The sequence below is a fragment of the Kamptonema formosum PCC 10802 genome (assembly GCF_000332335.1).
Lineage (GTDB): Bacteria > Cyanobacteriota > Cyanobacteriia > Cyanobacteriales > Oscillatoriaceae > Oscillatoria.
Genome location: NZ_KB235948.1, coordinates 6,288,138 through 6,345,808 on the forward strand (window position 1 = coordinate 6,288,138; position 57,671 = coordinate 6,345,808).

Annotated in this window: 53 protein-coding genes and 1 pseudogene (1 of these 54 only partly in view); 24 read left to right on the top strand and 30 right to left on the bottom strand. The window is 53.9% G+C overall.

What is annotated here, in order from left to right; all coding sequences use genetic code 11:
- A protein-coding gene (locus tag OSC10802_RS51285) for a hypothetical protein (protein ID WP_155968467.1) crosses the window boundary here: on the bottom strand, positions 1-153 show its 5' portion. The gene continues 69 nt to the left of window position 1, outside the view; only the first 153 of its 222 coding nucleotides appear in the window; it begins with the start codon at positions 151-153; the stop codon falls past the left edge of the window.
- A gap of 47 nt (positions 154-200) precedes the next feature.
- On the opposite strand from OSC10802_RS51285, the gene nblS reads away from it, so the two are divergent.
- Positions 201-2,165, top strand: a complete 1,965-nt coding sequence (gene nblS / locus OSC10802_RS42110; protein ID WP_044171704.1) for a two-component system sensor histidine kinase NblS — start codon at positions 201-203, stop codon at positions 2,163-2,165.
- Positions 2,166-2,571: 406 nt separating this feature from the next.
- On the opposite strand, the gene OSC10802_RS0127730 is transcribed toward nblS, so the two are convergent.
- Entirely contained in the window at positions 2,572-2,937 is a 366-nt protein-coding gene (locus OSC10802_RS0127730) for a zinc ribbon domain-containing protein (protein ID WP_017720038.1), read from the bottom strand.
- Between the two features lie 137 nt (positions 2,938-3,074).
- On the opposite strand from OSC10802_RS0127730, the gene OSC10802_RS0127735 reads away from it, so the two are divergent.
- Together OSC10802_RS0127735 and OSC10802_RS0127745 are read left to right on the top strand one after the other, a co-directional pair.
- Complete coding sequence (locus OSC10802_RS0127735; RefSeq protein ID WP_017720039.1) at positions 3,075-3,398, top strand: phasin family protein; 324 nt, start codon at positions 3,075-3,077, stop codon at positions 3,396-3,398.
- Between the two features lie 210 nt (positions 3,399-3,608).
- Positions 3,609-4,175: an FKBP-type peptidyl-prolyl cis-trans isomerase gene (locus OSC10802_RS0127745; RefSeq protein ID WP_026098881.1), complete on the top strand. Its 567-nt coding sequence runs from the start codon at positions 3,609-3,611 to the stop codon at positions 4,173-4,175.
- A gap of 86 nt (positions 4,176-4,261) precedes the next feature.
- On the opposite strand, the gene dnaB is transcribed toward OSC10802_RS0127745, so the two are convergent.
- The 3 genes from dnaB to gloB form a co-directional block, all read right to left on the bottom strand.
- A complete protein-coding gene (gene dnaB / locus OSC10802_RS0127750; protein WP_445727647.1) occupies positions 4,262-5,605 on the bottom strand; it encodes a replicative DNA helicase in 1,344 nt (447 codons plus the stop codon).
- Between the two features lie 306 nt (positions 5,606-5,911).
- Complete coding sequence (rplI, locus tag OSC10802_RS0127755) at positions 5,912-6,370, bottom strand: 50S ribosomal protein L9 (RefSeq protein WP_017720043.1); 459 nt, start codon at positions 6,368-6,370, stop codon at positions 5,912-5,914.
- A 154-nt stretch (positions 6,371-6,524) separates the two neighbouring features.
- Positions 6,525-7,298: a hydroxyacylglutathione hydrolase gene (gene gloB, locus OSC10802_RS0127760; RefSeq protein WP_017720044.1), complete on the bottom strand. Its 774-nt coding sequence runs from the start codon at positions 7,296-7,298 to the stop codon at positions 6,525-6,527.
- Positions 7,299-7,422: 124 nt separating this feature from the next.
- On the opposite strand from gloB, the gene OSC10802_RS0127765 reads away from it, so the two are divergent.
- From OSC10802_RS0127765 to OSC10802_RS0127780, 4 genes are all read left to right on the top strand, one after another.
- Positions 7,423-7,710, top strand: coding sequence for a hypothetical protein (locus OSC10802_RS0127765; RefSeq protein WP_017720045.1), 288 nt, complete (start codon positions 7,423-7,425; stop codon positions 7,708-7,710).
- 94 nt (positions 7,711-7,804) lie between these two features.
- A complete protein-coding gene (locus tag OSC10802_RS0127770) occupies positions 7,805-9,178 on the top strand; it encodes a glycosyltransferase (protein WP_232731764.1) in 1,374 nt (457 codons plus the stop codon).
- A gap of 101 nt (positions 9,179-9,279) precedes the next feature.
- Positions 9,280-10,467 (top strand): glycosyltransferase family 4 protein, encoded by a 1,188-nt coding sequence (locus OSC10802_RS0127775; protein WP_017720047.1) that lies wholly within the window; start codon positions 9,280-9,282, stop codon positions 10,465-10,467.
- 142 nt (positions 10,468-10,609) lie between these two features.
- A complete protein-coding gene (locus tag OSC10802_RS0127780; RefSeq protein WP_017720048.1) occupies positions 10,610-12,616 on the top strand; it encodes an ABC transporter ATP-binding protein in 2,007 nt (668 codons plus the stop codon).
- A gap of 360 nt (positions 12,617-12,976) precedes the next feature.
- Here the strand turns inward: OSC10802_RS0127780 and OSC10802_RS0127785 are convergent, their stop codons facing one another.
- Positions 12,977-13,975 (bottom strand): glycosyltransferase family 10 domain-containing protein, encoded by a 999-nt coding sequence (locus OSC10802_RS0127785; protein WP_026098883.1) that lies wholly within the window; start codon positions 13,973-13,975, stop codon positions 12,977-12,979.
- Positions 13,976-14,176: 201 nt separating this feature from the next.
- Complete coding sequence (locus tag OSC10802_RS0127790; RefSeq protein WP_026098884.1) at positions 14,177-14,551, bottom strand: hypothetical protein; 375 nt, start codon at positions 14,549-14,551, stop codon at positions 14,177-14,179.
- A gap of 93 nt (positions 14,552-14,644) precedes the next feature.
- Here OSC10802_RS0127790 and OSC10802_RS51290 point away from each other — a divergent pair, with 93 nt between their 5' ends.
- The gene (locus tag OSC10802_RS51290; RefSeq protein ID WP_155968469.1) at positions 14,645-14,785 is read left to right on the top strand and encodes a hypothetical protein; all 141 of its coding nucleotides are present in this window, start codon (positions 14,645-14,647) and stop codon (positions 14,783-14,785) included.
- 160 nt (positions 14,786-14,945) lie between these two features.
- On the opposite strand, the gene OSC10802_RS0127795 is transcribed toward OSC10802_RS51290, so the two are convergent.
- The 3 genes from OSC10802_RS0127795 to OSC10802_RS0127805 all read right to left on the bottom strand — a co-directional run bounded on the left by OSC10802_RS0127795 (position 14,946) and on the right by OSC10802_RS0127805 (position 20,681).
- Positions 14,946-15,770: a PIG-L deacetylase family protein gene (locus tag OSC10802_RS0127795; RefSeq protein ID WP_017720051.1), complete on the bottom strand. Its 825-nt coding sequence runs from the start codon at positions 15,768-15,770 to the stop codon at positions 14,946-14,948.
- A 211-nt stretch (positions 15,771-15,981) separates the two neighbouring features.
- A complete protein-coding gene (locus tag OSC10802_RS0127800; RefSeq protein WP_017720052.1) occupies positions 15,982-17,694 on the bottom strand; it encodes an ABC1 kinase family protein in 1,713 nt (570 codons plus the stop codon).
- 365 nt (positions 17,695-18,059) lie between these two features.
- Complete coding sequence (locus OSC10802_RS0127805; protein ID WP_017720053.1) at positions 18,060-20,681, bottom strand: two-partner secretion domain-containing protein; 2,622 nt, start codon at positions 20,679-20,681, stop codon at positions 18,060-18,062.
- A 266-nt stretch (positions 20,682-20,947) separates the two neighbouring features.
- Here OSC10802_RS0127805 and OSC10802_RS0127810 point away from each other — a divergent pair, with 266 nt between their 5' ends.
- Entirely contained in the window at positions 20,948-21,181 is a 234-nt protein-coding gene (locus OSC10802_RS0127810) for a hypothetical protein (RefSeq protein ID WP_155968471.1), read from the top strand.
- Between the two features lie 1,126 nt (positions 21,182-22,307).
- Here OSC10802_RS0127810 and OSC10802_RS0127820 read toward each other — a convergent pair.
- Positions 22,308-22,697, bottom strand: a complete 390-nt coding sequence (locus OSC10802_RS0127820) for a hypothetical protein (protein ID WP_017720056.1) — start codon at positions 22,695-22,697, stop codon at positions 22,308-22,310.
- A gap of 139 nt (positions 22,698-22,836) precedes the next feature.
- On the opposite strand from OSC10802_RS0127820, the gene hslO reads away from it, so the two are divergent.
- Entirely contained in the window at positions 22,837-23,733 is an 897-nt protein-coding gene (hslO, locus tag OSC10802_RS0127825) for an Hsp33 family molecular chaperone HslO (protein ID WP_017720057.1), read from the top strand.
- Between the two features lie 3 nt (positions 23,734-23,736).
- On the top strand, positions 23,737-23,970 hold the full coding sequence (locus tag OSC10802_RS51295) for a hypothetical protein (RefSeq protein ID WP_155968473.1): 234 nt from the start codon (positions 23,737-23,739) through the stop codon (positions 23,968-23,970).
- Between the two features lie 70 nt (positions 23,971-24,040).
- Here the strand turns inward: OSC10802_RS51295 and OSC10802_RS0127830 are convergent, their stop codons facing one another.
- Positions 24,041-24,403 carry a hypothetical protein gene (locus OSC10802_RS0127830; protein ID WP_017720058.1) on the bottom strand — a complete coding sequence of 121 codons (363 nt, stop codon included), beginning with the start codon at positions 24,401-24,403 and terminating at the stop codon, positions 24,041-24,043.
- A 396-nt stretch (positions 24,404-24,799) separates the two neighbouring features.
- On the opposite strand from OSC10802_RS0127830, the pseudogene OSC10802_RS53350 reads away from it, so the two are divergent.
- From OSC10802_RS53350 to OSC10802_RS0127845, 3 genes and pseudogenes are all read left to right on the top strand, one after another.
- Positions 24,800-24,960, top strand: a pseudogene (locus OSC10802_RS53350) (RNA-guided endonuclease TnpB family protein); the annotation flags it as partial.
- 75 nt (positions 24,961-25,035) lie between these two features.
- Positions 25,036-27,276: a hypothetical protein gene (locus tag OSC10802_RS42115; protein WP_017720059.1), complete on the top strand. Its 2,241-nt coding sequence runs from the start codon at positions 25,036-25,038 to the stop codon at positions 27,274-27,276.
- A 590-nt stretch (positions 27,277-27,866) separates the two neighbouring features.
- Positions 27,867-28,232, top strand: coding sequence for a hypothetical protein (locus OSC10802_RS0127845; RefSeq protein WP_017720061.1), 366 nt, complete (start codon positions 27,867-27,869; stop codon positions 28,230-28,232).
- Between the two features lie 29 nt (positions 28,233-28,261).
- Here OSC10802_RS0127845 and OSC10802_RS55905 read toward each other — a convergent pair whose 3' ends face one another.
- Both OSC10802_RS55905 and crtD read right to left on the bottom strand, forming a co-directional pair.
- Positions 28,262-28,393 (bottom strand): hypothetical protein, encoded by a 132-nt coding sequence (locus OSC10802_RS55905; RefSeq protein WP_255349178.1) that lies wholly within the window; start codon positions 28,391-28,393, stop codon positions 28,262-28,264.
- A gap of 198 nt (positions 28,394-28,591) precedes the next feature.
- On the bottom strand, positions 28,592-30,094 hold the full coding sequence (gene crtD, locus OSC10802_RS0127850) for a C-3',4' desaturase CrtD (RefSeq protein WP_017720062.1): 1,503 nt from the start codon (positions 30,092-30,094) through the stop codon (positions 28,592-28,594).
- Positions 30,095-30,753: 659 nt separating this feature from the next.
- Between crtD and OSC10802_RS0127855 the strand changes: the two genes are divergently transcribed.
- Positions 30,754-32,082, top strand: coding sequence for a M16 family metallopeptidase (locus OSC10802_RS0127855; RefSeq protein WP_017720063.1), 1,329 nt, complete (start codon positions 30,754-30,756; stop codon positions 32,080-32,082).
- Between the two features lie 367 nt (positions 32,083-32,449).
- On the opposite strand, the gene OSC10802_RS42120 is transcribed toward OSC10802_RS0127855, so the two are convergent.
- From OSC10802_RS42120 to OSC10802_RS53355, 4 genes are all read right to left on the bottom strand, one after another.
- Entirely contained in the window at positions 32,450-33,469 is a 1,020-nt protein-coding gene (locus OSC10802_RS42120; RefSeq protein ID WP_052334335.1) for a WD40 repeat domain-containing protein, read from the bottom strand.
- Positions 33,470-34,359: 890 nt separating this feature from the next.
- Positions 34,360-35,397 carry a WD40 repeat domain-containing protein gene (locus tag OSC10802_RS42125; protein WP_052334336.1) on the bottom strand — a complete coding sequence of 346 codons (1,038 nt, stop codon included), beginning with the start codon at positions 35,395-35,397 and terminating at the stop codon, positions 34,360-34,362.
- Between the two features lie 767 nt (positions 35,398-36,164).
- Entirely contained in the window at positions 36,165-36,365 is a 201-nt protein-coding gene (locus OSC10802_RS56770) for a WD40 repeat domain-containing protein (protein WP_082218429.1), read from the bottom strand.
- 395 nt (positions 36,366-36,760) lie between these two features.
- The gene (locus OSC10802_RS53355; RefSeq protein WP_017720065.1) at positions 36,761-36,982 is read right to left on the bottom strand and encodes a hypothetical protein; all 222 of its coding nucleotides are present in this window, start codon (positions 36,980-36,982) and stop codon (positions 36,761-36,763) included.
- 254 nt (positions 36,983-37,236) lie between these two features.
- On the opposite strand from OSC10802_RS53355, the gene glyS reads away from it, so the two are divergent.
- Complete coding sequence (glyS, locus tag OSC10802_RS0127885; RefSeq protein WP_017720066.1) at positions 37,237-39,387, top strand: glycine--tRNA ligase subunit beta; 2,151 nt, start codon at positions 37,237-37,239, stop codon at positions 39,385-39,387.
- A 318-nt stretch (positions 39,388-39,705) separates the two neighbouring features.
- Here glyS and OSC10802_RS0127890 read toward each other — a convergent pair whose 3' ends face one another.
- The 7 genes from OSC10802_RS0127890 to OSC10802_RS0127920 all read right to left on the bottom strand — a co-directional run bounded on the left by OSC10802_RS0127890 (position 39,706) and on the right by OSC10802_RS0127920 (position 44,647).
- Complete coding sequence (locus OSC10802_RS0127890) at positions 39,706-41,301, bottom strand: AMP-binding protein (protein WP_017720067.1); 1,596 nt, start codon at positions 41,299-41,301, stop codon at positions 39,706-39,708.
- A gap of 423 nt (positions 41,302-41,724) precedes the next feature.
- The gene (locus tag OSC10802_RS0127895; protein ID WP_017720068.1) at positions 41,725-42,129 is read right to left on the bottom strand and encodes an acyl-CoA thioesterase; all 405 of its coding nucleotides are present in this window, start codon (positions 42,127-42,129) and stop codon (positions 41,725-41,727) included.
- Between the two features lie 31 nt (positions 42,130-42,160).
- Positions 42,161-42,550 (bottom strand): holo-ACP synthase, encoded by a 390-nt coding sequence (locus OSC10802_RS42135; RefSeq protein ID WP_017720069.1) that lies wholly within the window; start codon positions 42,548-42,550, stop codon positions 42,161-42,163.
- Positions 42,544-43,458 (bottom strand): acyl-ACP desaturase, encoded by a 915-nt coding sequence (locus tag OSC10802_RS0127905; RefSeq protein ID WP_017720070.1) that lies wholly within the window; start codon positions 43,456-43,458, stop codon positions 42,544-42,546. The genes OSC10802_RS42135 and OSC10802_RS0127905 overlap by 7 nt, the downstream gene beginning before the upstream one ends.
- A gap of 35 nt (positions 43,459-43,493) precedes the next feature.
- The gene (locus OSC10802_RS0127910; protein WP_017720071.1) at positions 43,494-43,769 is read right to left on the bottom strand and encodes a hypothetical protein; all 276 of its coding nucleotides are present in this window, start codon (positions 43,767-43,769) and stop codon (positions 43,494-43,496) included.
- Between the two features lie 133 nt (positions 43,770-43,902).
- A complete protein-coding gene (locus OSC10802_RS55910) occupies positions 43,903-44,025 on the bottom strand; it encodes a hypothetical protein (protein WP_255349179.1) in 123 nt (40 codons plus the stop codon).
- Between the two features lie 358 nt (positions 44,026-44,383).
- On the bottom strand, positions 44,384-44,647 hold the full coding sequence (locus tag OSC10802_RS0127920; protein WP_017720072.1) for a hypothetical protein: 264 nt from the start codon (positions 44,645-44,647) through the stop codon (positions 44,384-44,386).
- Between the two features lie 7 nt (positions 44,648-44,654).
- On the opposite strand from OSC10802_RS0127920, the gene murD reads away from it, so the two are divergent.
- Positions 44,655-46,013 carry a UDP-N-acetylmuramoyl-L-alanine--D-glutamate ligase gene (gene murD / locus OSC10802_RS0127925; protein WP_017720073.1) on the top strand — a complete coding sequence of 453 codons (1,359 nt, stop codon included), beginning with the start codon at positions 44,655-44,657 and terminating at the stop codon, positions 46,011-46,013.
- A gap of 263 nt (positions 46,014-46,276) precedes the next feature.
- Here murD and hemL read toward each other — a convergent pair whose 3' ends face one another.
- Positions 46,277-47,575 carry a glutamate-1-semialdehyde 2,1-aminomutase gene (gene hemL, locus OSC10802_RS0127935; RefSeq protein ID WP_026098885.1) on the bottom strand — a complete coding sequence of 433 codons (1,299 nt, stop codon included), beginning with the start codon at positions 47,573-47,575 and terminating at the stop codon, positions 46,277-46,279.
- A 451-nt stretch (positions 47,576-48,026) separates the two neighbouring features.
- On the opposite strand from hemL, the gene hisIE reads away from it, so the two are divergent.
- Positions 48,027-48,677, top strand: coding sequence for a bifunctional phosphoribosyl-AMP cyclohydrolase/phosphoribosyl-ATP diphosphatase HisIE (gene hisIE, locus OSC10802_RS0127940; RefSeq protein WP_017720077.1), 651 nt, complete (start codon positions 48,027-48,029; stop codon positions 48,675-48,677).
- 66 nt (positions 48,678-48,743) lie between these two features.
- On the opposite strand, the gene OSC10802_RS0127945 is transcribed toward hisIE, so the two are convergent.
- Together OSC10802_RS0127945 and OSC10802_RS51305 are read right to left on the bottom strand one after the other, a co-directional pair.
- A complete protein-coding gene (locus OSC10802_RS0127945; protein WP_017720078.1) occupies positions 48,744-48,938 on the bottom strand; it encodes a hypothetical protein in 195 nt (64 codons plus the stop codon).
- 58 nt (positions 48,939-48,996) lie between these two features.
- Complete coding sequence (locus OSC10802_RS51305; RefSeq protein ID WP_155968477.1) at positions 48,997-49,164, bottom strand: hypothetical protein; 168 nt, start codon at positions 49,162-49,164, stop codon at positions 48,997-48,999.
- A gap of 759 nt (positions 49,165-49,923) precedes the next feature.
- On the opposite strand from OSC10802_RS51305, the gene OSC10802_RS42140 reads away from it, so the two are divergent.
- Positions 49,924-50,214, top strand: a complete 291-nt coding sequence (locus OSC10802_RS42140; protein WP_017720079.1) for a pyrophosphohydrolase domain-containing protein — start codon at positions 49,924-49,926, stop codon at positions 50,212-50,214.
- A 130-nt stretch (positions 50,215-50,344) separates the two neighbouring features.
- Here the strand turns inward: OSC10802_RS42140 and OSC10802_RS0127955 are convergent, their stop codons facing one another.
- Complete coding sequence (locus OSC10802_RS0127955) at positions 50,345-51,346, bottom strand: IS4 family transposase (RefSeq protein ID WP_044170215.1); 1,002 nt, start codon at positions 51,344-51,346, stop codon at positions 50,345-50,347.
- Positions 51,347-51,453: 107 nt separating this feature from the next.
- On the bottom strand, positions 51,454-52,737 hold the full coding sequence (locus OSC10802_RS0127960) for an MFS transporter (RefSeq protein WP_017720081.1): 1,284 nt from the start codon (positions 52,735-52,737) through the stop codon (positions 51,454-51,456).
- Between the two features lie 295 nt (positions 52,738-53,032).
- Here OSC10802_RS0127960 and OSC10802_RS0127965 point away from each other — a divergent pair, with 295 nt between their 5' ends.
- The 5 genes from OSC10802_RS0127965 to OSC10802_RS0127985 all read left to right on the top strand — a co-directional run bounded on the left by OSC10802_RS0127965 (position 53,033) and on the right by OSC10802_RS0127985 (position 57,394).
- Positions 53,033-54,169 carry a tetratricopeptide repeat protein gene (locus tag OSC10802_RS0127965; RefSeq protein WP_232731765.1) on the top strand — a complete coding sequence of 379 codons (1,137 nt, stop codon included), beginning with the start codon at positions 53,033-53,035 and terminating at the stop codon, positions 54,167-54,169.
- 576 nt (positions 54,170-54,745) lie between these two features.
- Positions 54,746-55,564: a tetratricopeptide repeat protein gene (locus tag OSC10802_RS42145; RefSeq protein WP_155968481.1), complete on the top strand. Its 819-nt coding sequence runs from the start codon at positions 54,746-54,748 to the stop codon at positions 55,562-55,564.
- Positions 55,565-55,792: 228 nt separating this feature from the next.
- Positions 55,793-56,416, top strand: coding sequence for a Holliday junction branch migration protein RuvA (gene ruvA, locus OSC10802_RS0127975; protein ID WP_017720084.1), 624 nt, complete (start codon positions 55,793-55,795; stop codon positions 56,414-56,416).
- Between the two features lie 245 nt (positions 56,417-56,661).
- Positions 56,662-56,931: a 30S ribosomal protein S15 gene (rpsO, locus tag OSC10802_RS0127980; RefSeq protein WP_017720085.1), complete on the top strand. Its 270-nt coding sequence runs from the start codon at positions 56,662-56,664 to the stop codon at positions 56,929-56,931.
- 10 nt (positions 56,932-56,941) lie between these two features.
- Entirely contained in the window at positions 56,942-57,394 is a 453-nt protein-coding gene (locus OSC10802_RS0127985) for a PAM68 family protein (protein ID WP_017720086.1), read from the top strand.
- Positions 57,395-57,671: the final 277 nt, after the last annotated feature.

Genomic DNA, 57,671 nt, shown 5'->3' on the forward strand with positions numbered 1-57,671 from the left:
ATGAATTCGCCACCCGCATGCGGAAGGCTGCCGGTGGCCGAACTGCCGGCAAGACGTGCCAAAATAAAGCCGTGCGGCTATAATGTCGGAGACGAGCCCACTGCTGCCCCACAGGTTTTCCCGTTTCCCGTTCAGGGAACAGGCAGCAGCCATCTGGCATCCCAAGTTTGGCTTACGATAGTTTCTACTGCAGACACACCTTGCTAGCCCAATTGAACCTAATTAGAGAAATTATCGCTCGCTGGTGGTCGGAAATCACCCTGAGGACGCGGCTGATGGCGGCGGCGGCCTTAGTGTTCTCCGTGGTGATGAGTGGCCTAACTTTCTGGGCGGTCAACACAATTCAGCAGGATGCCCGTCTGAATGATACCCGCTTTGGCAGCGATCTCGGCCTGCTGCTGGCGGCGAATGTTGCGCCGCTGATTGCAGAAAACAAGCAGTCAGAGGTGGCCAAATTTTCCCACCGCTTCTACAGCACCACCTCCAGCGTGCGCTACATGCTCTACGCCGACGAAGAAGGCAATATCTTTCTGGGAATTCCCTTTTCTGAATCTGAGGTGCAAAACTCCCTGACGATTCGCCGGCGGATTCAACTTCCAGAGAACTACGCCAGCAGTTCAGAGATCCCTCTAGTGCGGCAGCACCGCACGCCAGATGGCGAGGTCACGGATATCTTTGTGCCCCTGAAGCATGAGGGCAAATATCTGGGAGTTCTGGCAATTGGCATCAACCCCAACCCCACCCTGATCCGGTACTCCAATCTGACGCGAGATTTGACAATCGCGGTTTTTGTGTCCATCTGGGTGATGGTAATCCTGGGCGCGGTGTTTAACGCCCTGACAATCACTAAGCCGATTAAGGAATTGCTTAAGGGAGTGAAAAATATTACCGCCGGCAATTTCAAGCAGCGGATTGACTTGCCCCTGGGAGGAGAGCTGGGGGAGCTGATCCTCAGCTTCAATGAAATGGCAGAGCGGCTGGAGCGCTATGAGGAGCAAAATATTGAGGAGCTGACTGCAGAAAAAGCCAAGCTGGAAACGCTGGTTTCGACCATAGCGGATGGGGCTGTGCTGCTGGATACCAACCTGCAGGTGATTTTGGTCAACCCGACAGCGCGGCGGATTTTTGGCTGGGAGGGCAAAGATTTGGTGGGGGAAAATGTCTTGCTTCACTTGCCCAAGTCGGTGCAGCTCGAGCTGATGCGACCGCTGTACCAAATTGCCAGGGGCGAGCGAGAAGCGGCGGAGTTTCGCATCACGCTCACAGAGCCGGTAAACCGCACCGTTCGCATCCCGATCGCCACGGTTCTCGACCAGTACCGGGAGAGCATCAAAGGTATTGCTATGACGGTGCAGGACATCACCCGCGAGGCAGAACTCAATGAAGCGAAGAGCCACTTTATCAGCAATGTCTCCCACGAATTGAGAACGCCGCTGTTTAATATTAAATCGTTTATCGAAACCCTGCACGAGTTCGGGGAAGATTTGAGCGAGCAGCAGCGCCGGGAGTTTTTGGAAACGGCGAATAACGAGACAGACCGGCTGACTCGCTTGGTCAACGACGTTCTTGACCTGTCGCGCTTGGAATCCTGCCGCATCTATCACTTTGATGCGGTAGATATGGGGCAGCCAATCGAGCAGACGCTGCGCACTTACCAGCTGAATGCGCGGGATAAAAAAATTGAACTGATACAAGAGGTTGAGCGGGACTTGCCGCCGGTGCTGGGCAACTACGATTTGCTGCTGCAAGTGCTGATGAATTTGGTCGGCAATGCCCTGAAATTCACTGAACCGGGGGGACGGGTGGCGATTCGCGCTTACCTGCTGGATGGGCCATCGGGATCTCACTCGCCCGCTGTGCGGATTGAGGTTTCTGACACCGGCATCGGGATTGAGCCACAAGACCAAGAGGCGATTTTTGACCGCTTCTTCCGGGTGGAAAATCGGGTGCACACCCTAGAAGGCACCGGCTTGGGTCTGTCGATTGTCAGGAATATTATTGAGAAGCACCACACCACCGTGCGCCTGGTGAGTGAGGTGGGTGCCGGCACGACGTTCTGGTTCGACCTGGCGGTTTTTCAGCACTCTGGGGTGCCGGTGGAAAATCAGCCGGCCTCTGAAGCACCCCCGCAACCGCCGGCAGCTGAACCGATTCCGGCCAGGTAGTCAGGGGCGCGATTGACGCACCCCTGCCCTCAAGCTGTCTGGACATTGGGCATTGGCAACTGCATTGCGGCCAGATAGAGCGCATTTAATTTGCACTATACATTGACACTCGCTCCCAGTATGTGCATTATATAGCAGCAGCCACTTAGGTTCGTACATTTCGGCCTCTGAAGCACCCCCGCACTCCGGCTCCTACTGTCCTAACCCATATTACTACTAGGATATAGACGCAGGGCAGGCGGGACGCCCCCCTGAAGGTCTAATGTTTTAACCTAAGTGCATACTGCTATAAAACAGTCTAGGAGGCTCTGTCTCCTTCGAGCAGATAAGCAGATTAAAGGTTTTGACCGCTTTGGGGAGGAAAGCCAGAAAAAAGGCGGTTTGTGAGATGGCTGGACCTGGGCTCTTAGCCCCGCGACAGAGCGAGCAGGAAACTGATCAGTCCCAACCCGATTAAAATCAGGACAGCGGGATTTTGCCGGCACCAAGCTCTCACGAGTTGCAGCCGGCTGGCCCGGTAGCGGCTGGCCGGCGGCTCAACCAGTGGCTGAGACTTGTCGTGGTAGAGGGTGCAGGTTTTGGCGTAGGGGCGCTGGGGGAAGTTGCAGGTGCCGTCTTCGTGGTAGGTGCAGCTGTCGCAGAGAAATTCTTCCGATCCAGAGCGGTACAGGGGGATGCCGGGATGGCCATAAGCCTTGAGTTCCGTGCGGCAGTAGGGGCAGGCGATGGCCAGGGCATCAGTCGGTTGATGGCACTTGGGGCATTCAGGCATCGGCAGGAATGAGGAAATATCGCTTAGAGGATATTTTGACAGAATAGAACTGGAGGCTGGAAGGGTTCCGACTCAACCCGGAAGCTTTGTGGCTGCCTTTGGGCTGCCTTTTTCTAACCAGGTGACAGGAAGACAGGATGGATAGCAATAATTTGCTCAAGCAGCTGCTGATGATTGGCATTGGCACCACTTCCCTCGTGGCGGAGAAACTCCGGGAAGTGAGTGAGGAGTGGGTCAGAGATGGCAAGCTCCATCCAGACCAAGCCAAGAATTTTGTGGACGATCTGATGAAGCAGCTCAAGTCAGAACAGGGAAACTGGGAGACGCAGATGCAGCGGCAATTGCGCAATGCCCTGCAGGATTTGGGCGTTCCCCGCCAATCTGAAATGGATGAGCTGCGGGGGCGTCTCGACCGGCTCGAGCGCCAGGTGCGCGATCTGGAAAATAAACTGTGGCGCTGAGCGTGCCGGCATTTTTGGCCCCCACTGATTTTAACCGCTTCCGAGGCAGCGGGCGCACAAACGGCAAGAGGGGGAAGGTGGGAAAAGCGGGAAGTCAGTGGCGGTGAGCGTGTTGCGGTCGCTACAGTTGGGCGCATTTGGGATTAAACTGAAGAGCGTACCTGAATTGTAAGCCGGGCAGGTAAGTTTATAAGAGCGGGGAGGACTGATTTGCGAGAAATTCTTATTGCGTTGGGGGTAATGCTTGCTTGCTGTCTGGTGATAGTGGTGACTCAACTGAGCGCCAACCGGCCTGCAGCAAGTGTGGCAGAAATGCCACCGACCGCACCACAAATGGTTGTGGCCACGAAAAGCAACGATCCAGTCGGTCAAGATACGATAACCGAAGCGCTAGTCGCTAGCGCTGACAGCAGCAATACGGAGAATTCTAAACCTGTGATTACTACAGATTCCGGCCTCAAGTATATCGATGTGACGGAAGGAACCGGGGCGACGCCCAAAACCGGCCAGACGGTGGTGGTTCACTACACCGGCACCCTGGAAAACGGCAAAAAGTTTGACAGTTCCCGCGACCGGGGGCAGCCTTTCCAGTTCCCAATTGGTGTGGGCCGAGTTATTAAAGGCTGGGATGAGGGTGTCGGCACGATGAAAGTCGGCGGACGCCGGGAGTTAATAATTCCCCCGGAATTGGGTTACGGTGAGCGGGGTGCCGGGGGAGTCATTCCTCCCAACGCCACCCTGAAATTCGATGTGGAATTAATCAGGATTGCTGGCTAACTGACTGTTTCAGAAACCTGGTTTCTTGTGTTAAACCTCGGGTCCTGAAACCGGGTTTCTTCCAGCAACCCGGTTTCTAGGATTTCTCAGTGCCGCTGGGGATTGGCGAGATTTCGGAAGCGAGTGAATTGCGGGTCAAAGAGCAACTTCACAGTGCCGGTGGGACCATTGCGGTGTTTGGTAATAATCACTTCTGAAATTCCCCGGTCAGGGCTGTCCGGATTGTAATATTCATCCCGATAGAGCATGATCACGATATCCGCATCTTGTTCGATGGAGCCTGACTCTCTCAAATCAGACATCATCGGGCGCTTGTTGGTGCGAGACTCCACCCCCCGGCTCAGCTGAGACAGGGCAATAATCGGCACCTGCAATTCGCGAGCCAATCCTTTAAGCGAGCGCGTAATTCTAGACAGTTCTTGCACGCGATTGTCAGTATTTCCCCCTTCCATAAGCTGCAAGTAATCTATCAAAATAAGGCCCAGCGCCCCACCTTGGTCAGCTTGCAGCCGGCGAGCCTGAGAGCGCATTTCAGTGACGGTAATATTGGCAGTATCGTCAATGAAAAGGGGCAATTCAGAGAGAGTGCCAATAGCGCTGCTCACCGATTCCCACTCATTTTGAGCGATTCGGCCAGCCCGCAGCCGGTTGCTTTCAATTCCCGCCTCACTGGAAAGCAGCCGCAGCCCCAACTGTTCCTTAGACATTTCCAGGCTAAAAACAGCCACCGGCAGCTTGTGAATCGTGGCGATTTTGTGAGCGATTCCCAGAGCGAAACTCGTCTTTCCCATTGCCGGTCTGCCGGCGACAATAATTAAATCCGAACGCTGAAAGCCGCCGGTCATCGCATCCAGGTCATAAAAATTGCAGTGCAATCCTGGGAGCGCCACACCCTGATTGCGGCTTTCAATATCCTGAAAGGTATAGATGAGCGTTTCGGAAAGGGGAATCAAACCCTGCTGGGGTCGCTCTTGAGTGATGGAAAAAACGGTTTGCTCTGCCCGATCCAGAACTGCGGGAAGTTCCGTAGCTGTTTCGTACCCCAGAGCGATCACTTCGTGACCGGCTTGTATTAACTTGCGGCGCAAATATTTATCCACCACCAAAGCCGCATATTGGTCAATATTAACAGCGCTGACCGTGCGGTCTACCAGCTGTGCCAGCTTGCTTTGCCCGCCCACTTTTTCGAGCTGGTTGTGGTCAGAAAGCCACGCCAGCACGCCTAGCAAATCTGTAGGCTTGCCTTTGCCGTGGAGTTCGGCAGCCGCTCGATAGATAGTTTGATGGGCGGTCAGAGAAAATACTTCTGGGCGGAGAATTTCAGCGACCCGATTTATGGCTTCTGGGTCGAGCAGAATGCCTCCCAGGATGCTCTCTTCAGCTTCAATATTCTGAGGTGGCAGGCGGTCGCTGAGGGATTGAAAATTCATATTGCTAACCATTCCCTTCAGATGTTAGAGCGATTGTATAGCCGTTATAAATGAATTCCGAGACGCCTCTCTATTTCCTTGGCGCTCTTGGCGTCTGCCCAGCGGGCAAGCCGCTGGCGCGTCTATGGCGGTTTCTAAAAAAATAATTCTCACAGCTCAATTCTAACCGCTACACATGACAGTTTAATAAAAACCGCAGATGAACGCAGAAGTAGATGAACGCAGATACTTATAGAATCCCAAAAACATCTGCGTTTATCTTTGTGCTTCTGCGGTGGCACTCATGCCAAACTAGGCAGCAGGAAGCTAGAGGGGGGTGACTTGAATTTCAACCACGGCTGTAACTTCAGGGTGCAACTTGATGTCAGCTTTGTAGGTGCCAAGCTTGCGAATATCGGGCAGGGTAATGCCGCGCCGGTCTACTTCCTGATTGGTGGTCGCCTGAATCACGTCGGCCACTTCTTGAGTGGTCACGGTACCAAAGATGGCGTCGTTTTCGCCGACTTGCTTTTGGATGAAGAACTGACCGGCAGCTTCCAGGGCTTTCTTGCGAGTTTCGGCCTGTTGCTTTTCTTCGAGAAGGCGCTGGCGCTCCAGCTCTCTGCGCCGCTCGACTTGCTTGAGAATGCCGGGGGTGGTGCGGACGGCTAGCCCTTGGGGGAGCAAATAATTGCGAGCGTAACCGGGAGCGACTTCAACCAGGTCGCCAGCTTTTCCCAGCTTGCTGATATCCCGATTCAAAACTAACTGAACACGTTTCGCCATTGTCTTTACCTGTTCTCGACTGCGCGTACTGCGTCAGGGGAGGGTGTGTTGGAATATAAGGTGGAACATCCTATGGTAGCGAAATATGAGGGTCGAGCGCAACTAGCCGGCGCGCGGTCGCGGGGGGCACCGGCAGCATCCCGGGCCAGAGCGGCTAAAACCGGTCCTTCATGCCCCGCAGGCGGGCAAAGGTTTGCACCGGCTCGCTGCTTTTGACAGCAGCTTGCAGGGTGGGGCTGTCCCAGCGCAAAAATGGATTGGTGCGCTTTTCAACGCCGAGCAGGGAGGGGACAGTAGGCTCCGACCGGCGGCGGGCTTCCTTAACGTCCCGGAAACGCCGCTGCAAGTCTGGGTTGTCCCCATCTATGGTGAGGGCAAATTGCAGGTTTTTCAGGGTGTACTCGTGGGCGCACCAGACTCGGGTGCTGTCCGGCAAGTCCCGCAGTTGGCTCAGGGAGGCGACCATTTGCGCCGGCGTGCCCTCAAAGAGTCTGCCGCAACCGCCGGCAAACAGGGTGTCGCCGCAGAATAAATCGCCCGCCTCAGCGGGTGCGGTTGGGGGAAAGTAGTAGGCGATGTGGGCTATTGTGTGGCCCGGGAGGAAGAGGACTTGGCCTGTGCTGCCGGCAAACTGAACGCAGTCGCCTTGTTGGAGGAACACCTGCTGTCCGGGGATTCTCCCCCTGTCCTCTGCCCCCCCACAGATTTGGACGGTGGGAAAGCGTTCCAGCAGCTGCTGGTTGCCGCCCACATGATCCCGGTGGTGGTGGGTGTTAAAGATGGCCACCAGCTGGGCTCCTAGGGCTTGCAGCTTTTCCAGCACGGGTCCTGCTTCTGCGGGATCAACAGCAGCGGCGATATTTTGCTGCCGGTCGTGTAGCAAAAAGATATAGTTGTCAAAGAGTGCGGGGAGCAGGTGCACCTGCATGAACAATCACCTCCATAACAGCTTTGGGTGTGGGCCAAAGATGCGGTCTGCCGTCAATGCCGGCAGAAAAAGCATCAGACTGTCTTGAGTTCCTTAGAATGATTGTTAGCAGCGGCTTGCGCCAATGGCCAGCCCACTGCACAGAGAGCCGCCAGGGGAGCTTGGCCTTGCGCCCAATCGAGACTTCAAGGGAGACTATATTAATATGGTAAGGACAGGTCAGGGGAAATCCAACGTAACGATTCATCAATTGGTCGAGCGAGTGCTCGCCGGTGATAAAATTACCGCTCAGGATCATCTGCAGCTGACTTCGGCAATTCTCTCTGACAGCCAAATCACCGACGAGGACCGGCGTCAAATCAACCGGATCTTTGAAAGCATTCAAATGGGCCGGATGAAGCTGGTGTGCTAAAGTGCCGGTGAAGAAATCTCAGAAACCGGGTTTCTTTTGGCTAAGCGGCAGAGAAAGCGGGTTTCTCAGGCACAGGCAGCCGTCATATTTCTCAATGTTTACCGCTAATGGCTGTGACATGAAGTTAATTCACACCAGTAGCTGGTACTTTCCCGACACCTCAGGCGGCGTAGAGGTCTACCTGGAGGCTCTGGTCAAACAGTTGCAAAAAGCGGGAATTACCAGTCTAGTCGCCGCCTCTCGGCAGGGAACGCAGGAAGACAGTTACGTCGAGAGGGGGGTAGAAGTTTATCGCTATCCTTTATTTCCCAACCCGACCAAGGCAGAGACTGGCCAGCAGAAACCGCCTGAGGGGTTTGAATATTTTGCCAATTGGCTGAGGGCCCACAAAGCGGACGTCTACCACCAGCACTCTTGGCGGTTTGGCTGCGGCGCGCACCACCTGGCGCTGGCCCGCAAGCTGGGGATGGCCACTGCCGTCACGGTTCACCTGCCGGAAGGCGTATGCCTGCGGGGCACGATGATGCGCAACGGACAGACGCCTTGCGACGGATGGATTGACCCAGCTCGCTGCGGGCACTGCACCGGCGTTCCGGAACGGGTGCCTTCCTGGGCGGCGCGGGCGCTGAGTGGCGTGCCTCTGGGGGTGGCAGCGGCAGCGGAAAACCGGCTGCTGTCTTCAGGCAATGTGCGGTTGCGCCAGCTGGGCAGAGCGGTGGGCATACCCTCCAGGGTCAGGGGGCACCGGCAGCGGCTTGTACTGGCCTGCCAGCTGGCAGACCGGATTGTGGCCGTCTGCCAGTGGCTGTATGATGCTTTCTTGGCTAACGGGGTGCCGGAAGAAAAATTGGTGTTGTGCCGGCAGGGCGTCGCCGCTGCGGGCCAAAAGACGGTAAAGCCCCACCGGCAGCCTGGCGCACCCCTGAGAGTTGGCTTTTTGGGGCGCTGGCACCCAGACAAGGGGGCGCAAGTTCTGGCTGAGGCGATCCAGCGACTGCCGGCAGATATCCCCATCGAACTGGTGATTCACGGGATGGTGCAGGGGGAGGCGGACAGGATGAATCGCGACAAGGTGCTGGCGGTAGCGGCTAAGGACAGTCGCATTCGGATCGCCGAAAAGCTGTCGCGAGAGGAGGTGCCCTTCGCCGCCGCCGGTTTCGACTTGCTCGCCGTACCGTCCCAGGGGTTTGAAACCGGCCCTCTGGTGGTGCTGGAAGCCCATGCCGCTGGGACTCCTGTACTCGGCTCGAAGTTGGGGGGCGTCGCTGAGCTAGTCCGCCACGGCACCGATGGCTGGCTGGTGCCGGCATCTGATGCCGGTGCGTGGGCGCAAGCGCTGGCCGACTTGGCCACTCAGCCGGATTTACTGGCCAAACTGCGGCAGGGGATCGGGCCGGTGCGCACCATGAAGGACGTTGCGGCAGAAATGGCGGCTATTTATGAAGATATTGTCAAGCAGCGGTATTAATTTTCATTTCCGAGCCGCTGGCTGGGAATGCTATCAGAGAGGCTTCGCTCCTGGGACTCCCCGGGAAAGGGACTTTGGGAATCAGCCACGGACAGCTAGCTATGCAGCATCAAAGGTCGCCCCGCAAGTTAAAAGTTTCCATCCTGTCGCCCACGTTGTGCAAAGGCGGAGTTGACCGGGCCTATCTGCTCGGTCAAGTGTTGCAAAAATTGAATTTTGATGTTATAATATACGGCTTTCTATTTGGAGGAAAAATATATCCGCTTCCCCCGGCGAACATGCCGGTGGATTCGGTGCCTGGGGGGACTTATCCGCAGCTGTTCGCCCGTGCGGGGCAACTCTTGCATAAAATTGATGGAGACATAATTTATGCGGTAAAGCCAAAACCGACCAGCTTTGGTATCGCTTTACTGAAGAAACTGGGCACCGGCAGGCCGGTTATCCTCGATATTGACGACTGGGAGCTCAGCTGGCACGGGGGAGACGAGTGGGAGTACCGTCCGGGTTTGAAGCAGTTGGCGAGAGACATCCTGAAAAAAGACGGTGCCTTAAGGGATGCCTCTCATCCTGTCTATCTAAAGTGGATGGAGAAGTTGGTGTCCCGTGCGGATGCGGTTACGGCAGACACTAAATTCCTGCTGGAGCGATTTGGCGGCACCTATTTACCTAATGGTAAGGATACTTCCTTGTTTGACCCCGCTCAATACGATCCAGACGGCAGCCGAGCTAAGTACGGTTTGGCTGGCTATCGGGTGCTGATGTTTCCCGGTGCGCCCCGCCCGCACAAGGGGCTGGAGGATGTGCTGGTGGCCCTCGATATGCTGAATCAGCCGGATTTAAGACTTGTGATTGTAGGGGGAAATCCGTATGATGACTATGATGATAAACTGATTGAACGGTGGGGGCGCTGGATTGTCAAGCTGCCTGAGGTGCCGGTGGAGCGAATGCCAGAAATCGTGGCGGCGGCGCATGTTGTGGTTGTCCCCCAGCGGGATACGCCTACGGCTAGGGCGCAATTTCCGATTAAACTGACGGAGGGGATGGCAATGTCTAAGCCAGTTTTGGCGACAAGAGTGGGAGATATTCCAGAAATCTTAGGTGACACCGGCTATCTGGCGGAGCCCGGTTGCCCAGAGCAGCTAGCTGATCGGATTGAGTCGATATTTCAGGACTTCCAGTCAGCCAAGGAACGGGGCGTCAAGGCTAGAGAAAGATGTATAGAGCGGTACAGTGCCGGTGCGATGTCCGCTATCATGTCCGAGGTGATTGCAAATTTACAGTTAGGCTAAATACAGGCAGTCCAGTTCTATTAAGGTTTTCAGGAGCGGGGAGTGAAATAAGAATTTTATGGTTGGTTAGGATGGCTTGAGGACAGTTGTGAAATAAAAATTTTCCCAACATTGCGGAGAAATATTTACTTAGAGATGCTGTATGTTTCTGCAAAATAATCTACTTCTGAGATTTGGCAAAAGTTACCCTCGGAAAATTTTATTAACTCTAATCCTAGGGGCATCAGGCGCTATTTTTAATGGGGTGAGTACCACACTGATTGTGCCAGTCATTTTAAATATTTTAAATCAATCCATTGATTTACAAGGATCTCCGCCCCTTATAAAAGCTCTGATGTTTCCCTTTGCCGGAGTTCCAGAAAGCTATCGTTTGACAGGAATGGCAGGCGCAATTGTATTAGCAATTGCTTGCAAGAACTTTGCCAACTATGCCAGCAGTTTAGTATCAAGTTCACTGACGCGCTCCCTGACCGCTGATTTGCGGGAAGCGGGAGTGCGGCTTTTATTGGATGTGGACTTGGATTTTTACTCCAAGATGAAAGTGGGGGATTTAATCAACCGGCTGGGAGGAGAAGTAAACCGGACAGCGAATGCTATCAGCATCTCGATACAAATTGGGATTGTCTCAATCACCATTTTAGTTTTTGCGGGACTGCTGCTGGCCATTTCCTGGCAGCTGACGCTGGCTTCCACTCTGCTGTTCTCTCTAGTCGTTTTAGTGAACCAGTACGCCATAAGCCGCTCCAAGTCTTTTGGCAAGCTACTGTCAGAGGCATCTTCAGCGTATTCAGTGAGGGTGCTGGAAATACTGAGCGGCATTAGGCTGGTAAAAGCTACGAGGAATGAAGACAGAGAATATCAACAGCTTAAGCGGTTAATTCGCGAGCGGGAAAAAGCTGATTTTCTATCTCAAGCGAATGAGGCAGCCATTGCACCCGTGACCGAGGTTTTCAGTCTTGTCGCTTTGCTGTCGATCGTCTTTCTGGGGCGAATATTCTTCGCCGCACAGCTTGAGTCCCTCTCAGCCGTTCTCCTCACCTATTTATTGGTGCTGTTTCGACTGCTACCCCAGCTTTCCCAGCTGAATAACGCTCGCAGCCAATTGGCGAATACCTCCGCCAGCGTCGAAGTGGTGAATGACTTCTTGCGGCGGGACAATAAACGGTTCATGGTAAACGGCTCTCTTCCCTATACTAAATTGCGGGAAGGTATACATTTCAAGAACCTGTCGTTTGCTTACCCCGACTGTGAGGATTTGGTTCTCCAGGATATTAATTTATCCCTGCCGCACGGCACAACGTTGGCTCTTGTTGGCGGATCGGGTGCCGGCAAGTCAACTTTAGCAGACCTTTTACCCAGATTTTACGACCCCACGTCAGGCTGCATCACGCTTGATGGAAAAGACTTGCGGGAATTTAGCCTGAAAACGCTCAGGCAAGCGATGGGGATTGTTAGCCAAGATACATTTTTGTTTAATGACACCGTTCGCAACAACATTGCCTACTCCAAGCCCGACGCCACGGATGAGGAAATTATAGAAGCCGCTCGGCGAGCGAATGCCTTAGAATTTATTGAACACTTACCGCAGGGTTTGAATACGCTGATTGGAGATCGGGGGGTGCTGCTGTCGGGAGGGCAGCGCCAGCGAATTGCTATCGCTCGCGCTTTACTGCAAAACCCGGAAATCCTAATTTTAGATGAAGCGACAAGCGCCTTAGATACAGTGTCAGAACGCTACGTCCAGTCAGCGATTGAAGAACTGAGCCGGGACCGCACCACCCTCGTGATTGCCCACCGGCTGTCTACGGTGCAAAAAGCCCATCAAATTGCCGTGCTGGAGCGGGGGCGCGTCGTGGAGGTTGGCACTCACGATGAACTGCTTCGCAAAGCAAGCGGTTATTACGCTCGTTTGCACTCCCTGCAATTCCTAGAAGATACAAACCGCGATCAACAGCTGATCAAAGCGTCCTATGAAGTCCGGTCCCGTCTCAACCCCATGATTGGTTTCCTCAAGTTAGTGCTTGATGGTATGGTAGACTCTCCAGAAGAGCGAGACGAATTAATCAAAGAATCTTTCCATTCCGCCACTCGGGTTCTAAAAATATTAGAGCTCATAGAACAGCATGTCAAGCAGCGGCAGGCTTCGTAATGCCAGTTCGCCCTCGCAAGCGCAGGGGAGTAGACGAGCGGGGGCGGGCGAGCGGGGGAGCCCTCACCGGCTCAAGAAACGCTATATATAGCAGCAGTCATATTGGTTAGGACATCAGTGACCTAGGGAAAAAGGCGTAGGGCAGGCGTCTCGCCTGGCCTCTTGATATAATGTCCTAACCTAAGTGCATACTGCTATAGCGTTTCTCATCCTTTGTGAGGTACTGAGAAACCCGGTTTCTTAAAGAAACCGGGTTTCTGGGCCATAGTTCATCCAACGGAGAACCGCTATAAATCAATAGACCCCCGTTTTAAGGGGGTTAGACGGACCGGCAAGTGTGCGACTTGTTGGCAAAATACTTTATGAAGATTTTGCCACAAAATTTGACATCCAGTTCAAAAGGTTTAATTCATGTAAAATAATTTGTCGCGCTTCCGCTATCGCATCTAGCGCGGCGTGCCAGCAATCCAGCGTAGATGTCACCTCTGTGATAAACTCTAACCCTTTTTCATCCAGGCTCGGCAGCCGGAGAAAACTCCCCGGTGGCAGCAACTTGTCAGCAGCCGGCCCACCGTAATAAATCGGCAAGCACCAAGCTAGCAGGGCGTCCCAAAGTTTCTCGCTAACATACCACTGGTTCCCTGTATAGTTTTCAATCGCCAGATTGTAATAGTAGGGAGCCATAGCGTGCCATTTATTATTCAGCGCTCCGCAGTTCTTCGTCCAGTCCGGCAAGTTGCGACCGTAAAGGTCAATGTCCGGGAGCCGCTCCTGCAACATTCTGAGAAAATCCAGACGCCGGAGGTGGTTCCCACTGCGGTCGATACCTGACGTAATCCAAGAGCAAGTTTTGACTTTTTCTGTAGGGCCCATCTCATTTAGCTCTCGGAAAGAGTTGCCGTGATACCAAATTGCCGGCATATAGTCAGGCACCGGCGCTAAATCATCGGGAGAGGAAACATAGCCACAATAGCGTTTTGATTGCTCGTAGTTCTCTTGATAAACCTCTACATATTCCTCTAGCGGGGGCTCTCGGAGCAACGAGACGATGCGCTCTTTGGGAACCCCTCGGAATTTTGCCCGAATTTCTTCTTCTGGATTGGAGCGAGGCTGGAATAAAGCAATCGCCCGATCCTTCAACCTCCCCTTCCAGGTTTTGTAAACCTTGCGGGGAAATTCAAACTGATACAGCAGTAAAAAATCCGGATTGGGTGCGTTGGCTTGCATTTGTATATTGCCCCACCGGCCAAAGCTGTGCGGGGTTTGGTGCCACAGCCAGTCACTAAAGTTAGCTGCCAGGGGCTTGTTGGAAAACATAGCTGGGTAGCTAGTTACCATACCTACAACTTTTGGGCTCATCTATCTCTACTTCGCTGCCTGAGGTGCGAGTTGAATGATTCTCCACAGCCACTCTAGCACGGGAGCGTGCCAGTGCTGTAAAAAAAACAACTGTTTTGCCTGGGCGGTTGCGCCTCTTGCCAGACGCAACGCCTTCCTGAGATATTTCTGCAAAAACAGAACGCTCCCCTAAGCGCAGAGGAGTCTGTCACGCAGCGGTTTCTAGCCTAGGGAATCTAAGTCTAGCGCTTGAGAGCCGCCCCGCTCCAGCTGAACCAAAACTTGGCCCAGCTGATACCAAACCAGCCAGGCAATCAAAACGGTCATTGGCAGGGATAGGGCGTAAGACAGCTTCGGTGGCAAGCCAAAAACTTCCAAACCCGACCCGAGAAAAATACAAATCCCGGCAGAAATCCCCAGAAAAGGAACAAACAGTTGCGTTCCTTTCAGGTTGGCCAGAGTTCTAGTTGAGCGATTCTTCGACCACTCTCGCACCAAAGTTTTTAAGGTCGTTTCAAAGGCAACCCCAGAGGTGATGCCGGCTAGCAGGCCAGCGAGCAGTAAAAAATACGGGGGGTCGGCGGGAAAGTAGTACACTGACAGCTCCTTAAATGGGTATGGGTACTGGGAATTAAGCAACAGTTGCCTGTTTTGGGTTGCAGCCTGCGGCTTGGGCGGAGCGGGGCTCTCATGGGAGCGTCCCTGTTGGGACACCGCACCCTCAAGGGGAGCGAATCGCCAACTTTCCATCCCTGCCGGCGAAAGTTTGTGCGCCCTCCCCCGGCTCTCGCCCGCGCCCAGGGGCTGCGGGATATAGCGGTTCTCAGTTAGATGAACGTTAGGCTCCAGAAACCCGGTTTCTTAAAGAAACCGGGTTTCTCACTACCTCACTAATATGAGAGACGCTATATTTGCCGAGCGCTCGCCCGCAGAAACCCGATAGGGGGTTCTCTGACAGCTACCTTATGTTCCCCACATTTCCGCCCTTTTGTCAATCCGCAGCTTCTCTCGATTGAGATTCCCGCTTAAAAAACAGCTCGTAGGGCAAAAGAAACCGCTGGATCAATGGGGGGGGGAGGACAACGCTAGGGCAGTCGCCCAGAGGTAGATATTGCGAGCGGTAGGCTGACAGCGCCCGTTTTTTTTGTTCGCGGACTGAATGAATCGGGAGCCGGCATATACCAGCAAGATGCGGCCAGCTAAAATCAACAAACAGCAAACCTTTCCAAAACCCCCAAATCGGATATTCCAGGACTTCAGTCTGGATTCCAGATTTGGCGATTGCCGCCTGAACCAGCTGATAAGCTGCTTCGTGATCTTTCAGAATGTCATTCCGGCAGGTGACGTATACCTCCTGTGGCTGGAACGACTTCAGGAGTTGAGCGATTTGCTCAATTGCCTGCTGGCGCACTTCCTCAGGCAGAGTGGGCAGGGTGCTGTCCGGCAAATCGAGAAAGTGAGTTTCTGATAGCTCAACTCCCAGAATATTGAGGGCGGTCAAAGCCTCTTGCTTGCGAAGTTGTATCAGTTCTTCTATTGAAATAGGGGGATTCTTGCCGTGCGACTTCTGTCCGTCCGTCAGGTACACGACCTTAACTGGCACTCCCTGCTGGCGCTTGAGGGCGATCGCGCCCCCACAGCCTAAAGTTTCATCATCTTGATGGGGGGAAAACACCATTGCTGATTTCGGGCTAGCGGAAATCGGCTGGCTCCTGACACGCACAATCCAGCGAAACTGTATGTCTGAGTAAATGTCTCGCAGTTTTGAACTCAGCAGGATTGCTTTCAGCCGGTTGAGAATGCGTTTGCCGCGCATAAAGGGGGAGGGGGAGATGGGGAAAATGGGAAATTTTATGCGGTTAGGCTAATAATGCTGCTTGTCTGCCCGAAGGAGGCAGAGCCTCCAGGACGTCTCTCCCAGGCTCTGCCCCGGAACGAGGGAAGTTTGACAAATCATTTAGAACGCCTACAAAAAGAATGAGGGCTTTAGCCCTCACTACTAACCAGACATACTGTTTGGATACAGGCTATTTATTCCCGCCTTGAAAGTTAGAGAGTGCCGTCACCGAAGGCAATATAGCAGCAGCGCCTTCCGTAGAAAACTCTGCCACCGCACCCAGCGCGGCGCTAAATAGACGTCCTGGCTGCAAATCTTCCTTAACCAAATTCCACAAACGCCGGACTTCTTCGGTGTGGATGCGGTCATCTTCAGTGAGGGCGATCAGCAGCTTGCGCCGCAAGAAGTTGCCCTCCTCAGAGAGGAGATACTGCAAACCCAACTGGGCGGTGGGGAGCAAGTCGAAGCTTTTGTCCGCTCGGGCGATTTCAATCAAGTTCTCCAGCCGCTCCCAGCAGAATTTACCATCTTTAAACAGCACCTCAACCAGCCGCCGGCGCAGTTCTGGAGTTTCGCCGGTGAGCAGACGCCGCGCCACATAGGGATAGGCAATTTCCACAATCTTGAAATCTGCGTTCAGGGTGAGAGCCAAACCCTCTTGCGTCACCAGGGAGCGAATAATCAGGGCGAATTTGGCCGGCACTCGGAAAGGATAATCATACATTAACTCCGAAAAGCGATCCGTGATCGTCTTGAAGTTAAAATTGCCCACGCTTTCGCCCATGATATCCCCCAGCACCGCTTCTAGCGCCGGCACTATTGGCCAGATATCGGTTTTGGGGCTGAGAAATCCCAGCTTGACAAAATCCTCCGCTAGTGCTGGGTAATTTTTGTCAATCAGGTGCACCACCGAATCCACCAGGGTTTCTTTGGTGTTTTGCTCCAGCAGGTCCATCATCCCGAAGTCGATGTAGGCCATGCGGCCATCGGGCATGGCAAACAGATTGCCCGGGTGGGGGTCAGCGTGGAAAAATCCGAATTCCAGAAGCTGCTGCAGGCCAGATTCCACGCCGATGCGGACTAGGCCATCGCTATCCAGACCGGCAGCTTTGATTTTTTCAGTGTCCGTCAGCTTAAAGCCATTAATCCACTCCAGAGTCAGGACGTGACTGCTGCTGTAGCGCCAGTAAATCGCAGGGACTTTCACCCTGGGGCTGTCGCTGAAGTTGCTGGCAAACTGTTCGGCGTTGCGCCCCTCATTGAGGTAATCCACCTCTTCAAAGAGCTTAGTGCCAAATTCGTCCACAATCAGCGTCAGGTCGTGGCCCAGATTCAGCGGCAGCAACGGCGCTATCCAGCCGGCTGCCCACCGCATTAAGTAGAGGTCGAGGGTGATGGTAGGTTTCAAATTGGGGCGCTGCACCTTCACCGCCACTTCTTCGCCGGTGCGCAGGCGTCCCCGATACACTTGGCCCAGGCTAGCCGCAGCCACCGGCTCTGGGGACAGCTGGCTGTAGATTTCCTCTATTGAGCGGTCTAATTCGCTTTCAATAATGCGGAAGGCGATCTCGTTGGGAAACGGGGGCAGCTGGTCTTGCAGCTTGACCAGTTCTTCCAAGAAGTCTTTGCGGATCAAGTCCGGTCGGGTGGACAGGGCTTGGCCAACTTTAATGAATGTCGGTCCGAGATCGGTGAGGATGTGCCGCAGGTGTTCTGCTCGTTGGGACTTGTGCCGGTCGGCTTGGTGCTGCCACTGGTCCGAGAGCAACCCCAGCAGAAAGCCGGCAAAGAACCAGATGATTTTCAGGGCGCGTCCGACAGCTTGCCAGGGACGGTAGCGGTAGAACTGGGCGATCGCCTGCGGATCGTAGCGCCTCAGCTGAGCGAGTTGATGCTGACCCACGCTTTTTTTGCCTCTTGAACTCAAAAACTAACAGTTTAAAAATTGATGCTACCAGTTGCCAGCAGATGGTCGCTAAACAACGGAGCTCGTCTCTCGGTCAGAATTCTGAACCACTGAGGCGCTTCCATGATATTGTTATAGATTGGCCTTTTGGCTTCATCAGTACGGCTACCGACGATTTCGTATCTTTTTATTAACTATATTATATAAAAGTACAAAAAACTTAGCGAAAGGCAGCGCCGGCAGGGATGCCCAGCGGATTTAGGCCAGAGAGGGGCTGGGGAGAGCTGGCGAAAAGATTGGGGCTCGCCGGCATGTCCGGACAGGAACTCGCTCTCAGCAGAGTGCCCCCACGGGTGGCAAGTTTAATTCTGGCGACAGGCAGCCGGCTGCTGCCAAGGAGGGTGAGGAGTGCCGCCGGGCGGATTGGCGGTCAGGATCACCTCCCCACCGGCACCGATAACCCAGCCTTGCGCTTCCACAATCGGAGAGCCAGGATTTGGGGCGTGGGAGATTTCTGCCCGACTCCGCACAGCGACTTGGCCAGATCCAGAACTCCCCCGCTCCAAAGCAGGCTGTTCTGGGCCAAAATCCACCAGCACAGTATTGCCGGCCAGCGGTTCGGTGGGGCTGGCTGGGATGCCGCCGCGTCCCGTCACGTAAAAGGTACTGCCCCGGTGAGTTTCACAGCCAGAAGCAATCAAATTGCCGGCATCGACGACACTCGCCGGCAGGGCGAATAACCCCTTGCTCGGGTCAACATCTGGGGTGTTGATTTCCACTGTGCCACTGAGCCCGTATTGAGAGCTGGCGGTGATGTCGCTGTCTGGAGAACGAAAGATGCTTCTGGTGCTGATTTGGATTTTCCCCCCGTCCCCCAGGTAGGCATTGGCGGTGATGTCGCTATTTTCCAAGGCGGCTAGGACATCTGTGCTGATGGTGATATTGCCGCCATTGCCGCGACCGCCGTCTGTGCCAGCCGTGGCAGTAATCGCGCTGTTGCGGCGCAAGATCAAGTCTCGGGAGCGCAGTGCGATATCTCCGCCCTCACCCGAGACAGTGGCAGCAGTGATAGTGCCTCCGCTATCGAGACGGATAGAGTTGGCTCGGACTTGCAGGTTGCCGGCATTGCCGGTCGATAAACCGGCCACAGTGAGCACCGCCCCATCGCGGACTCTGAGAGTGCCGGTGCTCACGATCACATTGCCGGCATCTCCAGCATCCCGACTGCGGGCAAACAAACCGCTGACCAGCTCGCCTGTTGCTGCTTTGCCAATCAGTTCGATGGAGTCAGAAGCGCTCACCGTCAAAGTCCCCCCCCGCCCTGCGCCCAGAGTGCTGGCGGCTACTTGCGCCCCATTGCGAACAGTCAGCCGCCCCGTAGAGAGCGTCAAGTTGCCAGCATTTCCCGCACCGAGAGCCAGAGACAGCAAGCCACTGGCCAAATCGCCACCGGCAGTGGTGCCAGCCAGATCCACAAACTCGGAAGCTTGTACTGTCAAATCTCCCCCCCTACCCTCACCAAAAGCAGTCGTTTGGACCCGTGCTCCATCCCGAACCAGCAACCTGCCTGCGGCAACCCTCACGTTTCCAGCAGCGCCGGTTCCCTCACCACTCGTAAACAGCCCGCTGAGATACTGCCCGTCAGCAGAGGTGCCAACCAGTTCCACTGACAGAGCCGTCACAGTCAAATTCCCCCCCTGACCATCGCTAAGTGATGTGGCGCTCACCTGTGCCCCATCTCGAAGCTGCAACCGTCCGGTAGCAATCGTCAAGTTCCCTGCAGCACCGGTTCCTTTCGTCTCAGAAGACAAACTGCTGATAGATTGCCCACCGGCGGAGGTGCCAACCAGTTGCACCGACTCAGAAGCTTGTACCGTCAGATCCCCCCCCTGACCGTCGCCTGAGGAATTAGCGCTGATGCTTGCTCCATCTTGAAGCAGCAACTGTCCAGTTGCAATCTTAACGTCTCCAGCAGGTCCAGTTCCTACCGTGCCAGCAACTAACTGGCTGGGATATTGCCCATCTGCAGTACTTCCCTTCATTTCTACAGACTCCTGTGCGCTAAGAGCCACAGTCCCCCCCGGCTTCGCCCCCAGCGTCACAGCTTTAATCAGGGAACCGTCGAGCCACAAGCGCCGTGCTTGAATTTGGATATCGCCACCCGCTTCGCCATCAGCATTCACCAAAGCCTCTCGGGAGAGTTGAATGTCTTGGAAATTCCGCACGCCAGAATATCCCAGCGCATAGCCTTTGTCTGCGCTCGCCAGGCTAACCGCAGCGCTGCCGCCGCCCACACTCCCCAGCTCAATGCGACCCCCAGGTGCCGTGAGATAGCCTCCCTCCAGCAGCACATCGCCGCCGACTAGCGCCAAGGTTTTTTCTGGCTGCACCGCCAAACCCATGACTTCACCGCTGCTATTGGTGGCGAGCGACTGATTTCGGATGCTTCCAGGAGATGCCCCGAATTGCAAGCCAACCGGCACACTGACTGTCAGCAGCGGTGCGGTGTTGGGTGCGGTGGCGCTGAATTCTCTGCCATCGGCAAACTTTACCCCACTCGCTGTAGAGGCTAAGAAGGAACCGCCGATATTGAGGCTGGCATTGGGGCCAAAAATAATCCCATTAGGATTGAGCAGAAATAGGTTAGCGGTGCCGTTGGCTTTCAGGCTGCCATCAATATTGCTAATCTCACTGCCGGTGACGCGGGTGATGATGTTTTGTATATCGAGGGCATTGTTGAAGTGTGCTGCCGTGCCGGTGGGTACAGAAAACTGGCTGAAGCTGTGGAACAGGTTGCCACCGGCACGACTGCCGCCGGTGATAGCACTGATGCTGCCATTTTGCCTTACTGTGGAATTCACCGGCAGAGTGGCATCCGGGACGATTTGCGCCCCACTCGGGCGAGTTGTGGCCGCAAAGCAGAGGGCGAGACTGCCAGATATCCACAACGGGTGAACCTGCTGTTTTTTACAGGCTGAGTACATTAGCTTATATGATTTGTTAAGTATTTTCAGGGCCAAGACAGACACCGCACAGTTTCAAGCCAGTGCTGGCAGGCAGTGTCCAATCGCCGGCGGCATCGATTTTGGTTCAGCTTATACACATGATTTACTTTTTGTCAAGCCCCCGTAGTGGTGATAATTATCACACGTTACAGTGGCTCTCATCACAGACGCCACATTGAAAGATGCGGCATTCTGTAAATAAGAAAGTGTCCTGTATTAAAGTCAAGGGCTGTAGGAGAAAGCTTGTGAACAAGGAAACAGAACTGTGGTATGAGGAACTGTCTGAGGCAGAAGCCGAGGCTCTGGCAGGTGGTGGGTGGGGGTGGAGCACACTCCCCATTACCACAGGGGGCACAGGGAAAGGAAATGGTCACGATCCCGACATGCCGGCTTTTCCTGGAGATGTCATCTTAGGAGGAAATGTCCTTTTCCAAGGTTGGGATCTGTCCGGGAACGTCAGCTTCAAAGCGAAACCTTGAAGCACCCCTGGTTTTGTGCAATCCTGCGCAGACCGCAGTTTCAAGCTAACACTTTAGCGGGATGCCCTATTTAGTCGCGAAGGGCACCAACTCGGCGGGAGTTAATAGCACACAATTTTATAGATGTCAATAAGCCATTAGGGTGATATTTTTTATAGCGCTACACCGGCTTTCATCCTAGCGCAACAGGCAGAAATACTCTACATTCTAAGGAAGTGTTTTGTATTAAAGCCAAGGGCTTTATAATGAGGCTTATGAACAAGTAACATCAACTGTGGCAGCGGAAACTGTCTGAGAAAGAAACGGAACTGTGGGAAGCGCCAGTTTCTGAGGAAGAAACTAAACTGTCGGAAAGGGAACTCTCTGAAGAAGAACTGATGATTGTGACAGGAGGGAACGGCGTAAAACCCAAGCCGGGGCCAAGAGGTTGATGACTCGCACCGGCATGTTTCGGCTAACCCAGTCATTTTTAAGAACTAGAGGCGGCGACAAACACGACGTTAATCCACAAGTAAGTTGAGTGGGTTCTGCCTGTTTTTATAGCACTAGCCACTTAGGTTAGGACGTAGGACAGGCGTCTCGCCTGTCCCAAAGACCTTAAGGGCAGGCGAGACGCCTGCCCTACGCCTATACTTCGTATCCCACTGTCTTAAACTGACTGTCTGTTGCTATATTCCCCTGCTGTGCGAGCGCAACACAGGATTTATATCGCCAGTTATAGCGCCCTAAATTTATCCCCCCTCACCGGCTTCCAAGTCAGGTTGGGGGGATATTTACATTGGTAGTTTTAGCGCACCGGCAGCTCAACTGCTTTCCGGGCCGGTGTTTGGCAAAAATTAGAAACCCGGTTTCTGGGGGGGCTGAGAAACCGGGTTTCTGAATAACTCTTTTGCCGAGTCGGCAAACCTTGTTCCAGAAACCCGGTTTCTGGGGGGGCTGAGAAACCGGGTTTCTGAATAACTCTTTTGGAGAGGAGGAAAACCTTGTTCCAGAAACTCGGTTTCTGAGGGGGCTGAGAAACCGGGTTTCTGAATAACTCTTTTGCCGAGTCGGCAAACTTTTTTCCAGAAACCCGGTTTCTTTCTGGCTGGGCTAACGCGCCACAAAAACACCGGCACCCTAACCCTTACTCTTCCCGCTTAGCTGCCAGAAACTCCCGCAGGCGCAGCAAACCAACCGTTTGACCCAAATTCAGCGGCAGCAGCGAAATTCCTTCCAGGCGCGACTGCACCCAACCGTCCCCCCAGTACCACTCGTGAAACCCATCAATTCCCTGACTTAATATCAATCGCAGACAGTTCTCGGAAGCCACATCGACATGATGGTGAATCACCACCGGCCCGATACTGCTAGTAAACGTCAAACCGGCATACAGCTGTTCCGGCAGGCCGGTGGCCAAGCGCTCTGGCCAGAGCCACTGCTGAGCCACAGCAGGGCGCAGCAGACTGTCCCGAATGGCTGACGCCGGCGCTTCAACCTCAATTCTCAGATGGGATTGCTGAAAAGTACCTAGCATAAAAAAATTGCAACGGGCGCGAGTCATCCTCCTTCCAGTATGCCAGAGGTTACAGGCGTGCCAGCCACATCACCGGCAAGCATTGCCATCCACCTACAATAAGAAAACAGGGAATTGTTAAGAAACGTTAGGATTTTTCATGGCCGATCAGTTAATACGGGCAACAGCAGCGCAGGGAGGGATTCGGGCGGTGGGTGCGATCACCACTCGCCTCACGGAAGAAGCTCGGCAGCGGCACAAGCTCTCCTACGTCGCCACAGCTGCCCTGGGGCGCACCATGTCAGCGGGGCTGCTGCTCGCCTCCAGCATGAAGCGGGCGGAGTCGAGAGTCAACATTCGCGTCAAAGGCAATGGGCCATTAGGCGGGATTCTCGTCGATGCCGGTTTGGATGGCACCGTGCGCGGTTACGTCGATAACCCAGAAATTGAACTGCCCCCCAAACCCAACGGCAAACTCGATGTGGGCGGTGCCGTGGGCAGCGAGGGCTACCTCTACGCGATCCGGGATGTTGGCTACGGCTACCCCTACTCCAGTACAGTCGAGCTGGTTTCCGGTGAGATCGGCGATGATGTCACCCACTACCTGGCGACATCAGAACAAACCCCCTCCGCCCTAGTGGTGGGGGTGTTTGTCGGGGCAGCCGGTGTCACCGCCGCTGGAGGGATACTGCTGCAAGTGATGCCGAAAGCCGCCACAGACGAAGCGCTCGTTCAAACTTTGGAGTCTCGCGTAGCCGCCCTGTCAGGATTCACCCCCCTCCTACAAGCCGGCAAAACACTGCCAGAAATGTTTGAGGGGCTGCTAGGAGACATGGGGCTGGAAATCCTCCCCGAAGTGCAGATGGTGCGATTTCACTGTGGCTGCTCTCCGGATCGGTTTTTGGGCGCACTGAAATTGTTGGGCGAAGCAGAGCTGCAAGACATGATAGAAAAGGATGATGGGGCTGAGGCTACCTGCCACTTCTGTAACGAAGTTTACCAAGCCAGCCGTGACGACCTCAGCCAGCTGATTGGGGCACTGAGAGCTGAAGTCTGATTGTTGCCAGCCACGACAAAAAGAAAAGCTGCCGGCAGCATGGCTTGGGGGGGCGGCGCGCTCAAAGGCTGCGGTGCCGGCGTCTGGGTGCGGGCGCTGCAGGGGCCGGCACCCAGGGGAGCATCCCATTTTTGTAATCCCCCTCACCCCCAACCCCTCTCCCACTTTGAGGTGAGGGGAGAATTCTTGATTTTTTCCCCCCTCTCCCATGAAGGGAGAGGGGGGTTAGGGGGGTGAGGGTGACAGCCTTTGCTTGCTTCGGGATGCTCCCGGCACCCAGCGCCGTGAAACCCAGATATCACAGGCGTTACATCCCGCACTCCCCAGCCCTTTTGAGCCGGTGCTCCCCCGCACTCCGCCACAACCAGCCAGCCCGCTTGAGGGACACTCCCACCCCACCACCGGACCGGTGTGATGGGTGATTTTCCAGACCGGTTGCTAAAATAGCCTTACTTTCAAAGGGTTCATCCCCGCACTCCCAAAGGGTGAGCCAGATCGATCTTACATTCGGGGGCACTTGCATAGCACATAAATCGAAAAGTGTCTGCACTTTCTGGCTGTTTTTGCCAAAAAATCTGGCAGTTCTAAAGGTGTGACCGACGGGTTGTGCGTGCGGTTGTGCGCGGGGAGGAATCAAACCCTCTCCCCAGTCCTCGAAGAAATAAGGCACAAGGAACAAGGCACTTACAGGAGGGGACTTGGGACTTAGGGAACACCGTCCCGGCAGCCACTAGCCCCTGCGCCCTCAGACAGCGAATCCTCGCCCTCTCCGCCATTGCCGCCCATCCCTGTCCACCTGTTCCGATCCGTTACATCCGTTATATAATCGGTAGCCAACCTCTTGCGGCGCTCTTTGTGGTGCGCGGAGTGTCACAAATCTGGCAGGGGTTTCCCGCCCGCCACAACTAAAACGGTAAAAAGGAGGTACTTTAGCTTCTGGAGATAAAATTTGGCTTTGGCTGGGAATGAGAGGCGAAATTTAATAGTCGATTTTCTGGACAAAGCTTGATAATGTGATACAAGGCAGACAAAAAATTGAGAGCGGACCTATTCCTAGATATGTTAAGTTTTCCATTGTCCCAGTTGCGGCTTTACGCTATCGCGGGACTGGAATGGCGAGCGCGTGGGATTTTCCTAAAAGCTCTGCGGGATACCACCTCTATTACTGCTAACGGTGATAGTGCCATCGTTTCATTGTCCGGAGATTCCCGGACAAATGTTGCGTAAATGTATCAGATAGGATATCAATGACGGAATGTTTGCGGCAGCCGAAACCGCTGCTTTACTGTTGGTGTGTGGGATATGATTAGAAATCGCAAAGGTCGAGACCGGCGGCGGGCCGCTAGGTCTTTCAAGCCAGTAGATGACCGCCCAATTTCCGGGTTTCCAGCCGTCAGTGGAGCGCCGGCGGCACAAGCACCCCTGCCTCACCCCGTCACGGGATGGGGGGCGAGCGAGGACGCCCACCCGGCAGCCCTAAAGCTTGCGGATTTGCGCCGGCGGCGCAGGGAAAACCAAGGGCAAGAGCGCCCTAAAGAGCCTTTCGAGCTGCCTGCGAACCTGCAAAACCTGCTGGCGAGCTGGCAGTTCTGGGTTGGCTTGTCGGCAATAATCTTTGGGGGAACTGGACTGATAGCGATGGGGCTGCTGTTGCGGCTGCCAACAGCTCCTAACTGTCCCTCTATATTTTGGCCAACAGCTTCCGCTAGCTTGCGCATGTACTGCGCTCAGCAGGGGGCGAACAAGCAGACGGTGGACGACTTGCTCAGGGCGATCGAACTGATCAACGCGCTTCCAGAGGATCACCCGCTGCGCCCAGAAATCAACCGCAATATCGCCATCTGGGCCCAGCAGATACTGGATCTGAGTGAAAAAACCTTTCAAGAAGGCAAGCTCGACGATGCCATCGCCATAGCTCGCAAAGTTCCCAAGGTCGAAAAAGCCTCGGAAATAGTGGACGAGCGGATTAACCGCTGGAAGTCAATTTGGTCGGAGGCCGAGGATATCTACAAAAAAGCCGAAGCCTCCATGCGCAAGCAAAAGTGGCCTCAGGCTTTCCGTCAAGCCACCCTGCTGCTGGACGTAGGCAATAACTACTGGGCGACGACGAAGTACGAGCAAATTAACCAGCAGATGAAGGTGGCCAAGGAAGAGGGCACCAAGTTGAACAAGGCTTACAGTCGCGCCGAGCAAGGGGGGTTAGAGAACCTCGCAGAGGCGATTAAACTGGCCAGGTCCATTAGCCCGAAGAGTTATATGTATCAGGGGGCTCAGGAGGCCATCCAGGAATTTGCTGGCAAAATGATGGGTTTGGCCCAGGAGCGGCTAGAAAAGCGAGATTTGAATGGGGCGCTGGAAATCGCTCGCCAAATTCCTGACGGTACGAATTTAAAGGAACAAGTTCAAGATTTCACCGATTTGGCTAGGGCGCAAGCTCTCACCTGGCAAGACTCGGTGGCGGGTATGGAAGGCGCTATTGCCGCCGCCCAAAAAATTGCCCCCAACCGGCCTCTGTACAGCAAAGCCCAGAAATTGATCAATGAGTGGCAGCAAAGCATCGAAGACCTAGCCTATCTGGAAAAAGCTCGCAATCTGGCTAGAAGCGGCTCTGTGAGCGACTTGAAGTCGGCCATTACCCAAGTGCAGCTGATTAAAAACACCAAACCGCGATATCAGCAAGCTCAGGAGGAAATCAGCCGCTGGCAGAATCAAATTGAAGTTCAAGAAGACCGCCCCTATTTAGAAAAGGCCCAGATGCTGGCCCGCTATGGCACGGTTGAAGCCCTGAAAGCTGCCATCAATGAAGCCAGTAAAATTGGCAAGGGGCGGGCGCTTTCTGAGCAAGCTCAGCAGCGAATCGCTGACTGGAACCGGGAGATACAGACTCAGGAAGACATGCCGTATCTCGACCGCGCTGAGATCCTCGCCCGGTTTGGCACCATTGAATCCTTGCAAGCCGCCATTGGCGAAGCGAGCAAGATTGGCGAGGGGCGGGCGCTTTCCGAGCAAGCTCGCCAGAAAGTCCAGGACTGGACTCGGCAGGTGCAGCAGCAGGAAGACCAGCCCTACCTCGACGGGGCGCGGGACTTGGCTACGATTGGCAAACTGTCTGAGGCTATCGAAATGGCCGAAAGAATTCAACCGGGACGCGCTCTCTACAGCGAGGCTCGCGAGACTATCGGCCAGTGGCGGGATGAAATCCGGGGCAAGCAATATCTGGAGGACGCTTATCGCGCCGCCAGTTCGGGAACCCCAGACACTCTGGCGGCGGCCATTCGCACGGCCAATCAAGTCTCTGAGAGCAGCACCTTGCGCTCAGACGCCATCTCGGCGATCGGTCAGTGGAGCCAGCAAATGTTGGCAATGGCCCAAGAGCGGTCTGAATATGACAAGCTTGGCGCGATTGAAATTGCCCAGCAAATCCCCTCCTACGCCCCAGCTTATGCGGCGGCACGGGCCCAGATCCAGCAGTGGGAAAAACAGCAGAATCCTCCCCCGCCGGCAGCTCCCGCGCCACCACCCGCTGCCCCTGCTGCCCCCTAATATCACCTCCGGTTGGTTACGTCCAATTTTATTGCAGCGTCTGGGGGCGCTCCCCCCGCCCCCCATTTTGAAACTAATTCAACGGATTTTATATTTAACACATGTTTGTAACATAAGATTTGATGCTTGCAAAACCTCCCATCTTATCTCAATTCCGGTGGTATCCTTATTCACAGTAGGAGCGGGGAAACCCTTGTGGGGGCGGGTGCGCCGCAAATGGTTGGGGCATCGTGAAGGCTGTTGGCTTTCCCCACCCCCGCCCCTGCTGCGAGGCTGGGGCACTCAGGCGAGAATTGCCAATCCCCAGCGCCCAATGCCCATGTTAGGGCTGGCGGTTTAGGGGTTAGGAGTTGGGAGAAAAGTTGATATGGCGGTTTTCATCCGAGGTGAGGTACTGAGAAACCCGGTTTCTTAAAGAAACCGGGTTTCTGGCATGTACTTCATCCAACTGAAAACCGATATAATCAACTCAATCCCCAATGCCCAATGCCAGCGCCCACTGCGATGATGCCCACTGCCCACTGCCCACTGCTCACTGCCCACTGCGATAATGCCCACTGCGATGATGCCCACTGCCCAATAATTACCCCATGACTGCAGTCACACCTGAAGAAATTGCTCAATTTCGCACTGAATTAGCAGCTTATCCCGATGCCTTGAAAGCCCTTGATGTCATAGAGGACTGTGAGGGGGATTTGGAAGATGCTGCCCTCAGCCTAGCCATTGAAGTTGGGCAAGAACCCGACAGCTTAACTTGGCTAGATGGCTTTGCCAAGAGATGTCGCGTTGGCATCTGCGAAGTGAAAGAGGATTTTTTGAGCGGCAAATATGCGGCAGTGGCGGCCAATTTAATGGGCAAGCGCCTCTGCCCCGAGATATTGCTAGCGCCGGCTCTCATGTATGTGATGAAGCTGGGCGTGAGTAATTTCTGCGACCCTCTGGAGTTAAAACTGTAAAAAGCTCTTTATAGCCTCTCTCATATTAGTCAGGTACGGAGAACCCGGGTTTCTTTAAGAAACCCGGTTGCTTGCATAAATTTTTCCCCTCCCTCACCACAAGCAACCCGATTTCTTGTAACTTCAAAAGGCTTTCCTGCCGGTTTTATAGCAGCAGTCATATTGGTTAGAACAATAGAATCTTCGGGAGCTCTGGAGCAAGGGAGGCCGGAATGTAGGTTTCCTAAATGCTTACTGCTATATAGACGTAGGGCAGGCGTCCCGCCCCCCCTGAAGGTCTAATATTCTAACCTAAGTGCATACTGCTATAAACCCCAAATCCTGGCATCCAAAATTCCCAATTGGCAGAAGTGCCTCTCCTACCCCTCCGCCTGAATTTGCCGCACCGCAGTCAGCGCCGAGTAGGAAACACCGGCAGTTCCCTCTCCTGGATGCGTCGAATCCCCCACCAGCCACAAACCCCGGACCGGCGTGCGCGTGGCCAACCCAAACGGGCCAAACGTAGGCACCCGCTGGCCAATCCCCCCGACAATCCCGTCCTCCCGCGCCGTATAGCGGGCAAACGTCCTCGGCGTCGCCGCTTCCTGACAGACAATCGTTTCCGGCGTCAGGTTGAAATACGAGCTCAGCCGCGAGATCGCCTCCTGCGCGTACTCTTCCTTCAGCCCTTGATAATCGGCACAATTCCACCACCGGCGCGTATCCGTGAACGACGATGCCGCAATCGTGGCCATAGAAGCGGGCGCTCGCCCGTCCCCCGGATGGCTCACCGAGACGAAAAGCGAATTATTCTCCCCTATCTCACCGCTGTAGTCGTAGAGAAACTGCAAGTGTGGCGGGCATCCGGGCGGAATTGCTTCCTGTTTTACGCCTAAATACACAACGAACGCTCCCGATGCCGGCGGCAGTTTGTCCGCACGGTAGCGGTAGCCTGCCGGTACCCTCTCGCCCAGCAATTTCACCAAATTTTGCACCGGCACATTCGCCACCACATGGTCAGCCGGTTCGGCCCAAACCTCCCCGGTTTTCTGGTTGCGCACCACCACGCCTTCCGCACCGGCACCCCCAACACTGATGCGCTCAACCGTGTGGCGCATCAAAAGTTTGCCGCCGTACTTTTCGAGAGCTGCCACCAAGCAGTCGCTGAGCACCTGCATGCTGCCGGTCAGGTGAAACAGCCCCTGCGGTTCTTGAGAGACTCCCAGCGCCGTCGCCGCATACAGCAGCGCCGTCTCTTCCGCATCCACTTGGGAGTACAGCTTCAGCTGCATGTCCAGAAACGCTCTCAGGCGCAGATTGTCCGCCAACCCGCACAAGCGCAAAGCATCCCCCACCGTCATCAAAGTGTAGGGCGCAGCAATCAGGGTGTCGGGACGGACCGCCTTAGTTAACTGCCACAAATCCCAGAGATTGCGCGGTGGCAGGACGGGATCGCGAGATTGAAACGCCCAGCTGGCGCGGAACAGAGTGGCAAACAGCCCCCACAGCCTTTCGCTGCCTGGAAACTGCAGGCGTTGCTCAGCTTTCCACTTTTCCGGGTCGCGCCAGACGCTTACCGGTTGAGTCTCTCCCGGCAAATACACCGCACAGGCAGGATCGCAGGGGGTTGCCGGTGGGAGTTCCACCTCCAATTCTGAGAAAATGCGGTGGTGAATGCCACCGGGCTCCAAACCGGCCACCTGAGTCGCGCCGACATCAAAAGTAAATCCAAAGCGCTTGAACGTGGAGGCGCATCCCCCTGGAACCAAAGCCTGGTCTAAGACTAGCACCTTGTAGCCCCGCTTGGCCAGCAGCGCGCCGGCTGTCAGGCCACCAATTCCAGCGCCAATGACGACCGCCCGCTGCTGTTTTCTGTTGCCCATAGCACCGCCTGGTATCGCTCGAATTTTTACATTTCTTAATATAGTTTATAATAATTTTACCGCCACAGCGGTGGCGCGGCAACGAACTTGGCCGGCGGGCTAGGGTATCCCTGGCGTGCCGGTGGGGAATACTGATAGGGTCGCACCCAGGCAAGCAGAACTCCTCTGACAAGCCGTCTTCTCGCTGACGGTGAGGGGGTGAGGGGTGGGGGAAAGCCTGTGGTGGGGCGAGATGATATCGGTTTACCGCACAGCGCTGATCCCCAAAAAGCATAAAAGAGCTGTGGCTCCGCACAGCTTGCGGACAGGGCCGGTGCATAATTATTAACATATTGAGGAGGAACCACTCTAACCCACCCAGGAATCAGTCAATCACCCACACCGGTCTTGTGGCGGTAAGGGAGAGCGGGAAAAACGTCCCTATTGATTCCTCAAGAGCCTGGGGAGCTTGTCCCAAGGGCGGCGCTGGCGGGGAATGATACAGGCGCTCCGGGGCACTCTAGCAGCCCCTTTCAGGACACTGCGCCCAGCAATCAGACTGCCGTTGCTGGGGGTAGAAGCGGTGTTGCTGCAGAACCCTCTACTTTCACCCCTATCCATCCCGACGCCTACTTGCGGTTGGCGCGGATATTCCGGGATTAGCTAACTTAAAACACTTCATGACTTCAACCCTACTCAAGTCTTCTGTTCTCCCTCGTCTCAACTCGCCCACGCTTCACCTGCTGCCAAACGGGCTTACTATTATAGCAGAACAGCTACCTGTTGAAGCAGTTAACCTGAGCTTGTGGCTGAGAGTTGGCTCTGCCGCTGAGCCAGATGCCATTAACGGCATGGCCCACTTTTTGGAGCACATGGTTTTTAAGGGCACCAAGACACTGGAAAGCGGTGAATTTGAGCGCCGAATTGAGGAGCGGGGCGCAGTAACGAACGCCGCAACAAGCCAAGATTACACCCAGTTTTACATTACGGCGGCTCCCCAGCATTTTGCCGAGCTGGCACCGCTGCAAATGGATGTGGTGCTCAATCCTACCATCCCGGATGAGGCATTTGAGCGAGAGAGATTGGTGGTTCTTGAAGAAATTCGCCGCTCTCAAGACAATCCCCGCCGGCGCACTTATGCCTTGGCGATGGAGACGGCATTTAACGCGCTGCCCTACCGGCGGCCCGTACTCGGGCCGGCTGCAGTTATCGAACAGCTGACGCCCCAGCAAATGCGGGATTTCCACGCTACTTGGTATCAGCCTCCGGCGATGACTGCAGTGGCGGTGGGAAATCTGCCGGTGGAGAGGTTAATTGAGATTGTCGCAGAGGGATTTGCCGGAGCGACCGGCACGAAGAAGTCCGCTTGGGGAATGGCAAGCGAGTCAGAATTCATTCCCCCACAGTCGGGAATTCTTCATCTCACCCCTGAACCGCCTTTCAGCGAAATTGTGCGCCGGGAGGAAACGGATGAAAGCTTGCAGCAGGCGCGTCTGGTGATGCTCTGGCGGGTGCCCGGGATGAGGCAACTGCACCAAACCTACGCTCTGGATATCTTGGCCTCGATTCTGGGACACGGGCGGACGTCGCGACTGGTTCAGGATTTGCGAGAGGAGCGGGGGTTGGTGACGCACATTTCTGCCAGCAATATGACTTACCGGCAGCAGGGGACGTTCTATATTTCGGCGCAGCTGCCGGTGGAAAATTTGCCGGCTGCCGAAGCGGCGATCGCGGAACACATCCGCACCCTGCAAGCGGAACTGGTGACCGGGGCAGAAATTGCCCGCGTCCGCACTCAAGTGGCGAACCGGTTTGAGTTTGGCAGCGAGACGCCTTCTGAGCGGGCCGGTTTGTATGGATATTACCACTCAATGGCAGGTGAGCTGGCACCGGCGCTCAACTATCCCGCCCGCATTCAAGCTCAAGCGCGGACCGATGTTCAGCTGGCGGCTCAGCAGTTTCTCTCGCCAGAAGCCTATGGCGCTGTGGTGCTGCGACCGGCTTTTTAAGATGCCGATGGTGGCTTTTCTAGTATAGCGGTTCGTTGTTGAGGAGTGAAAATTTTTTTAATAAACCGCCCCCGTGAAGGAACGCCAAGGAAATAAAAGAGAGAATTTGTTTGATAGCGGTTCTCAGTTAGATGCCCTATGGCCTGGGAAACCCGGTTTCTTTAAGAAACCGGGTTTCTCAGTACCTCACTTTGGATGAGAGACGCTATATAAGTGCGGTAGATTTTTCGCGCAGCCCACTCATGAGGGACAGGGAGACGCGATTTATCGCGTCTGTACAAGAAGCAAAAGGTGGGGTGCGCTCCCCCTCACAGAGGATTCTGTAAAAGTTGTCTTTTGAGAGAGTTGCAGCACCCTGGGGCTGGCACTATGGCACAGGCCAAATCTTGATGGTGCCGTCATTGCCGGCACTGGCGAGTGTCTGGCCATCGGGACTGAAGGCGAGGGCAAACACGCTTTTTGTGTGACCTGAGAGGGTGCGGCGCAGTTTGCCGTTTTTGAGATCCCACAGCTTGACGGTGGTGTCGTCGCTGCCACTGGCCAAAAACTGGCCTTTGGAGCTGATGGCAATCGAATGAACGGGGAAATCATGGCCGCTGAGGGTGCTCAGCAGTCTGCCGGTGCTGGCATCCCAAAGTTTGACGGTCCTGTCAAAACTGCCACTGGCGACGGTCTGGCCATCGGGGGTGAAGGCAACGGAGCTCACCCAGTCGGTATGTCCGGTTAGGGTGTTTTTGAGCTTGCCACTCGCCACATCCCACAGCTTGACAGTTTTGTCGATACTGCCACTGACAAGGGTTTTGCCATCTGGACTGAAGGCGACGGCGTTGACGCCATCTGCATGTCCGGAGAACGTGCGGATGTAGGTGCCTTTGCTGAGATTCCACAGGATGACGGTATTGTCCCAGCTGCCGGTGGCTAGGGTCTGGCCATCGGGACTAATGGCCACAGACTGAACCGAATCGGTATGGACGTAGAGGGTGTAGCGCAGGAAGCCGGTCTTGAGATTCCACACGTTGACGGTTTTGTCTTTGCTGCCGCTGGCGATGGTTTCCCCATCCGGACTCACCGCCAGGGAAGTAATATCCCCTAAGTGAACTGCAAAGGTGTAGCGCAAGTTGCCGGAGCTGGGATTCCACAACTTCACCGTGTCCTCAATACTGCCGCTGGCCAGAACTCTGCCATCTTGGCTGAAGGCGAGGGCAAAAATTGCGTAGGCGCTGTCTCCAAAACTTCGCAGGGGTTGAATATTTTGGGCCAGCTTTTGGGGGGAGTCCCCCGAAGGTGCCGGTGCGGCTGCTGATTTGACCAGGGGTGCGCTGAGGGTGAGTGCTGTGGCGATCGTTAAGGCGGTTGCTGTTTTCCTGGACGAAAGCTTTAGGGTCATGGGTTGGTTATAGCGGTTCTCTTTCGGATAAAATATAACGAGCGTGTCCTGACATGGTACGATATATTCACTGCCTGTTAGGGTTTGACTTGTGAGCGCGGTTGCTCTGCTGTATTAATCCGTATCAGGGATGGAAACTAGCCCGCCGCATTGCCCCCAGGATTTCCCCCCGCCGGCGCGCCCAGAGCCAAAATCAAAACCCGAAGCCCAATTGATGCGGGTGATGCGGTCGCTGGCGTGCGATTCTCTTAAGCCTGAGAGCGGGCATTGGGCATCATCGCATTGGGCACTGGCAGCCGAATTGCCGCAGTTTAAGGATCGGATATAAGCCGGCCACAGCAAACGGAACCTCAAGAAACCTGGTTTCTCGCCCCCTCCAGGTTAGGGTTATTTATGCCGGCCTGCCGGTCGCTTTCGGTTGAGTATTTGCCACCGGCATGCCGCATGTTCTTTAAGGAATTAAACGGAAAAATCTAATTGATTAGACCTGCTTTCTGGGAAAGCTTTGCTGTGCGGGATAAAAGCTGAAATGCCGTTAATGGGATCTATAGCAGTATGCACTTAGGTTAGAACATTAGACCTTCAGGGGGGGCGGGACGCCTGCCCTACGTCTATAGCAGTATGCACTTAGGTTAAAACATTAGACCTTGAGGGCAGCCAGACGCTGGCCTACGTCTATATCCCAGTAGTAATATGGGTTAGGACAATAGGAGCCGGAGTGCGGGGGTGCAAAAGAGGCCGAAATGTACGAACCTAAGTGGCTACTGCTATAATATTTAGGTTTGATTAGTTAGTGATACAGCGGGGATGAGAGGGGGCTTGGGGGAAAGTTTAAAGTGTGAATTTTGAACTCTGAATTCCTTCAATATCCAAAATTCAAAATTCACAATTTACTTGTCACCGGCTGGCAGCTGCCAAATCTTAATCGTGCGGTCGCCACTGGCACTGGCAAGGGTCTTGCCGTCGGGGCTGATAGCAACAGCATAAACCGGCTGGGAGTGCCCGGAAAGGGTGGCGATTAATTTGCCGGTTTGCAATTCCCAAATCTTGACCGTGTTGCGATTCGTGCCACCGGCAAGCATCTTGCCATCCGGACTGATAGCAACAGAATAAACCCAGTCCCCGCCTGAATCAATGGTGCTTTTCTGTGCGCCGGTGCCGGAATTCCAAAGCAGGATTGTGTTTTTCTCCGATAAACTGCTGCTGGCGAGGGTTTTGCCATCGGGGCTAAAGGCGACAGACCTCACCCAGTCTGAATGTCCGCTAAGCGTCTTATTCAGGAGGCTAGCTTGCAGATTCCAGAGTTTGACAGTTCCGTTGCGACTCCCGCTGGCAACAAGTTTGCCATCCGGGCTAAAAGCGACCGCAACAGCCAAATCGGAATGCCCGGAGAGGGTGCGGAGGGCGCTGCCGGTAGTTAAATCCCATATTTTAACAGTCTTGTCCCAGCTGCCACTAGCAAGCGTCTTGCCATCCGGGCTAAAGGCTACGGCGATCGCATTGCTGGTATGGCCAGACAGGCTGCCAGTCAGTTTGCCGGTCGCCAAATCCCATATCTTGACAGTTCGGTCGTCACTGCCACTGGCGAGGGTTTTACCATCTGGGCTAATAGCGATACCATAAATCCAGGTGTCCGACTGCAGTGTGCTTTTCAACTCGCCGGTGCCGGCGTCCCAGATTTTAATGGTTTTATCATCGCTGCCACTGATCAGGGTTTTGCCATCCGGGCTAATAACCAGAGACTTAACATTATCTGAATGTCCGGAGAGGGTGCGCAGTAACTGGGGATTTTTCTCGGACTGGGCGATTAAATCGCTGGTTCTGGGGAGGGAGGAAGCTGAGGTGGGTGAGTGGATGGCGGGAACCGTCGCCGCTGCTGCGATCAATAACGCTGATAGAGCTTTCCGAGGGAGTTGCTTTCGGGTCATATCGATTTTAGATTTTAGATTTTAGATTTTACAAAAAGGTGCGGCGCTTAAAACTTATCACAAAATCTTCCGTCTTATAGCAGCAGTCATATTGGTTAGGACACGTTATGGCCCAATAGGACTGCTGCTATATCAGAGGTTAGGGGCGGGTTTATCGGTGTTGTAGGTGTGTGGCACAGGTTGTGGGTCAGCCCGCCCCTACATCATGTTAAACCCCTTGTCCTAACCTAAGTGCCTACTGCTATATCAGCAGGGGCGTCCCAAGTAGCGCCACCTGTAGCGGATCTCAGTTGGATGGAGGACGCCCGAGAAACCCGGTTTCTTTAAGAAACCGGGTTTCTCAGTCCCTCACTAATATGAGAGACGCGCTTAGCTGGGGGCGCATTTACTAATAACCTTTCCCACCGGCAGATATCTCGCGCCCACCCATACCCTGCTAGAGCGCAGGTCTTGCAATACCAGGAATCCCGAATTATAGCGCCTTGGATCGCCTGGGTTCATTACAGAGCTTGGCAGGGAGAGCGCCAGAGCCGGCTGGCAGAAGAAACAGAAACTACTTTTTCCGAGAAATCGTTTCTGTCGGCTCGCCCTTGAGTTCAACAAAATACAAGGCTATCCTCGTCTTAGAGTCGTGTTAGAGTCCGGCAAGCCGAAGGAAAAACTCAACATAAGAAAAGTAAAAGACAAGAGTCTCTCTTTAGTCTTTTACCTTTTTAGCTCGCGCCGGGGAGCGCCGGGATTGCAGAGCGCCGCCCCTAGTTTTGCCTCTATTGTAAACGCCGCCAAATCATAATGTCGGTGTCTTCACCGGCACTGACCGCAGTCTGGCCATCCGGACTGAGAGCGACGGCGCTAACCCCTCGCTTGTGACCGGTGAGGGTGCGTATCAGCTGACCTGTACTGATCTGCCAAATTGTGACCGTTTTGTCAAGACTGCCACTGAGTGCGATCTGGCCGTTTTGGCTGATATAGCAGTAGTCATATTGGTTAAGACATTAATGACATGGCTTATGGGGCGCATGCGCATCGGGCTCATGCGCATGGGGTAAGTAGGGGCGGGTTCACCCAAGATGTCTCTGGGTTTTACCAGATGTTAGTAAACCCGCCCCTACCAGCTTTTGCGTGATGCCATACATGCGTGATGCGATGATGCCCATGTACTAACTTAAGTCCATACTGCTATATTAAAATCAGCCTCGTTTTTTGATGTTCACCTGTTGGCGAAGTAGAGTTTCTGGAAAGCCGGCGAAAAATCAGAAGTTGCCTTGATTGCGGGACGCGCCAAATCTTGATGCTGCTATCTGGGCGGCTCCTGACGATTGTCCGCTCCTCGGGACTGAGCTTGCGGCAGGTGCCGGTGGGGCTACGCTGAACTGCTTTCCGGCTGCCGGCGAGTCGCAACGCCCCCCGCTTCTTCTGCCTGGCTGCTTTCTCCGCCGGCTTTCCCGCTATTGATAGTTTGTTCAACGCCGGTATTTTTTATTGGAACCGCAGAGGAACGCAGAGAAACGCAGATGGCATTGGCGCTCCAGAATTGCGGCTGAGCGCTTAAAACTGCAGAAAGGTCTTGAGCGGTTGAGCTCAAAGGGGTAAACTGTTATATAGCGCTTCTCAGTTGGATGAACTATGGCCCTGAAACCCGGTTTCTTTAAGAAACCGGGTTTCTCAGTCCCTCACTAATATGAGAAACGCTATAATTAGCCCGTTTGTGACTGGGCGAATCCAATTCGCGCCCCCGCTCCCTCAAACCCACCCGCAACTCGCTACCCGGATTCCGGGGAGTGGGGGGTTGGCGGAGCTGCAACAGTCGCCCCGTATCCCGTATCCGCATCTTGCGCTATGCCTGCATTTTTATTGGAAGTCGGAACAGAAGAATTGCCCGCTGATTTTGTCGGTGACGCCATTGAGCAGTGGCGCTCGCGGGTTCCCCAAACCCTCAGAGAAAATTCCTTGACTTTTGAGGGAATTTATGTATACGGCACTCCCAGACGGCTGGCAGTGCTGGTGAGAGGGATTCCCGACCGGCAGCCCGACCGGGAAGAGGAAATTAAAGGCCCGCCGGCATCAGCAGCGTTCAAAGATGGCCAGCCGACGAAGGCTGCAGAAGGTTTTGCCAAAAAGCAGGGTGTGGCACCCGACGCCCTGGAAGTGAGAGCCACGGATAAAGGGGATTTTGTTTTCGTCAAGCGCAAAATTGCCGGTCGCCCCACAGCTGATATTCTGGCAGAACTGGCTCCCGGGTGGATTGCGGGGCTGGAAGGCAAGCGTCTGATGCGCTGGGCGGATGGGGATTTCCGGTTTCCCCGCCCGATTCGCACTCTGGTGGCGCTGCTGGATAGAGAGGTGCTGCCGGTGGAACTGGTGAACAGTTCAGAATCTATCAAGAGCGACCGCATCTGTTGCGCTCACCGAGTCTTGCACCCAGCGCCGGTGGAAATTCGCCAGGCGGATAATTATGTTGAGTGCTTGCGTGCTGCTTTTGTGGAAGTTGACCCAGAACAGCGCAAAACGAAAATCCTGGAGCAAGTCCAAGCCGCCGCTCAAAAAGCCGGCGGACATGCCGATATTTCCCCCGATTTGCTAGAGGAAGTCACCAACCTGGTAGAGTGGCCCACAGCGGTAACCGGCAAATTTGACGAGGAATTCCTGATTTTGCCGCCGGAAGTCATCACCACGGTCATGGTGACGCACCAGCGCTATTTCCCGGCACTCAAAAGCAAGGAATCGTCCGAATTATTGCCCTATTTCATCACCATCTCTAATGGCGACCCAGCCAAGTCAGAGATTATCGCCACCGGCAACGAGCGAGTCATCCGCGCCCGCTTAGCTGATGGCCGGTATTTCTACAAAACCGACATTGCTAAACCCCTGGAAAGTTACGTTTCCCAGCTGGAAACCGTCACCTTCCAAGAAGATTTGGGAACCGTGCGGGATAAGGTCAGCCGCGTGATGCGGATTGCCGGCGCGATTGCCAAACAGCTGCAATTAGGGGAAGAGGAGAGCACGGCAATCGAACGGGCTGCCTTGCTGTGCAAAGCTGACCTCGTTACCCAGATGGTGTATGAATTTCCCGAATTGCAAGGGGTAATGGGCGAGAAATACGCTCGCGCCAGTGGGGAGCCGGAAGCCGTTGCGACAGCAATTTTCGAGCACTATTTGCCGAGAGGCGCAGCCGACAGATTGCCCCAAACCCTTGCCGGTCAAGTGGTGGGTTTAGCCGACCGGCTCGACACCCTGGTGAGCATTTTTGGCTTGGGGATGCTGCCCACCGGCTCCTCGGACCCCTTCGCCCTGCGGCGCGCCGCCAATGCGGTGATTTCGATTACCTGGGCGGCAGATTTAACCATCAATTTGCAGCAGTTACTTGAAGAAATTGCCACCAATTTCGCCGCCGAGCATCCCAAAGCTTCGCCGACAAAGCTACTGCAGCAGTTACAGGAATTCTTCGCCCAGCGCATCCGCACCCTCCTGCAAGAAGAGCGCTCAATTGACTACGATTTGGTGAGTGCGGTTTTGGGAGAAAACGACCCAGAATATATCGAGCGAGCGCTCAACGACTTGCTGGACGCCCGCAATCGCGCCGATTTCCTGCAAGAAATCCGCAACAGCGGCAAGCTCGACGAAATCTACGAAACCGTCAACCGCTCGACTCGTCTGGCGAAGCAAGGCGATTTGGGCACCGCTGCGCTCGACCCAACCGCCACCGTGCGCCCGGAACTGTTCCAAAAACCCTCCGAGGGAGCATTTTACGACGCCGTGGCGCAACTGCTGCCAAAAACTCAGGCGTGCCAGCAAACGCGAAACTACGAGCAGCTTGTGGGGGCCTTGGCGGAAATTGCCCCCACTGTCAGCACCTTCTTTGACGGACCGGAAAGCGTGCTGGTGATGGACGAAAATCCCGACATCCGGCGCAACCGGCTAAATTTGCTGGGCTTGCTGCGCAACCACGCCCGCGTATTAGCAGATTTTGGCGCGATTGTCAAGGGGTAAGGGCGCTGCGCATTCGCGCGATCAACCCCACTCCTGTTCCCCCTTCCCGCACGCGGGGAGGGGGAGCAAGTCTGGGAACGCAAATAAGGATGTCTTCAGTTTTCTTCGCTGAGTTTCCGCAGACGCCTACAAAACGGCGTTGCAGTAAGACAAAATGATGCTAGCAAAACTGCCATCTCTTTCTCCCCCTCCCCGCTAGCGGGGAGGGGGTTGGGGGGTGGGGTTCTTCATCCCCGTGTGGATGCAACGCATACGAAACCCGGTTTCTTTAAGAAACCGGGTTTCTCAGCACCTCACCAATATGACAAACCCTATAAATCACTCTCTGGCGGTAGAAAGGAAAATTTTGCCGCTCGTATAGGCTTCAGCGATCGCGTTCCGTCTGAGCTTGCCACTGCTAGTTTTCTCAAGTTGACCGGGGCGAATGAACAAGACATTCTCCGGAGGTATCTTGACTCCAACCTGGTTGAGAATCACCTCGCTGACTTGGCGCTGAGGGTCGAGGGATTGCTGGAGAATCTGTGCCCTTTTAACTTCTATTAAAACTAGGATTTGGTCGCGAGCTTGGATGGCTGCTGTTTTGCCCGGTCGAATGAATGGGAGCGATTCAACCGCGTGTTCAAAATCGTTAAAAAAGTAACTTTGACCGTTGATTTTGATGCGATTGTTTAGCCTGCCGGTGATAAATAGCTCACCCTTGTTCATAAATCCCAAGTCTCCCGTAGGGAAGAAGCAGTCAGAGTTGTAGAACGAGCGACCGTCCTCAAAATACTCACCGGCGAGCGTTCCGCCCTGGAGTTCAATTTCTCCAATTTCGTCTTCGCCGCAAAGGCGTCCATCTTCAGTTCTCAAGCGCACAGTAAACTCAGGCAGAGGTTTGCCCACCGAAATCGCTTTGCAGCCACTCTCAGCTGTGTGGGTTCTGGGCGAATCTTCTAGCCCGCTGCAAGAAATCATCAGTACAGCCTCGGCCATGCCGTAACAGGGCTTAATGGCGCTGCGTCGCAGTCCAAAGGGTTCAAGGATCTCTAGAAATTCCTCGATATTTTTAATATTAATCGGCTCACTGCCGTTGTAAACAATGCGCAGTTTTTCCAGGTTCAAATCCTTCAGTTCTTCCGGTTCTGAATTTCTGAGGGCGCGGAGACAATAGCCAATAGCAAAATCGGGAATAGCGGTTACACTGACCTGATTCTCTGACAGATACAATAGCCACCCTAAGGGATTGATCAAAAACTGCATGGGGCTGGCAAGATGCAGGGTGTGGCGCACATAAAGGCTGGACAGAAATGTACCGATCAGTCCCATGTCGTGATAGAGCGGCAACCAGCTAGAAATGATATCATCTGGCCTTATTTGAGAAAATTTAACGAGCGCTTGCAGTTGTGCGGTCAGGTTTCCATGTGTGATTGGAATCCCCTTCGGGAAAGAGGTTGATCCAGAGGAAAACTGAACAAAAGCAAGGTCGCTAGAGGTGATTTTCGCGAAAGCCGGCTCTCGCGTGTGCTGGATATTCTCTTGAGGGAACGGCAAACGTTGCGGGAGGATTTCTAAGTTCTTAATACTCGGAACGTCTAGGATGTAAGTGGCTCGGTACTGCTGAGATATTAGGCCCAAAAAAGACAGATAACTTTCTTTAGGAACTCCCATAGCATAGGGCTTTACTGAAAGCGGGATGGCTCCCATCCCCATGAGAGCGAAGACCGAAACTATGACTGCTTCATTGGTTTCAAAGGGAAAGATAACCCGTGTCCCCCGCGCTATACCGCAGTCCCGGAAATATTCCATGTAGGCTGCTATTTTAGCGTAAATTTCAGCGTAAGGTAAAAAGGTTGAGCTGGGGCCAGTATCTTTCGGCAAAGATAAGCCAAACTTGGCATCCGCAGTCTCAAAAGAGCGAATCATTTCCAGCATGACTTTAAACTCCTTTAGCTTTCTGTAAAAGCTGTTTCGGCAGCGGCTATTGGATAGCAATGGCAGTTGCTAAAACGCCAGTTCATTACTCGATATTGAGAAAAGCGGCAAGCTGTGAACCAGCAGTTTCAGCTGTGCGGATGTAGTGAAGTTGATGCCAGAACCTGCTGCAAGCGAAGCTGAGCGAGCGCTGGCAACCACAATCTTGAAGAGCCCCCATTAATGCTTATTTGTCAGACAGTTCCAAGGAAGTGGCGCGGTGCCAGCGCTGCCAGCAAGGCTGTCACAACCAATGCAGCGCTTGACGCTGGACAGGACACTGCTAGAGAACGGGAGTCCGGGGTGGGAATGTCTTGTTCAGCCGGCAGACCGCCGGCTAGCGTCCTGTATACTGAAAGCGACAGTAAGCCGCGCACTCACTCGTCATTGCTCGTTTTCCTGTAGAAAATCCTCAACTGTCCGGAGGGTGCGCTCAACAGAATCAATGAAAGCCACTTGCACGCGAGCCTCGGCGGCCACTTTTTTGGTTCCATTGTTTAGAGTTTCAACCGTTTGGCAAAACACCCTGCGATAGTGAGAGGTTTCTCCATCTTCCTCTAGCTTTGTTGCGATCGCGACTTCCCCGGGCGGTATTTCTTTGCGGTAGTTGACCTCAATGCGGGCTACCACAGGAATGATACGCCTTCCGCGACGAAACCCGTGATGGTCAAGCCACGCCCATCGCCCCGCCTCCATGTACTCTAAAACAGTGGCATTGTTCACGTGGCCCAAACTATCCAGATCGTTTGGGCGCACAGAGAGTTTCAGGCTAACAGTCTCAAAGTTCACAAATTCACAACCTCCGCCGCTTGGAATAGGTTCAGTGGGTTGGGATCTCCTGCGGTTTTTGCCATGCAGAAACGACGACTACGGTAGAGACATACTCCCCACTGTGGGAAATAGAAAGGTTGGCAGTCCAACCCTGACTGGCAAAATATTCTTGCAGAGAACCGTGCAATTGGAAATAAGGAGCGTGACGGATGTCATGCAAAACTTCTACATCGGTCCAGCAGAAATTGCTGATTCTGGGAATGGCTTTGAAAAATGCCTCCTTGGCCGCAAAAATCCCCGCGAGGCTTTGCAGTGAGTTCTTGCGGCCATTGAAGTAAAGGCACTCATTCTCTGTAAAAAAAATCCCAGGAACTCTGAGCGACTCAGCACTTTTTAGTTCGGAAATCAGCTGTATGTCGTGCCCTATCCCAATCAACATCCAACCATTTCCAACCATTTTTCTTCTACTTCAGCAGCCGAACTGAAGTAAATTCCTGTAATCTGCTTCAGAGCGGAAAATATTAAATTTGCCTTTCGCTCTACCTCAATAGGCCCCTTTGTTTCCAATGCCTCGACTTTCAGAGAATCCCACCAATTCACGTGGGTCTTCCGCTGCTCAATCTTTTGACGGGTGCTCCCCTGGATCTCGCCACCTTCTCGCAAGAAAAGGTGTGCGACTGCCAGCGCCCCCTTGGGAGAATATTCCCCACTATCAACTAGGGCTTTTGCGAAAGATATAAAGTAGCTCATGTGCTGGGATTCATCAGCAGCAATTTGTTTGAATAGCTTCTTTAACCCTGCGTCCTTAGCCAAGCTGGCACAATAGGAGTAGTTGGCAGATGCTACGATTTCCGACAGGGCGAGCAACACGACCGTTCTCAACATGTCGTCATCAGGAAAAATCTGGCGAAACTCAATGAATGTCTCATCGCTGACGGGTTCAAGCCCTATCAGGCTAGATAAATGGTTGAGTGTTGCCTCATGGAAGCTTTCTTCCTCATTCCAGTAGCGACTCCAGGTGCCGCATGCCTGCATAACTGCTGCTAATATTGGGTTCTTACTTTGCCAGCGTCTGCATTCAGCGTCAGCGAGTCTTGCGAGACGGTCCGCACCGGGCTTTGTGGTCAATTCAGCACGTCCGGCGTTCCAGATATGAAGTTTGTCGGTGTCTGACAGCCTCTCTATATCGATGGCGTCAATCATTTCCACCGCACTCCACCGGCGCTTTTCATGAAAGCGATGTTGCTCCCACGTGACCTCAACTAACGAAATTTGGCGCTCAGCGAGCAGTGCGTACAGATTTTTGACCGTATCCGCTCTGGGTATAGCGTTCTGCGTGGCAGGCATGTTTGAATTCCGCTGTGAATAAATTTTCTCTAGGTTTAAACAAGGCTTTTCGTTTTTTCCACTTCAGCAAGGAACACCTCTAGCACGGCTGAGATGGGGGTGTCAAGTGAAAAAGCTGGCAGACGCACTTGGATACCGTATTGCTTCTTAAGAAGATTGGCAGTTCTTGCAAAAGCCTCCATCAAGTCGATGCTGTTTTGCAGTTTGTCGGAACGAGAGACGATCTCGGCAAGCGTGAGGTCGTTTTCAAATATTTCCGAGGCCGGCAATCCCACATTCCCAGCAAAGCTGTCGCAAATAAAGTCTTTCAAAGCGTTTAACTCCTTTCTTGTTCCTTAACAAAGAGTCCCTGCATTGGGCAGCTGAACTCCATCTGATAGCAGCCTCCTACCTAGCTATTATAGCTTGGTTCGCTGCTCCTCGTTCCGGTTTGAGAGATTGCGCTTACTGTAACATAAACTTCACGGCTGCATTGAAGCGGAGGATTTTTTCTGGCTTGTCGGCTAAGTAGAAATTCTCACTCGACTCGCTCAGTTGCTCTTGCCGCTGGTTTCCAGGGCTTGGCAAGCCAGCTCCTGACCATAAGATTTCGGATATTGCATGAATAAACTCACCACCTTATTTCATAATATAGCGCAGCTTTAGCTAGCTGTGTAGCCTGCCAGACTGTACTTAGCAAAAATTTAATATTTCCAGGTGCTAACAGATTGGGCGAGAGTCCAGTAGAGGCCCAACGTGCTGGCCTGTGAAGTGCCAAACTTCACTCAAAACAGGGAGTTGGCCAAAACCGATATGGCAGTAGCAGCAGCAGCAAAGATATGCGACGCAGATGCATTGACTGTTGTTCCCGCCGCAAGAGAAATCAGCGCCGTCGGGGAAAATTTCACCGGAGCGGCGCGGAGAGTCGGGCAACACGTGTTGTTAACTAGCAAGGGCGCAGTTTCGGCGCTCGGCCAGTGGCTATCAGAATGGGGCAGAAAACTGCCGGTGATGACTGCAAACGCAAGCCACGCCCCAGGAACGCCAGACTGGGGGCTGGAGAGGTGCGCTCCTTGTGGGGGAGGAGTCTGGCACTGCCCCCTAGCCCCTGCGCAGACAGCGCTCCCCCTCTTCCTGTGCCATGCTGGTCCTGCAGCTCCTCAAAGGCGCTAATATAGGGATTGCTCAAATCAGGGAAAACCTCAGACACTTTTTCTATGCCCAACGCTCACGTCATCGGACTCGGAAAATCGGGAATAGCCGCCGCGAGACTGCTAAAACGAGAAGGTTGGCAGGTGACGGTGAGCGATCGCAGTACCTCGGAAGCCCTTCAGGAAACCCAAACGCAGCTTGCCGGCGAAGGCATTGCTGTCCTGGTGGGGCACTCCTTTGACCCGGATAGTGGGGACAAGCCGGATCTGGTTGCGGTCAGTCCCGGCGTCCCCTGGGACACACCGGCATTGGTCCGCGCCAGAGAGATCGGAATTGAAACCGTCGGGGAAATGGAGGTGGCGTGGCGTCACCTCCAGACTCGTCCTTGGGTGTGCGTCACCGGCACGAATGGCAAAACGACCACCACCGCTTTGATTGCGGCCATTTTCCAAGCTGCCGGTTTTAACGCCCCCGCCTGCGGCAATATTGGCTACGCCGCCTGCGAGCTGGCCCTCGCAGAGCAGCCCCCCGACTGGGTGATTGCGGAAATTAGCAGCTATCAAGTAGAGTCTTCCTCCACCCTCGCCCCCCAGATAGGCGTCTGGACAACCTTTACGCCGGATCACCTCAGCCGGCACAAAACCCTGGAAAACTATTTCAACATCAAGGGGCGTCTGCTCAACCAGTCGCAGCTGCAGGTGATTAACGGAGACGATCCCTACCTGCGCCAGCACGCCAGGGACATATGGCCCAATACCTGCTGGACGAGCGTCACCGGCAAGGCGGATTTGCTGTGCGATCCGGCGTCGGGGGTTTATATTGAGGATGGCTGGGTGGTGACTCAGGGAGAGCCGGTGGTGCGGGCTTCCGCCTTGCGGATGGTTGGCGATCACAACAAGCAAAACCTGCTAATGGCGGTAGCGGCGGCTCGTCTGGCTGGCATAGGACCCGAAGCGATTGTCAGGGCTATTGAAGGCTTTCCCGGGGTGGCGCACCGGCTAGAACACATCTGCAACCTCAACGGGATTGACTATATCAACGACAGTAAAGCGACGAACTACGACGCCGCTCAAGTTGGGCTGGCTTCGGTACAAGCGCCAGTGATTTTAATTGCCGGTGGGGAAGCCAAAGAAGGAGACGACACCGGCTGGATGGCGACGATTCAAGCGAAAGCCTCCGCAGTGCTGCTGATTGGCTCCGCCGCAGCGGCATTCGCCCGCCGGTTGGAAGACATCAGCCACCCCCGCTATGAAATCGTGGAAACAATGGAGCGAGCGGTCCCCAGAGCCGCTGAGCTCGCCGCACAGCTGGGCGCGCGAGCTGTGCTGCTGTCGCCGGCGTGCGCCAGTTTCGACCAATATCAAAACTTCGAGCAGCGCGGGGATCACTTCCGCCGGCTGTGTTTGGAGTTAGTGGGGAGTTAGGGCGATGCCCGAATTTTGGATTTTGGATGCCCGGATTTTGGATTGATTGTTTTGCGCCATGCGCCAAGGCAGTTTCTCAGCCCTCCGGAATCCAGAAACCGGGTTTCTGCGACAAATTTTGCCTCTAAGCCGAAATATTGATTCAGAAACCCGGTTTCTCAGCCCCCCGGAATCCAGAAACCGGGTTTCTGCGACAAATTTTGCCTCTAACCCGCAACATTAATCCAGAAACCCGGCCTCTCAACTCCTTCAAGTGAGGCGGATTAAAGGCTTGCCATCACGTCTCTCGCCGCCGCTAGAGTGCGGTTCGTATCCTCATCCGAGTGAGACAGGGACGTAAACCCAGCCTCAAACTGGGAAGGAGCCAGATATACCCCGCGCTCCAGCATGCCGCGATGGAACCGGCTGAACTTGCCGAGATCCGACTTTTTGGCGTCTTCGTAATTGTGCACCGGCCCACCGGTAAAGAACAGGCCAAACATAGCGCTGATGTTGCCGCCGCAAGCCGCATGGCCAGTTTCGCGAGCAATTTGCAGCAACCCGTCCGCCAGCTTCTTGGTAATCTTTTCCAGATACTCGTAAGTGCCCGGTTTTTGCAGCAATTCCAGGGTTTTGATCCCGGCAGTCATCGCCAGGGGATTGCCCGAGAGGGTGCCGGCTTGATACATTGGGCCTGCCGGTGCCACCATCGACATGATATCCCGGCGTCCGCCGTAAGCGCCCACCGGCAGCCCGCCGCCGATAATCTTGCCCAGGGTTGTCAAGTCAGGAGTGATGCCGAATTTTTCTTGAGCGCCGCCGTAGGCAATCCGGAAGCCGGTCATCACCTCATCGAAAACGAGCAAAGCCCCATTTTCTTGAGTGAGAACTCGCAACCCTTCCAGGAAACCGGCATCGGGGGGGATAAACCCGGCATTCCCCACCACCGGCTCGAGGATCACGCCGGCAATTTGGTCGGGATTTTCCGCAAACAGCGCCTTCACCGCTTCCAAGTCATTAAAAGGAGCCGTCAGCGTGCTGCTGGTTGCCGACTTGGGCACGCCGGGGGAGTCTGGCAAGCCCAGGGTTGCCACCCCAGAGCCCGCTTTCACCAGGAACATGTCCGCGTGCCCGTGGTAGCAGCCCTCAAACTTTATCACCTTGTCGCGCCCGGTGAAGGCTCGCATCAGGCGCAGCACCGCCATGCACGCTTCTGTCCCGGAGTTGACAAATCGCACCATTTCAATGCTGGGAACCGCATCAATTACCATCTCCGCCAGCACGTTTTCCAGCGCACAGGGCGCTCCGAAGCTCGTGCCTTTTTCCAGGGCTTTGTGCAGCGCCTCGATCACCTCTGGATGGGCGTGCCCGCAGATAGCCGGCCCCCAAGTGCCCACATAGTCGATATACTGGTTGCCATCCACATCCCAGATGTAGGCACCTCTGACACTGTCAAATACGATGGGCTGTCCCCCAACCGATTTGAAAGCCCGCACCGGCGAGCTCACGCCCCCCGGCATCAGCTTCTGGGCTGCAGAGAAAATCTCTTCCGATTTAGTCGTCTTCAGGGTAGTCGTAATCAAACTTCTCTCCTCTATCCGTATTGTTTAATATCGGGCCAGCGGCACTGCCCCTCATACCGCTCAGTCGGGGGCACCGCAATTGACCCCACGCTTGAGGACTGCCGCCTTCTCGCCCCGTCTCAGGGAAAAAATTTCTGCAATTCTCGCGCTCGTTCTTGCCAAATTGGAGCATCCTAGATTATAATAAAGTTTTGGCAAATTTCAAAATCTGTAAAAATTTGGCGCAGGTTGCCAAATTTAGGATAAGTCAAACAGACAGCTCCTCCGGAGGCTGAGAATGTTTTGCCAGAGCCGCCTCTGGAGCGGAACGGTTATGTCACAAGCCCTGCAACCCTTGATATGCCGGTTCTGATTCCGATGCAGTCAGGGTACAGTCTGCCTGAACGCTGCGCTAGCGGTGCACCCCCCCCTACCCCCTAACACCTGACACCCCTCTCCGCTATCCTCATCTATGTCCGCAACTGAACCGACTCTCTCCCCCCGATCTGTCCCCACAGAGCAAATCCGCTACAACGAGCAAGGACTGGTGCCGGCAATTGTCCAGGACTATCTGGACGGAACCGTCCTGATGATGGCTTGGATGAATCGGGAATCCCTGGAAAAAACCCTGGAAACAGGCGAGACGTGGTTTTGGAGCCGCTCTCGCAGCGAGTTGTGGCACAAGGGAGCAACCTCCGGTCACATTCAGAAAGTGCACTCCATCCGCTACGACTGCGACAGCGACGCCCTATTAATTAGCGCCGAGCAAATCGGAGATATTGCCTGCCACACCGGCCTTCGCAGCTGCTTCCACCAAATAGACGGTAAAATAGCAGCTCCGCCCCCCGACACCCTCTCGCAAGTTTTTCAGGTCATATGCCACCGGCGAGACAATCCCGTCGAAGGTTCCTACACCCGCAAGCTGCTAGAAGGTGGGGACAACAAGATTCTCAAAAAGATTGGTGAAGAAGCTGCAGAAGTGGTGATGGCTTGCAAGGATGATGACCCTGACGCTATTGCCGGTGAGGTGGCTGATCTATTTTATCACGCAATGGTTGCCTTAGCGCACCATAAGGTGGATTTGCGTGCGGTTTATCGCAAATTGCAAGACCGGCGGAGATAGAATTTAACCGCCAAGACGCCAAGGACGCCAAGAAAGAATCCTGGGCGACCTTGGCGTCTTAGCGGTTTATTTTCTTTCCCCCAACAGCCGGTCGAGATACTGCAAAATCAAGACAGCCACACCGGCACTCAGCGACAGCTCCAGCCAGAAACTGTGGGCGACTAGCCTTGACTTCTCCAGCGCCCAGCCGCCCAAAAGAGGGCCAATAAAATATCCTATCGCCCAGCACTGGGAGTTGATGGAAAAATAGAAGCCGCGCAAGGATTTGGGAGCTAAGCTAGCCAGCGACGCTTTCAGAAAGCTCTATCAAAACCATTTTTCAGGAGTGAGTATCTCTGAAAGTTTCCTCAGTCAATTCTGACGGGATTTTGTTACCGGCAAGCGGAGACTCGACTGCAGCTTCAGGCGAGTCAAGTTGCGGGAGACAGCTATAATTGCCTACGATCCACGCCTTAAAGTAAAATTTTAGGGAATTGTTAAATGTCATTTTGACAGACTCTTTATCAGGACGTTCAAAAGGAAGCTTTGCAGCCAATGAATAAAATTTGGGATGTTTGTTTTAACTCTCGCAGTATGCATTTAGGTTAGGACATAAATTGGGCATTGGGCATTGGGCATTGCTGTGAGTCTTTCATGATTGGCTATGCGCTACGCCCCATGCCCCATGCGCCATGCCATTCATGTCCTAAACAATATAACTGCTGCTATAGCGGATCAAATTTCAGCAATGCCACTCGACAAAGCCTTCAAAAGATACCGCTCTTAGAGCAGAAGTTTATGATTTTGCATCGCGCTGTCTCTCCAGCCAGATGTTCGCTCGCGGTGATATTAAGAAAAAAATCTATCGAGGAACATGCTGATTGACTAAATTGAGATAACTAAACGCGACTGACTTTTAGTCTAGCGCTAGACTCTCAGACTGTGCTGGCAATTGCCCAAGTTTTAACAAAAATTTCCACCGGCAGGCAGACTGATACAGGTTTATTTACTCACCGCCGGCTGTCTGAGTCAGCCTTAAATAAACGCAGAGCGATCGTCCGTTAAAGCCTGAGCGGGGAAGCGGCTCGCATTTTTCAGAATTTCCTCCATTTTTACTGGACGATTAAATAGACTCAGTACCATTGCGGAGAAAATACCTTTCCTTATTAAATAGGTTCAGTACACTTGCAGAGGACTGACCTTTTCTCAATCCGAGGAGTGACCGGGCTACAGTTGTGGGTTAAACGCTGTCCGGTTGAGGCTAAGTGTGAGAGGCGCTCGCCTGCCAGCACGGCCAGATTTGCCGAGTTCCCAGCAAATAGACGGTAAAATAGCAGCTCCGCTCCCCGACACCGGCTCCCAAGTTTTTCAGGGAATTTGCCACCGGCGCGACAGTCCAGAAGAAGCGGCTGAGGTGGTAATGGCTTGCAAAGACGATCACCTTGACGCCACTGCCGGTGACGCTGCCGGCCTATTTTATCAGGCAAGGGTTGCCTTAGCGCACCCTCAAGTAGATTTGCGTGCGGTTTCTCGAAAATTGCCCGACCGGCGCAAATAAAATTAAACCGCCCCCGAGAAGGAACGCCAAGGAATCTTTCTTGGCGACCTTGGCGTCTTGCACAAGTGTTGAATTCTGTCACAAAACTTTACATTTTAGCTTACATTTATCCTGCCCTGAGTAAAAATGCTTAGCCAGAGAGAAGTCGTTCTATCCAGTGGACATAGCTGATTTCTTGACACATACAACATTGAAGATAGCGGAGTTTATCTAGTAGCGTAGTCCCCCATTCTTCAGGAATATCTACTATCTTTAATATCAGGTAAGCTATCAGCGAAACATAAATTTGTATAGCTATACCATTTACATTTTTAGTAATCAGCTTATCCAACTTAAGGTGCATTTTAAGAAACTTCCATAGCAACTCTATGTGCCACCTATATTTGTAGATTTCCATAAGCTCTTCATCGGAGACTTCGGCCCGCTCCAAATTGGTGGCCAATCTATACTCAGCACGCTTTTCAAGATCGCAAAAGTTAACAACTCTATATATTCCTGAGTCCTTGCCTGTCCCAACTAGAAACTGCCCCTTATTTTCAGAAATTTGAAGTTTGTAGTTGTTAGGTATGCGCAAGACAAAATACTTGTTTGACTGCTGGGCGAGCCGTAAAAATTTTAAACTAGAAAAGCCCCGATCCATTACCCCTACACCGTTTGGGGGCAAACTAGCTAACATCTCTTTTCCATATCTGTAGTCAGAGTCGTATCCAAAATTTATTAAGTTTTCTTCTGGAACTCCTGTGGTTAAATTTAAGGAGCTAACAAGCTTGACTTGGTAGTATTCTTGCAGCCATAGCAATTTACTCGTTAGAGTAATGACAGTTGAATCAATAGGACACAGCTCATATTTTTGAAGGCTTTTTTGACGGCAAATTTCCTCATTAAGTTGTTGATGAAATCTCAGAAATGGCTCTTGACTTCTGGACGCATTAGCTTTGGAGAAAGTTGAAATATCTAGCTCATAGCCAGTTCCATTTAGTCGCTTGAATATATCTCTCATACTGGTCAAGCTTTTATCCATTGCATAGCTCAAACATATGGACATAAACAAGCGGGTGTTAAGGACAGGATAATCATTTTTAGGCAAAGAAGCCAAACGATTTTGGACAATCTTAGAGAATGAGTTGAGCACAGGTTATTAACAGGATTGATTTGACCGTAGCCCAAATCATAGCACGTTTTGGGCGCTTTTTTTATGTCGAATTGTTAAGATTCAACACTTGTGGGCGTCTTGGCGGTTCATTTTCTTTGTATCAGCATCTGGTCAAGATACCGCAAAATCAAGACAGCCACACCGGCACTCAGCGACAAAACCAGCCAGAAACTGTGGGCAACGGCTGGAGACTGGTCAAGCGCCCAGCCGCCTAGAGGAGGGCCAATAAAATACCCAATCGCCCAGCACTGGGCGTTGATGGCAAAATAAACTCCGCGCAGGGATTCTGGCGCGAGCTGCACAACGAGAGAGGAGGCAAAAGGGGTGTAAGAAACGGTGGCGATTGCCAGAACTGACAGCCCTAACATCGCCCAGATGAGAGGGGCGGTTGGGGAAATGCCGGTCAGGGCGATCAGGGGAAATCCGATCCCCCACAGCAGTGCTGAGCCGGTGAGGGCGAGAGGATCGCTGAAGCGCCTGAGAAATCTAGCCACCGGCAGTTGAAATAAGATGGATGAAGCCATGTACCAGGTGAACAAGCCACTAATGGTTTCGGTGGAGAATCCCTTGCCGGTTTGTCCGGCAGACACAAAATCGCTGAAATAGAGCGGCATTGTGGTTTGGATTTGGCAGATGTAGCTGGTGAACATGATGTTGACGGCGACATAAATGAGGAGAGCGCGATCTCGCAGCGCCGCCGCCCAACCGTTGAGTGGGGAATGGCTGCGGTTTGTTGTTTGTTCCGATGTTTCTGGGGGTGCCGGCTGGTAAGTTTCGGTAATGGCGGAGTAGATAACCGCAAAAAATACTAGAAAGGAGATGGCATCAATGAGAAATAGGGTGCGATAAGCGCCGGTGAGGGAAATTAGGATGCCGCCGAGGACAACGCCGAGCTGCAAGCCGAGATTTTCTGCTAGTCGCGCCAGGGCGTAGGCTTCGTGCCGGGGTCCGCCCGCCGTCAAATCGGCGATAATGGCTTCTGTTGCCGGCCAGTACAAACCCCCGCCAACACCGAGGAGCAAGTTGCCGGCAATTAAGACCGGAAAATTTGTGGCAGCTGCTAGGACAAAACAGCCGGCGGCAGAAATAAAAGTGGAGAGGAGCAGAGTGCGGCGGCGCCCCCATGCCGGTGAGTCAGTCAGGATACTGCTGAGTACCCGACCGAAAACCCCAGCAAGGGAGGAGGTTCCCAAGGCAATGCCAACAGCGGTTGTAGGTAAGCCCAGCCCACGGGCAAAAAACAGAGGGGCGTAAAACAGCGTGAAGCCGGTGCCGATTGCGGACAGTAACCGACCGGCAGCCAAAATCCACACTTGGGGGTTCAGCTGGGGCAGCCAGGAGCGCCACCGGCTTTTGGGGGAAAATTTCATGACATCAGGTGGCGAATTTATGGGGATTCTTATAAAAATTTGCTGCGTCTCCCCGTTGGGGGAGGGTATTTTTTACTAAGATGAAGGGAGCGTTAACTTTCCTTCCCTGCGGAACTTGACGCCAGCGCTCCTCTGCCCGATCCTAGTAACACCCACGCTTGCCGGTTGACATTAGCTAGGTTGTATGCTATCATTAAGAACAGTGCTTGTATCTTTGATAACCTTGGCCGCTAGCACCCCTAGCGCAGTCCAGCAACTGGCCCTATACTGTGGGGGGCTTCGCCTCATACCTGGAGTGGCAGATTACAAGCAGGGAGTCGGGAAGGCCAAGCAAGGAGACTGCAGGGGGGCAGTAGAAGCGTTCACAAAGGCGTTGGGTGTCAACCCCAACCTAGTGGAAGCTTACGTCGAGCGGGGGGTGGCCCGATCTCAACTGGGAGATATCCAGGGAGCCATTGAAGATTTTACCTGGGCTATCAGTATCAATCCCAGCGATATTGGCGCTTACCTGCACCGAGCAAATCTTCGCACGGCTAAAGGAGACCGGAATGGAGCGCTAGAGGACTATCAGAAAGCCAGCAAGCTTTTTTTTGAGCAAAGAAAGATACAGGAGATCTGGCACAGACTGAGGCATTCGCAACAGCAGCCCCAACTGCCGGTGCGCCCACTCACTCCGGCTGAGGAATTTTTCAGTCAGGGATTGAGCAAGGCTAAAAAAGAAGACCACAAAGGAGCCATAGAGGACTTCAACCAAGCTTTGCGGCTGACTCCCCAGAATAGTCAAATCTATTACACCCGGGGGCGCTCTCGCTTCAAACTGGGTGACATTCAGGGAGCTATCGCCGATTTGACCCACGCCTTGCAGAGCAATCCTGGCAACGCCGAAGCCTATTTTGTTTTGGGGAATGTCTACCGGAAACAAGGAGCTTATCAGCGAGCGATTCAAAATTACACTCAAGCGCTACAGCTGTGCCCAGACAATCCAAAAGTTTACTATAACCGGGCCATTGCCAGCGCCGAGCTAGCAGAGAAGCGGCAATCCGCAGAGGACAAACAGAACTCTTTAAAAGATTATCAGAAAGCCGCATCTCTGTTTTTGCAGCAAGAAGATTTGCTCAATTACCGGCGGGCAATCAACCATCTCCCACAGTCCCTACAGGAGGAAATAAGCCCGAAAGAGTCGAAAAATACGGATGGGTTCAGCTCAATTTCTGCCGCATCTGCGGCAAAAACCAATTCTGCCAGCCAAGACAAGCTGCAGAAAAGCCAGCCCCTGCTCGGGCTCGAGAGGAAACTCCTCAGCCTGTTGAGCGGGGATCGGGGTGCGGCGGCAATACTGCTGTCTCAAGCTCACAAAAAAAACCCGGGAAAGCCGGCTGATTGGTATTTGGAGAAAATCATTTGGGATTTGCAACGAGAGCGCGGCAGATAGGAAAGCAGAGTAGCCGCCACCCCGGCTTGCGGGCCGGCTTGTGGGCCAGCTACCCGCCCCCTCCCGCTCAGTAAGAATATTTATTGACAAAAAGCCAATGAAGTGCTATTGCTGTCGCTGGCGGTTCAGAGGCACAGGCGCACTTCAACACAGAGCAGATACCACCCGACAGGGAAATCTCCGAAGGGCTGAAACACTGCTATAGTATTCTGTTGCCAACTTTAGCACTTTTAGGGCTTGCGCAGCCGACGGGTGGGGGGAAAATGCAGAACGCGCCCTTGCGCTCTGGAACACAGACCCTTTTCTCTGTGTTTCGCTCTCTGGCACTCTCTGTATCTCCCTCGCTCTCGCTTTTCCCTTCTTGCAAGTATCCTGCGCGACGGCGGGAAGCCCTCTCCTCCATCCGCCTCCATCCGCCGCCTGTTTCTGCAAGGAGAGCAGCTCTTCCCCACTCCCGGAGGAGTTTGAGGGGGATGCCTGCAAGAAAAGCCCTTGCGGCTGCTTAAAATTGATTAAAGTACAGCCACAAACCAGGGAGCATCTCGCCAATGGCTTCGACACCTTTCCAAAAGCGCAGTGACGTTGGCTGCAACGTCGCTACAGGTTTGGTACGGGCCCCAGTACGGGAACGATGTTTGGCCCACAGGGGTGGGAGATAAATTGAGATGCACCCATGACCGACCGGCACAAACGCTCAGATCCCAGATGAAAGCTGAGAAATTCTACAATCACTTTTTCTATTACCGGGGATTGAAAAAAGTTCAGGAAGGGGACTTCAGCGGAGCGATTGAGGACTGGAATCAGGAGCTGCGGCGCAATCCTGACTTTGCCTCAGCCTACTTCGAGCGGGGGAATATCCTGCGCAAACTGGGCGATATTCACGCTGCCATTGATGATTACACGCAAGTCCTGCAGCTTTCCCCTGACTGCCTTGATGCCTACTTCAAGCGGGGTAACGCTCTCAGGGAAATGGGAGATCACCTAGCGGCCATCGAGGATTACAACCAAGTCCTGCAGTTCAATCCCTATTTTGCTGAAGCCTATAACAATCGGGGCAATGCCCGCCGCGACAGTGGAGATGACCGGGGTGCTGTTGAGGATTACACTCAGGCACTGGCTCTCAATCCCGACTACGCCAAAGCCTACTACAACCGGGGGCTTTGCCGCCGCCGGCTGGGAAATTTGCTGGGAGCGATTGAGGACTACAACCAGGCGATTCGAGTCAAGCCTGACTATGCCAAAGCCTACTACAACCGGGCTTTCACTTACTGCGAGCTGGGAGCTAAGCAGAAAGCGATCACAGATTTACAGCAAGCCGCCCAACTGTTTCTTAAACACAGAGATATGACAGCTTACCGCAAAATAACAGAGGATATTCAAGACCTGGAGCAGTAGCAACAGCTAATTTAGGAAGTAATTGTCTAGCCCGAAGTGAGCCAGAAACTGGTTCAGAAACCGGCGGAAAAATTTCCCCGGTTTCTTCCCTAAGGCAAGAGCGCTGGATTCAGGACAATAAAGCCGTTTTTTGGGGATTTTTAAATCTTTAAAATTAGTTAAAAGCGATTTAAAATGTGAGATATTAGAGGGTTCGTTCTTTCACTCAACGGATGCCTGTTACCGCGAATGATTAGCTATCTCAAAGGTACAGTGGCGGGGATTCACCGAGGGACCGGCAATCGCGTCACCCTGATCCTGGAAGTCAACCAGATCGGCTGCGAGTTGCAAATCCCGCCCCGCATGGAGCGCGATCTTCGAGCCGGCGCGTCTGTCCAGGTTTTCACCCACCTGCAAGTGCGCGAAGAGCAGCCGGTGCTCTATGGCTTTGCCTCAGCAGCGGAGCGCGACTTGTTTCGCCAGCTGATCGCGGTCAGCGGCGTTGGCGCACAGTTGGCCATTTCCCTCTTGGACACCCTGGGACTGCAAGATTTAGTCGGGGCGATCGTCACCGGCAACACCCGCATGCTGGCCAAAACGCGCGGGGTGGGGAGCAAAACAGCAGAGCGCATCGCCTTAGAACTCAAAACCAAACTGGCTCAGTGGTGCAGCGAAATTGGGGATCTCGCGCTCTTGAGCGCGGGAAGCTCGCCGGCGCTGTGCGAAGACGTTGAGATCACCCTGCTAGCCCTGGGCTACACCAGCAGCGAGGTGATGGAGGCGCTCCGAGCCCTGAACGCTGACCCAAGTTTGTCAAACAGCCCTGACGCCGAAGAGTGGATTCGCGCCGCCATCACCTGGCTGAGCCGGTGAGAGCTGGGGATGCCCGGATGCCCGGATTGGGCATAGGGCATGGGGGATGGGGCATGGGGGATGGGGCATGGGGCATGGGGCATGGGGCAGTGGGCGATGGGACATGGACAATTTCCCCCGCTCCCGAGCTCCCGAGCTCCCCTGCCTAACACCTCACCCCCACCCCCTGCACCCTAATAAGCCGGCATAACTGTGCTAAGATGGGAGATTGCTGAATTCATGTCGATAAAAAAGTAACCACAGCAATGGCCCTGACACAGCAGCGCAAACACGAAATCATGACTCAGTACCAGATTCACGAAACCGACACCGGCTCGGCAGACGTGCAAGTCGCGGTACTCACAGAACGCATCAACCGGCTCAGCGAACACCTGAAAGCGAACCAGAAAGACCACTCCTCCCGACGGGGATTGCTGAAAATGATTGGTCTGCGCAAGCGCCTGCTCTCCTACATCCTCCAGGAAGACGAACAGCGCTATCGCAACTTGATCGGTCGCCTGGGCATTCGCGGTTAACAGAGCCACTATGTCACCTGAACCCCAACGCGAGCGCCTCCCCTTTGAGCCGGCTTCCAATCGCAAAAAATCTCCCAAAAACCGCCCAGAAGCCGCACCGGCAGGCGTTGGGGGTGAAAAAGAAGACCGGCGGCTGACAGAGGAAAAAATGGCCATTCCCGATGCGGTCAGCAAGCGCATGATCCAAAGGATGGCTCTACTGTGTGGCCTGCCCACGGCTTTCGGTATCGGCACATTTATTGCCAGCTACATCATCGTCAGCAATGAATGGTTCAAGCTGCCCAACGTAGCAGTCGTGCTCGCCAGCATGGGCTTTTTCGGTCTGGGCGTATTAGGGCTGAGCTACGGGGTGCTCTCGGCATCGTGGGATGAAGAGATCCCCGGTAGCAAGCTGGGCTGGAAAGAGTTCACCACCAACCTCGGACGGATGCGGGAAGCTTGGCAGTCACAAAAGCCCTCCTAGGGATTTTAGATTGGTTTCAGATTTGAGATTTTAGATTCGCGAGAAAATCCAAAATACCCCCCCCCCTTGAACCTCCCTGTTAAGGGGGAATCTAAAATCCCAAATCGACACTCTGACAGCTTACAGCCCGCGCGGGCTGTAAAAGAGGGGCTATTTCACCGGAAGTCCGCTTTCAGAAAGCCTGCCGGCCCGCAAGATTCCCGGTTTCTGTCCGGAGGGAGACAGACTTTTGAAATAGCCCGGGCTGTTAGAGCGTGCGCAAAAAGCAACGAAAACA

Bases quoted from the DNA above. Each gene is read 5' to 3' on its own strand.
- OSC10802_RS0127905 (WP_017720070.1), bottom strand. From the start codon at position 43,458: ATGCCTGCCACGCAGAACGCTATACCCAGAGCGGATACGGTCAAAAAT.
- OSC10802_RS42125 (WP_052334336.1), bottom strand. From the start codon at position 35,397: ATGACCCGAAAGCAACTCCCTCGGAAAGCTCTATCAGCGTTATTGATC.
- hslO (WP_017720057.1), top strand. From the start codon at position 22,837: ATGGCCGATCAGTTAATACGGGCAACAGCAGCGCAGGGAGGGATTCGG.
- OSC10802_RS0127960 (WP_017720081.1), bottom strand. From the start codon at position 52,737: ATGAAATTTTCCCCCAAAAGCCGGTGGCGCTCCTGGCTGCCCCAGCTG.
- gloB (WP_017720044.1), bottom strand. From the start codon at position 7,298: ATGCAGGTGCACCTGCTCCCCGCACTCTTTGACAACTATATCTTTTTG.
- glyS (WP_017720066.1), top strand. From the start codon at position 37,237: ATGCCTGCATTTTTATTGGAAGTCGGAACAGAAGAATTGCCCGCTGAT.
- OSC10802_RS51305 (WP_155968477.1), bottom strand. From the start codon at position 49,164: ATGACATTTAACAATTCCCTAAAATTTTACTTTAAGGCGTGGATCGTA.
- rpsO (WP_017720085.1), top strand. From the start codon at position 56,662: ATGGCCCTGACACAGCAGCGCAAACACGAAATCATGACTCAGTACCAG.
- hisIE (WP_017720077.1), top strand. From the start codon at position 48,027: ATGTCCGCAACTGAACCGACTCTCTCCCCCCGATCTGTCCCCACAGAG.
- OSC10802_RS55905 (WP_255349178.1), bottom strand. From the start codon at position 28,393: ATGACTGCTGCTATAAAACCGGCAGGAAAGCCTTTTGAAGTTACAAGA.
- OSC10802_RS0127795 (WP_017720051.1), bottom strand. From the start codon at position 15,770: ATGCGCGGCAAACGCATTCTCAACCGGCTGAAAGCAATCCTGCTGAGT.
- OSC10802_RS51290 (WP_155968469.1), top strand. From the start codon at position 14,645: ATGGGAGCGTCCCTGTTGGGACACCGCACCCTCAAGGGGAGCGAATCG.
- dnaB (WP_445727647.1), bottom strand. From the start codon at position 5,605: ATGAATTTTCAATCCCTCAGCGACCGCCTGCCACCTCAGAATATTGAA.
- OSC10802_RS0127770 (WP_232731764.1), top strand. From the start codon at position 7,805: ATGTTTACCGCTAATGGCTGTGACATGAAGTTAATTCACACCAGTAGC.
- rplI (WP_017720043.1), bottom strand. From the start codon at position 6,370: ATGGCGAAACGTGTTCAGTTAGTTTTGAATCGGGATATCAGCAAGCTG.
- OSC10802_RS0127780 (WP_017720048.1), top strand. From the start codon at position 10,610: ATGTTTCTGCAAAATAATCTACTTCTGAGATTTGGCAAAAGTTACCCT.
- crtD (WP_017720062.1), bottom strand. From the start codon at position 30,094: ATGGGCAACAGAAAACAGCAGCGGGCGGTCGTCATTGGCGCTGGAATT.
- murD (WP_017720073.1), top strand. From the start codon at position 44,655: ATGCCCAACGCTCACGTCATCGGACTCGGAAAATCGGGAATAGCCGCC.
- OSC10802_RS0127985 (WP_017720086.1), top strand. From the start codon at position 56,942: ATGTCACCTGAACCCCAACGCGAGCGCCTCCCCTTTGAGCCGGCTTCC.
- OSC10802_RS0127805 (WP_017720053.1), bottom strand. From the start codon at position 20,681: ATGTACTCAGCCTGTAAAAAACAGCAGGTTCACCCGTTGTGGATATCT.
- OSC10802_RS0127845 (WP_017720061.1), top strand. From the start codon at position 27,867: ATGACTGCAGTCACACCTGAAGAAATTGCTCAATTTCGCACTGAATTA.
- OSC10802_RS42120 (WP_052334335.1), bottom strand. From the start codon at position 33,469: ATGACCCTAAAGCTTTCGTCCAGGAAAACAGCAACCGCCTTAACGATC.
- OSC10802_RS42115 (WP_017720059.1), top strand. From the start codon at position 25,036: ATGATTAGAAATCGCAAAGGTCGAGACCGGCGGCGGGCCGCTAGGTCT.
- OSC10802_RS0127855 (WP_017720063.1), top strand. From the start codon at position 30,754: ATGACTTCAACCCTACTCAAGTCTTCTGTTCTCCCTCGTCTCAACTCG.
- OSC10802_RS42135 (WP_017720069.1), bottom strand. From the start codon at position 42,550: ATGTTGATTGGGATAGGGCACGACATACAGCTGATTTCCGAACTAAAA.
- OSC10802_RS0127890 (WP_017720067.1), bottom strand. From the start codon at position 41,301: ATGCTGGAAATGATTCGCTCTTTTGAGACTGCGGATGCCAAGTTTGGC.
- OSC10802_RS0127730 (WP_017720038.1), bottom strand. From the start codon at position 2,937: ATGCCTGAATGCCCCAAGTGCCATCAACCGACTGATGCCCTGGCCATC.
- ruvA (WP_017720084.1), top strand. From the start codon at position 55,793: ATGATTAGCTATCTCAAAGGTACAGTGGCGGGGATTCACCGAGGGACC.
- OSC10802_RS0127820 (WP_017720056.1), bottom strand. From the start codon at position 22,697: ATGCTAGGTACTTTTCAGCAATCCCATCTGAGAATTGAGGTTGAAGCG.
- OSC10802_RS0127785 (WP_026098883.1), bottom strand. From the start codon at position 13,975: ATGAGCCCAAAAGTTGTAGGTATGGTAACTAGCTACCCAGCTATGTTT.
- OSC10802_RS0127765 (WP_017720045.1), top strand. From the start codon at position 7,423: ATGGCCAGCCCACTGCACAGAGAGCCGCCAGGGGAGCTTGGCCTTGCG.
- OSC10802_RS0127775 (WP_017720047.1), top strand. From the start codon at position 9,280: ATGCAGCATCAAAGGTCGCCCCGCAAGTTAAAAGTTTCCATCCTGTCG.
- OSC10802_RS0127735 (WP_017720039.1), top strand. From the start codon at position 3,075: ATGGATAGCAATAATTTGCTCAAGCAGCTGCTGATGATTGGCATTGGC.